The organism is Nocardia sp. NPDC058518 (genome assembly GCF_042719655.1).
Classification (GTDB): domain Bacteria; phylum Actinomycetota; class Actinomycetes; order Mycobacteriales; family Mycobacteriaceae; genus Nocardia.
Genome location: NZ_JBHXNJ010000003.1, coordinates 392,214 through 442,108 on the forward strand (window position 1 = coordinate 392,214; position 49,895 = coordinate 442,108).

A 49,895-nucleotide genomic window follows, 5' to 3' on the forward strand; every position below is an offset into this window, starting at 1 on the left:
CTTCCCGCTCGCGCGGGAAGCACCCCGCCTCGGTCAACTGCGATCGGTCGCGATCAGGGGACGAGCACGACAGTCTTCCCGATCAGGCGGCCGGCACCCGCGTCCGCATGCACGTCGGCCAGCTCTGCCACCGGGCGACGGTCGGCGACGTGGATGTGAAGCTTCCCGGCGTCCACCTTGGCGACCAGCTCGCTCAGCTGGGCTCCGTCGCTGCGGACCCACAGGCTCTCACTGCGGGCCCCGCGGGCGGTGTCCTCCGGAATCGGGCCTGCCGAGCTCACGGCGATCCCACCGTCGGCGACATAGTTCGTCAGCTGTGCGAGTTCCTCGGTGGAAACACGCACATGGTTCACCACCACGTGGAACGGACCGCCCACCGCGTCCGGACCGTCGGCGAGGCTGAGGGGGCCTTCGACCCGGACCGCGCCGTAGCCGCTGAGCCGATCGGCGTGCTCCGGCGCGTCCACCGCGGTCACCTGCGCTCCCGCGTCGACAGCGAGCTGCACCACCAGGCTGCCCACCGCACCCGCCGCACCGTTGACCAGGACCGTCTGACCCGGCTTCAGCTCGGCGAGCTCGAACGCCAACTGCCAGGCGGCGAGGCCGGTCAGCGGCAGCGCGGCGGCGTCGACCAACTCGATCGTCTGCGGTGCCGCGGCCAGGGACTCGGCGGGGACCAGCGCGAATTCGGCTGCGCCGCCCGCGGAGTCGAGGGGCAGCATCGCCACGACCCGGTCGCCGACCGCCCAGCTCGTCACGTCCGCGCCGAGTTCGACGACGGTGCCTGCCAGGTCGATGCCCGGCACATACGGCAGCGCGATCGGGATCATCTCCGCCAGATGGCCTGCGCGGATGTGATCGTCGACCGGGTTGAACGAGGTGGCCACGACCCGCACGAGCACCTGCCCGGGCGCGGGAACCGGACGGTCGATGTCTTCGTAGCGCAGGACTTCGCCGGCGCCGAACTCGTGGAAACGGATTGCCTTCATGGAACGGTCCTCCAGGTGTTTCGGTGTCGCCACGGGATGAGGCGATCGAGGGGGAAGGGAAAGTCGAACCGGCTCAGATCAGTTGGACCGAGCGGTTGGAGTCGCCCATGACCAGGCCGGTCGACGGCGCTCACGGCGCGAGGAGATCCACGTAGACCGCGGCCACTGGAAGCTCGGCCGTTCGGGTCGGGTCGGCGGCTCGTTGTCATCGGAATCAGCTCCTCAACCTTGCCTAGGCAACCTTTTCACTTGCCTAGGCAAGTGAAAACCTAGCGCATTATGACTTGCCCAGGCAAGTGCATGTTTCCCAGGCAAGTACGATGGACGGATGAATACCCCCTCACCCTGGCTCGATGAGGACCAGCAGGAGCTCTGGCAGGCGCTACTCACGGTCGTCATCGCCCTCCCAGCAGCCCTCGACCGCCAGCTACAACGCGACGCGGGCATCTCCAACTTCGAGTACGGGGTGCTTGCCCAGCTGTCCATGGCCGACGACGACACGATGCGCCTGAGCGACCTCGCGCGGGTCTGCGACAGCACCCAGCCTCGCCTGTCGAAAGCGATGGACCGTTTCGAAGCCCGCGACTGGGTCACCCGCCGACCCGACCCGAGCGACGGCCGATACACCTTCGCCACCCTCACCGACGGCGGCCGCCAGAAGCTCGCCGACAGCGCCCCGGAGCACGTCGCGCAGGTGAAGCGGCTCGTATTCGATCCACTGACCGCCGCTCAGCGCCGCAACCTCGGAACCGCGCTCACCCGAATCGCGACCACCCTGCGCGGGGACCTCGAACAGAGTTGATCGGCGGCCGCTTCGACTTCGAGAACCCGCGTCAACGGGAACGACGGGGGGGTGTGGTCTCGCCGATCGCACGCTGCCACTCCGGGCGCGCGGACGGTGGTAATACTCAGGTGCAACGTACAGATCAGTGGAGCTGGAGGCAGCAGTGACGTCACATCACTTCACCACGCGGATCGAGCTCGGAGGAAAGACCGCCACCGGTTTCCGGGTACCCGCGGACATCGTCGAAGCGCTCGGCCAGGGGAAGCGACCACGGGTCGTCGTGACCATCGGGCCCCACACGTACCGCAGCACGGTGGCCGTGTACGGCGGCGAGTTCATGCTGCCGCTGAACGCGTCGAACCGTGACGCCGCTGGTGTCAGCGCCGGAGACACCACCGAGGTCACCGTCGCACTCGACAAGGAAGAACGCACCATCGAGGTTCCCGACGATCTCGCACAGGCACTGGAGCACCACGGCTCGACAGCAGCGTTCGCCGCGCTCTCCTACAGCAAGCAACGCGAACGCGTGCAGTCCGTCACCGCGGCCAAGCGCCCCGAAACCCGCAAGAGCCGGATCGCCAGAATCATCACCGAGCTCACCGATACCTGACTGGAGACGTCTCGCCGCAACGCATCAGTTCCGGCACGCCGTCGTCGGCGAGGACCCGGTGCGATCCGATCCCGATGGATCCGCCGTGCTCGTAGCGCAGGCTCGTGGTCACGTGCACGGCGGCTGTAGGCGTTCCTTCGCGAATGCCGCGGTCACATAGTCGACAAGGTGAAGACGCAGGGTCGAGTGCCAGTCGGCGGGTATATCACCGATTGCCCCACCGAGGGCTGTTTCGACTTCGTTCAATACGAAAGGAAGCGGAATGCTCTCCCGTGAGCAAGTCTGTACCACGTATTCCAACTTATCCACGATGTCGCGAAGGTGAGCGGTCTCGCTCTCGTGCATCCCGCCATCGAGGCCCCCCGTGCGTCCGAGATTCCGGCGCACCTGATCACTGCCTTCGCCGTAGAGCGATCGCGGGTTATTGCTGATGTACTCGTCCATTGCCCCCCCTTGTCGTATTCGTTCCGTGCCGATGGTCAACGTACCGAACATTCGCAGGGAGCGGGGTACTACCGAGCAGTCACTTGGCGAACATGCAGTTACAAGTAAGGTATTTGTGATCCTTACCAGGGCGCATGCGTCTTGCGTGAGATCGATCGCCGTCCCGAAAGAGGTCGTTGGTGATTGCCTTCATCCGAACGGCACCCTGCCGGCCACGGGCTACGACGACCGGACGGTTCGGTTCTGGATAATCTCGACCCGAGACCGATCGGGCAATCTCTCGGGCATCATGCAGCGATCGTTTCTCTCGCATTCATCCCGCCGGCACCGTTCTGGCGGTCAGCGGCGTCCCTGTGGAATTTTACGCTACCCAGCCCCTTCGTTGTCATTGTCTTTCGCCGGATATCCCGGTCGTTCAACAGGATTCGTTCGCCGAGTCACGGACTGGTAGACGGTCAGTCGGCGGGCAGGGAGAAATACACGGTGCTGTCCACCATATCGGCGTGAATACCCATGTCCGCCAGAATGTTCACGGCTAGCAGGGCCTGCCCGGCCGCTGATGTCCCCATCGCTCGGGATTCGACATCCTGACAGGAGTTCCTGGTGTCGCAGCCGCGTTCCCACAGCATCGCGATGATGGCGCTCAGGCACTTCGTCGGTGGCGGCAACGCGTCCGCGAGTTGTCCAGCGACCGGTGTCCAGCGCCACTACCATGGCGGGTCCGAACCGCCGAGGGTCACGGGGTAGCCGATCTCGGCACAACGCGACCGCCTCCCGCCAGCGGCCGCCGCCTCTTGTCCGCGCCCCAGACTCCCAGGATGTCGGCCTGCACACTCAGCGACCACGCCAGCGGGACATCATGACGCCCCACTCCAACAGGAAAATCCTCTCCAACCGAGGTCAGAGAGGATTTTCTACTGTCTGGCCGACAGGCTCGAAGATCCGGCGGCCAGATTGCCCAACCGACGTTGCCTGACACCGCGCTAGATGATTCCCAACCCGGCCGCCGAGTTGTACAGCAACCAGTCGTACCAGAGTTGATACCGTGCCTGCGGCGCCTTCGTCTCCAGCATTCGATCCGTGCTGTCCTTGCGACCGGAGCCGACCCATACGCTGTCGTACGAGCCGACGTGGGCGGTCACGGTGAGTGGCCGGAATACGGTGTCCCGCCAACCCGAGGAAATGTAGTCGATCAGTTCACCGAATACCCAGGCGGAAATGGTTCCGACCACCAGTCCGAACGACCCTCCGATGGCCTTCCCCACCTTGATCAAAGCGTCCTGAACCTGCTTTTTGATCTCCCTCGTAACCCGATCAAGAAATGTTCGCATTGCCTTGCCATTGTCCCGTTCGACTAGCACGAGTGTCACGAGATAGGCCTTGGGGAAGGAATTACCGCGCTCGGTGATATTGAAGGTTGTGAAGTTCCGCGGGGGCTGGTAGTGCTTGACTTCCTTATTGTCGAAACTCCCGAGCTTGATCGGCTCGATGGTTTTCGTGTCACCGCTCTCATCGACTGATGTGCCACCGAGCCACATGTCGTCTTCGCCGATGTGACCGCCGAACGGGCTGTTGGTCTCGTTGGCGCAGCGCACCTGGGTCACTCGCAGCATCAGGCTGTCCGACCGCGTCGCCCGAGCGGGTGCATGCTGGGGGATCATCCCGCCCAATGTGCGGAGGAACACCGGGTTTTGCAGTTTCGCGAGGTCCGCGGCGGAGAACTTCAGGTTGGGGATCGCGAAGGCTGAGCCTTGCGAGGCGATCGGCGTCCGCGTCTGCAGATCGACCCCGACCAGTTCCCCGAGATGGGCCGTGCGGGTCGCGCTGGGCTTCAGTCGCTGGACAGCGGCGGCCCCGGCGGCGGCCCGCTTCTTTGCCGACATAGTGTCGAACCAGCCCGCAAGAATATTCTCGGCGGAGTCTTGTTGGGTTGGCAGCGGGAACCGCTTCGCGTCGGCAGCGTGTGCAGCGGCCTTGTCCGCCGCCAATTCGAGCTGGCGAACCACACGTTCGCCAATTTTGCGCAGTTTCGGATCGATGATATCGCCGAGCTGCGAATCGATGCTGTTGATGGACATTTCATTTTCCTTTCGTATTTCATCAGTTCGATGAGAACTCGACACTATGGATGAATTCTTCGGAGCACCTCGGTGCCGACACCGAAAAGGACACCGTGGTAGCACGGATGCGATCGGCACGTTCGCGACACATGCTGATGCGGAAGGCGATAATCGCCTGCAGTCAGTGGCCCGAAGAAAGTGCTCCAGATGTGCGGAATCAATGACAATTCGAGGTCGGTGGTGGAGCGCGAGCGCACGGCCGTCATCGATGCCGTCGGCTATCTGCGGGCGCGGACAGCCGCCGCGCACGATCCGCGCGTCGTGTGGTGGCCGAGCTCGATGGCCGAGGACCGGGAAACGCGCCTCACGATCGGACTGATCGAAGGCGGCTTCGATCAGTCGGTCGCCGACCTGGACGGAGCCTGCATCACCGTCCAGTGGTTCGGCGGGGCGCGGACCGCCCCACTGTGGTTCCGCGAGCACGGGGCCTTCTCCGCATCGCTGCTGGTCGGACAGGGCGCGGTGCGACTGCGCGGAATCGTCCCACGTGCGCGCCTGAACGTTGCCTGCACCGCATCAGCGGACGGCGTCATCCGGCCCGATGATGTCGCCGCCGCCATTCGATGGCTGACATCTTCGGGTGCAGCGGTGATCGTAATTCCACTGGGCCAGAACGACACTCATGCCGGACTGGCCGCCGCGCTGCGGGCAGCGACACACGCCGGGATCACTGTGATCGCGGCAGCGGGCAACTCGGCAGCAGAGCCGGTCCTCTTCCCAGCTCGTGACCCACGGTGCCTGGCCGTCGGAGCATGCACCGCGACCGGCGCACTGCTACCCGACTGCGCGAGCACACCGAAGGTGGACCTGTTCGTGCGCGGCGACCGGGTCCGCGCACCTGTCCGCGGACGGTTGCTGCGAACCCGCAGCGGGACCTCGGTCGCATGCGTACTCGCCGGCGGGCTCGCAACAACCCTGATAGCCGAATACGGCCGGACAGCTGCGATAGCGCACCTGGCACGGCAGCGGAAATCGAGTAGTTGATCGCTCTCCTCGCAGGTACCGCCGACACCGGCGCCTTCTCCACAACCACCTGCCCAGGCTGGTGCAACCGCTCCGTCTTTACCGTCTGGAGATGCTCGGACCGATGCGACACCGAACTGGTGCTCGGTCGGCCTGACCAGGCCCGGACCGGCTTCGTGACCCGAACTCTACGATTCGGGGCGCGCAGCGTCGGCACTACCCTTTCGGTGCGCACCGGGAAGGTCCAGAATTGAATAGCGCTTGCTGTGCGGCGCGAGTACCGCTACTACCGCGGTAGCTACGGGCGGTCACTACCCGGTGGTTCCTACGTAGGAGCCTTCATGCAACAAATTTTCCCATCGCCCACCGAGACCGGCCCCGATTTACCCGAGGGCGCATTCCCGCTGTCGGCGGCTCAACGCGGCATCTGGTTCGCCCAGCACATCGCGGGCGACATCCCCATCTCCATGGCGCAGTACATCGACCTCGGCGGTCCGGTAGACCCTGAGCTGCTGACGCAGGCGTCGCGCCAGGCCGGTCGCGAGTTCGGCACCGGGTATCTGCGGCTGATCGAGGTCGACGGGTTTCCCTTCCAGCTGGTCGACACCACGCTCGACGATGACCCGGTCGTCCTGGATTTCCGTGGCGATCCCGATCCGGTGGCCGCCGCCCAGACGTGGATGCGCGCGGAGTACGCGGCGCCGCTGAACCTGACCGTCGATCGCCTGGTCTGTGGCGCCATGCTGCGGATCGCCGACGACCGCTGGTTCTGTTACACGCGGATCCACCACATCGTGCTGGACGGCATGGGCGCGGTGGCCATGGTGCAACGCACCGGCGAGCTCTACAACGCGGCGGTCGATGGCGAGGAACCACCTGCGGCAAAGGCCGAGGATCTCCGCAAGATCGTCGACGCCGATGTGGCCTACCGCCGCTCGGATCGGTTCGTGGCCGACCGGGAGTATTGGCTCGAGCATCTCGGCGGGATGGCCGACCCCGTGAGCCTTGCCGGGCGCATCGCCGATGTCGACGCGCAGCCGAGCCGCGTCGCGGGCGCGCTGTCCAGCGACATGGCGGCGGCGCTGGACTCTGTCGCGAAGGCTGCCTCCTCGGGCGTCGCGCCGACCGTCGTCGCCGCGTTCGGCGCGTATCTCGCCGCCATGACCGGAGCCGGAGAGGTGGTGTTGAGCCTTCCCGTTTCGGCGCGCACCACGGCGAGCCTGCGACATTCCGGTGGCATGGTCGCCAATGTCGTCCCGCTGCGGCTCACCCTGTCGCCGACCACCACTGTCGGCGACGTGATCCGCGCCGCGCAGGCCGAGCTCACCGGCGCGTTGCGGCGGCAGCGTTACCGCCAGGAGGACATCTTTCGCGATCTCGGCTGGCCGTTGGACGAACCCGCGTCGTTCGGGCCGTCGGTGAACCTGATGATGGTGGACTCCCGGATTCAGCTCGGCGAGGTCACCGGACGGTTGCACGTGCTGACCTCCGGGCTGATCGACGATCTGTTCGTCAACCTGTATCCCGGGGTGGGCGGTGAGAGCACCCACATCGACTTCCAGGCAAACGGAAACCTCTACAGCGACGCCGAATTGGCGACGCAGCACCACCGGTTCCTGCTGTTCCTGCACCGGTTCCTGGCCGCAGGGCCGGACGCGGCGCTCTCGACGGTGCAGATGGTGTCCGACGACGAGCGTGCCGAACTCGTCCCCGTCCACGGGCCGGAAGGTGTGGCACCCCGTTCGCTGCCCGAAATCCTCGCTGCCGGTGCGGCACTCGCTCCGGATGCGGTGGCGATCCGCAGCGGCGAGACCACGCTGTCCTACCGCCAGGTCGACGAGTTCACGAATCGGCTGGCCCGGCTGCTGATCGCCGCAGGCGCCGGACCGGAACGCGCCGTGGCGATCTCGATTCCGCGTTCGGCGGAGTCGGTGTCGGCGATGATCGCGGTGGCCAAGACCGGCGCGGCCTTCGTGCCGATCGATCCGACCTATCCCACCGACCGGATCGAGCACATGGTCGGCGACAGCGGTGTCGTGTCCGGCGTGACCGTCGCGGCTGCCCGGCAGTCGCTGCCGGACCGGGTGAACTGGCTGATACTCGACGACGAGACAACTCGGCTCGGCGTGGCCCAGCAGGACGCGGCGGCAATCACCGACGCCGAGCGCCGCGCCCCCGTGCACCTGGACCAGGCCGCGTACATCATCTATACCTCCGGATCGACCGGAGTGCCCAAGGGTGTGCTGGTCGCGCACCGAGGGTTGGCCGATCTGGTCGCGAGTTCCGGCAGTAGGTTCGGTGTTGGTTCCAATTCCGTTGTGGCCCATGCTATCTCGCCGAGTTTCGATATCTCGATCGAGGAGATCCTGGTGACCCTCGCCGCAGGCGCCACCTTGGTCGTCGTGCCGCCGTCGGCCGCTGCGGGCGAGGAGCTGGCTGACGTGCTGCGCGCACACCGCGTCACCCATCTCGATGTCACGCCCGCGGTTGCGGCGTCACTGGATCCGGCGACGCTGCCCGACCTGCACACGGTGGTTGTCGGTGGTGAGGTCTGCCCGCCCGAGCTACCGGCGAAGTGGTCCGGGCGGACCCTGCTGAACGGGTACGGCCCGACCGAAACCACCGTGACCGTGAGCGTGAGCGAAGCTCTCACACCCGCCGCACCGATCACCATCGGCAGCCTCCGGTGCGGGGTCTCCGCCGTTGTGCTCGACCCATGGCTGCGACCTGTTCCCCCGAAGACGACCGGTGAGCTGTACATCGCAGGACCGGCAGTGGCGCGCGGCTACCACCAGCGCACCGGACTGACGGCCGGCCGATTCGTCGCGAACCCGTACGCGCCGGGCGCACGGATGTACCGGACCGGCGATCTGGTGCGCTGGAGCACGCGGGAGGGCAGGCTGGAGCTGGAATACCATGGCCGCAGCGACTTCCAGGTGAAGGTGCGTGGCTTCCGTATCGAGCTGGGCGAGATCGACGCGGTGCTGCAACGGCATCCGGACATAGACTTCACGATCACCCTCGGAACCGAAACCGGTTTCGGCACTACCGCGCTGGTGTCCTATGTGCTCCCCAGACCGGGAGCCGAGGTGGATCCGGAGGCACTGAAAGCGGCTGCCGGTGAATCACTTCCGCACTATATGGTGCCCGCGTACGTCGTGGTGCTGGACAGCATTCCGCTCACTCCGCTCGGCACGATAGATCGCAAGGCTTTGCCCGCACCGGAGACCAGCGTGCATGCGACCGTCGGCCGCGCGCCGTCGACTCCGCGCGAGGAGACACTCGCCGCGCTGTTCGCCGAGGTGCTCGGGCGGGAGGCGGTGGGTGTCGACGACAGCTTCTTCGCGCTCGGCGGGGACAGCATCGGATCGATCCAGCTGGTGTCCCGGGCGAAGGCAGCCGGGCTCGGGTTCGGTGCCCGGGATGTCTTCGAGCGCAAGACTGTTGCGGCGCTGGCCGCTGTCGCCACCGACGTACAGGCGCAGGTGTACGAACTGCCGGGTGGCGGCGCCGGCCCTGTCGAGCTCACACCGATCGTGCACGCGATGCTGGACCACGGGGATACGTGGCGCCGGGCCGGCCAGGCGGTATTGATCGGCCTGCCGACGGGTATCGAGCGGGCGCGACTCGGCGTGGCCCTGCAGGCGCTCGTCGACCACCACGACGTACTGCGTTCCTCCTTGCGTCGCACCGGTGAAGGCTGGGAATGGGTTGTCGCCGACCGCGGTTCGGTCGATGCCGAGGCGCTACTGGAGGTCGTGGCGGCGGGTCCGGACATCGAGGAGACCTGCGAACGGGCAGTGCAGCGCGCTGCCGACCTGCTCGACCCCGAGTCCGGCGTCGTCGCGCGGTGTGTGCTGATCGAGCGGGCGGACGCCGATCCCCTGTGCTGGCTGGTCGTGCACCGTCTCGTCATCGACGAGGTCTCCTGGCGAATTCTGCTGCCGGATCTGGCCACAGCGGCGCTGGGCGGCGACCTGGCCCCGGTCGGCACCTCGTTCCGGCGCTGGGCGCACGGTCTGGTCGAGCACGCGGGCGGGCGCGTCGACGAACTGCCGATCTGGCAGCGCGTGCTGGCGACACCCGATCCGGCACTCGGCTCCGGCACCCTGGATCCCGCGGTCGATGTGGTCGCCACCCTGGCGCATCGCCAAAGCGCCATCGCACCGGATATCGCGCATACCGTGCTCACCACCGCGGCCGACCGATTCCACTGCAGCGCCGACGATGTGCTGCTCACCGCACTCACGATGGCACTGGGTCGGTGGCGCGACCGGACCTCCGCACTGTTCACGCTGAAGAGCGACGGCCATGTAGAGGACATCGAGCCCGGCGACCGAGTCGCGCGCACGGTGGGCTGTTTCACCAGCGAGTACCCGGTGGCCGTCGACCTGACCGGTATCGACCTGACCGACGCGTTCGCGGGCGGCGCCGCGGCAGGCGCCGCGATCAAGGCCACCAAGGAGCAGCTGCGCGCGTTGCCCGGCAAGGGCATCGGCTTCGGCATGTTGCGCTATCTGAACGCCGACACGCTCGCGGGCGCACCCACCCCGCAGATCAGCTTCGACTACCTGGGCCGGGCAATGACCGACGGCGGGCCGGGAGCCTTTCTCCCGCAACGCTTCGCGGAAACTCGAGACGACCGGGCGCCGTTGGCCGTCGTTGTCGATGTCAGCGCCGTCCTGACCGACACCGGCCTGGAAGTGACCTGGACCTACGCCTCTCGATTGCTCGACGCCGCCGACGTGGACGAGCTCGCCGGACTGTGGACCGACGCAGTGCGGGCACTCGCCGACCATGCCGGGTCCGCGAGTCCTGGTGGTCACACACCGTCCGATTTCGACCTCGTGCCGGTGACCCAGCAGCAGATCGACGGGTGGGAACACAGCTATCCGAGTATCGCCGACGTGTGGCCGCTCTCGCCGCTGCAGGAGGGCATGCTGTTCCACTCGCTGTACGACCCGAACACCGCCGACAGCTACACGGTGCAGTCGATCCTCACCCTGGCGGGCGCGGTGGATGTGTCCCGCTTGCGTACCGCCGCGCAGGCATTGGTGGCGCGGCACGACATCCTGCGGGTCGCTTTCGTGGAAACCGGCGAGGGCCCGCGCCAGCTCGTTCTCGCCGATGCCGAACTCCGCTGGCAGGATCTGGATCTCACCGACATCGCGGATGACGATCTGCGGCAACAGGAGCTGGATCGAGTGATCGCCGTGGACGCGCGCACCCGATTCGATCTCACCCGGCCACCGCTGTTGCGCTTCCTGCTCATCCGGACCGCCGGCGACATCTGCCGCCTCGTGGTGACCAATCATCACCTCGTGCTGGACGGTTGGTCGGGGCCGCTGCTCGTCCGCGAGTTGCTGACGCTCTACCTCACCTCGGGCGAGGCCGCCGCACTGCCGCCCGCACACTCCTACCGGGAGTTCCTGACCTGGCTGCGCACACAGGACAGCGCGGCATCCGTCGCCGCATGGGCGCAATCGCTGGCGGGGGTGGATACGCCGACCCGCGCGGTCCCGGCCCTGGTCGGGGTCGAGTCCACCGAGACCGGGACGGCCACCATCGATCTGTCCCACGGCACGGTCACTCGGTTGGCGACGGCCGCAAGCGAATCCGGCGCAACGGTGAACACGCTGGTGCAGGCCGGCTGGGCGATGGTGGTGGCCATGCTGACCGGCCGGACCGATGTCGTGTTCGGCGCGACGGTTTCCGGCAGGCCACCGGAGCTGGCGGGCGTCGAAGAAATGGTCGGCCTCTTCATCAATACGCTGCCGGTACGCGTGCGACTCGATCCCGCGGAGCGCGTGGCCGAGCTGCTGGCCCGGCTGCAGGCCGAACAGGCCCGGTTGATGGACCACCAGCAGGTCGGGCTCGCGGCCATCCACCAGGCGACCGGCCTTACCGAATTGTTCGACACGCTGGTCGTTTTCGAATCCTTCCCGATCGACCGGGAAGCGCTGCTGTCGCAGACGCTCGACATCGCGGGGATGCGGGTGCTCGACGTCGAAGGCGCCGATGTGGCGCCTTACCCGTTGAGCCTCATGGTCATTCCGCTGCGCGGCAGCGAGGGACACGACACCCTGCGAATCACTGTGCAGTGCATGGCCGAACAACCCGGTCCCCTGGCGGCACGGCCACTGCTGAATCGCTTCGTCCGGCTGCTGACCCAGCTCGCCGAGAACCCACGCACCCCGGTCGCACAGCTGCAGTACTGCGACGACGCGGAACGCGCCGCGCTGTTGCCGGTCCGCGGACCGGAGTCGGTACCGGTGCGGACCCTGCCCGATATCCTCGCCGACGGCGCGCGCGTCGACAGCGACGCCATCGCGGTCAGCGCGGGCGCGCGCACCATGTCCTACGGCGAACTCGACGCACGCTCCAATCGCCTCGCCCGGATACTGCTGCGCCAGGGCATCGGCCGTGAGGTGTTCGTCGTGCTCGCCCTCACCCGATCGCTGGAATCGGTGATCGCGATGTGGGCGCTGGCCAAGACGGGCGCGGCCTTCGCACCGGTGGATCCCGGCTATCCGGTGGATCGGATCGAGCACATGATCACCGACTCGAAGGCGTCGATCGGTGTGACGGTAACCGCGATCCACGAAACCCTGCCGGACACCGTCGACTGGCTGCTGCTCGACGACCCACGCTCGGCGATGACGGTCTCCGACGCTCCCATCACCGACGAGGAGCGCGGCGGCCCCATCGATATCGATCAGACGGCCTACCTGATCTACACCTCGGGATCCACCGGCAAGCCGAAAGCTGTGCTGCTCAGCCACCGCGGCGTGGCGAATCTGGTCGCGGCCCAACAGGAGTCGTTCGAGCTGGGTTCGACGGCAAGCCCGCTACTGCTGTCCTCACCGAGCTTCGACGGATCTATTTCCGAGCTGCTGACCGCGCACGCGGCGGGCGGCAGGCTCGTGGTCTCGCCGCCGGATGTCTACGGTGGCGCCGAGCTGGACCGGCTGCTGCGCGCCGAACGGGTGACCCACGCGGTCGTCACGCCATCGGTGCTGGCCACGATGGACCCCAGCGGTATGGACCACCTGCGCCTGGTCTCGGTCGCCGGTGAGGCCGCGACACCGGAACTGATCGAGCGATGGTCGGTGGGCAGGCGAATGGCGAACCTGTACGGCCCCACCGAATTCAGTATCTCGGCGACCTGGTCCGCCGAACTCGTCGCGGGCGAGCCGATCACGATCGGCGGGCCGATCCGCGGTGCCGCCACCATGGTGCTCGACGCCTGCCTTCGCCCGGTTCCGGTGGGCATCGCCGGTGAGCTGTACCTGGCCGGTCCAGCGCTCGCCCGCGGGTACTTCAACCGGTTCGCGATGACCGCGGAACGCTTCGTCGCCAACCCGTGCGGAGAGCCGGGCGAGCGGATGTACCGGACCGGCGACATGGTGCGCTGGATCACCGGCAACGGCGCCCTCGAACTGGAGTATCTGGGCCGCAGCGACTTCCAGGTCAAGATCCGCGGCATTCGGATCGAGCTGGGCGAGATCGACGCGGCGCTGTCGCGCGACGAGCAGGTCGGGTACGCGGTGACGATCGGGCGCGCGGGCCCGGCGGGGGCGACCGCACTGGTGTCATATGTGCTGCCCGCGCAGGGGGTGGAGTTGGATACCGCGCGGCTGCGTGCGCAGCTAGCCACGGAACTGCCCGGGTATATGGTGCCCGGCTACGTCGTTGCGCTGGATTCGATTCCGCTCACCCCGGTCGGCAAGCTGGACCGCGAAGCCCTTCCGGTACCCGACTTCTCGGACACACAACATCCGTATCTGGCGCCGCGCACCCCGCTGGAAGAAGCCGTCGCCGGAGTGTTCGCCGATGTGCTCGGCACCGAACAGGTGAGCGTCGACCGGTCGTTCTTCGAGCTCGGCGGCGACTCGCTGAGCGCGACCCAGGTTGTCGCCCGGCTGAATTCGGCGCTCGGGTCCGCCGTCACCCTGCGTGATCTGTTCGACGCGCCCACCGTAGGGCAACTGGCGGCACGGGTCGTCCCGGCCACCGACGGCAAGCCCGAACCCATCGCTCTCGCCCCGCGGATCCGGCCTGCCCGGATCCCGCTGTCGCCGGCGCAACAGCGCATGTGGGTCCTCAACCGCATGGATCCGACGTCGCCCGCGTACAACATCGCGGTCGCCCTCCGGCTCACCGGCGAACTGGACGTGGATGCCATGCGGCGCTCGCTCGCCGATGTCATCGGCAGGCACGAGACTCTGCGCACCCTCTACCCCGCCGACGAGGACGGACCACACCAGGTGGTGATCACCGCCGAGGTCGCCGCGCCGGACATCACGGTACTCGACACCGAAGATGGTGCACCGCTGCGCGATCGGATCAACACAGTGGCGGACAAGGGATTCGATCTCGCCGAGGAACCACCGCTGCGCGTAAGCATCTTCCGCGTCACCGCACCTGGTCCCTCCATGAGCGGCGCTGAGGACACCGCGAGTTCCGCGCCGGTCCACGTGGTCGTCCTGGTGGTGCATCACATCAGCGCCGACGGCGCGTCGATGGCGCCCCTCGCCACCGACGTGGTCGCCGCCTACGCGGCGCGGACGGCGGGAGCCGACCACACTCGGGTGCCGCTTGCCGTCCAGTACGCCGACTTCACACTCTGGCATCGCGAGCTGCTCGGCAGCGAGTCCGATCCGGAATCGACTGCCGCGCAGCAGATCCGATACTGGACCGACACCCTCACCGGCGCGCCGGACCAGCTCGAGCTGCCCGCCGACCGCCCGCGACCCGCAGTGCAGTCGATGCGCAGCGCCGACTACCCCTTCACCATCGACGCCGAACTGCACGCCGCCCTGGTGGAATTCGCGGCCGCGCACAACGTCACCCTGTTCATGGTCGCCCACGCCACGCTGGCGGTCCTGCTGGCCCGGCTCGGCGGCACCGACGACGTGGTGATCGGCACCGCGATCGCCGGCCGCGGCGAACGGGCGCTGGACGAGCTCGTCGGCATGTTCGTCAACACGCTGGCACTGCGCACTCCGGTCGACCCGAGCGCTCGGTTCACCGAGTTCCTCACCGCGGTCCGGGCGGTCGATCTGGACGCGTTCGCCCATGCCGACGTGCCGTTCGAGCGGCTGGTCCAGGTGCTGAACCCGAGCCGGTCGACCGCGCACCATCCGCTGTTCCAGGTATTGCTGAACCTGCAGAACTTCGTCGAGCCCGCACTCGAACTACCCGGCCTGCGGTTCGAGGTGGAGGATTTCGACCGAACTTCCTCGCAGTTCGACCTGACGCTCGTCCTGCGCGTTCCCTTCGGGGAGACGGGACCGGTCGGCCTTGACTGCGTCCTGACCTACGCGACTGACCTGTTCGATCCGGCGACGGTGGCGGCGCTCGTCACCCGGTGGCGCCGCGTGCTCGCCACCGTCCTCGCGCAGCCCGGGGTGCGCATCGCCGATGTCGACGTCCTCGACGACACCGAGCGCAGCACCCTGGTGCCGGTGCGCGGACCCGAAAGTTCCGGGACAGCAACACTTCCGCAGCTGCTCGCCGCCTCCGTTTCGCAGTACCCGGAGCATCCCGCCCTGGTCGTCGCCGGACACACGACGACGTACCGGGAGATGGACGCGCACACCAACCGGCTGGCGCGGCTGTTGCTGGAAGCGGACGCAGGCCCGGAAACCGTGGTGGCGCTCGGCCTCCCCCGTTCGGCCGAACTACTCACCGGTATGTGGGCGGCCGCGAAGATCGGGGCGGCCTTCCTGCCGGTCGACCCGAAGTACCCGGTGGAGCGGATCGATCACATGCTGACAGATTCCGGCGCCCGAGTCGGTCTCACCGTCGCCGCCTGCCGGTCGATGCTGCCGGACAGCACGAACTGGCTCGTGCTCGACGACCTCGAGGTGGTCGAGCGCTGGTCCCGTGCGCGCAGCACCGCCGTGCGCGACAGCGAACTGCCCACACCGATCCGGCCGGACAATCCGGCGTGGCTGATCTACACCTCCGGCTCGACCGGAACACCCAAGGGCGTCTCGGTCCCCCATCGAGGCATCGCCGACATGGTCGCGGCGCAGCGCGCAGTGCTCGGCCTCGACGAACACTCCCGGGTCCTGCAGGTCGCCTCACCGAGTTTCGACGCGTCGGTATTCGAGGCCGTCATGGCGTTCGGCACCGGCGGCGCCGCGGTGGTGTCGCCACCGGATGTGTTCGGCGGCACCGCACTCGCCGAGCTGATCGAGGCCGAACGGGTGACCCACATGGTGATCACGCCGTCGGCGCTGGCCACCCTCGATCCCGCCGAGGTGCCGAGCGTGCGGGTACTCGCGGTCGCCGGTGAGGCTGTCGGCGCCGAACTCGTCGAGCGCTGGGCAGCGGACCGCACGATGGTCGACCTGTACGGACTGAGCGAATCCACCATCTGGACAACGGCTTCCGCTCCCCTTGCCGTCGGTACGCCGGTCTGCCTCGGTACGCCGATACGGGGCGCGGCCGTGCTTGTCCTCGACAATCGGCTGCGCCCGGTTCCGGTCGGTGTCGCGGGTGAGCTGTACCTCGCCGGACCTGCACTGGCCCGCGGTTACCACGCCCGGCCGAGCCTGACCGCCGCCCGCTTCCTCGCGAATCCCTTCGGCGCAGCGGGAGAACGGATGTTGCGCACCGGCGATCTGGTGCGCTGGACGCGTCGCGCGGCGAACGTGGAGCTGGAGTACATCGGCCGCACCGACTTCCAGGTCAAGGTGCGCGGACAACGTATCGAGCTCGGCGAGATCGACGCCGTGCTCGGGCGCGCCGACGGCGTCGACTTCGCGGTGACGCTCGGTGTCCCCGGGCCCACGGGGACATTGGCTCTGGCGGCCTACCTGGTGCGCACACCGGGAGCCGAGCTCGACCTCGGGCGGGTTCGTGCCCTCGCGGACGGCACCCTGCCCACGCACATGGTGCCGTCCGCTTTCGTTGTGCTGGAAGCGATTCCACTCGATCCCGTCGGTAAACTCGACCGGAAGGCGCTGCCCGCGCCGGAATTCACGGTCGAACGGACCGTGTATCGGGCGCCGTCGACACCCACCGAGGAAGCCTTCGCCAGGATCTTCGGTCAGCTGCTCGGTCTCGACACGGTGGGCGCCGACGACTCGTTCTTCGCCCTGGGCGGCGACAGTATCCTCGCCATCCAGCTGGTGTCGCGGGCCAAGCTGGAGGGCATCCGTTGCACGCCGCTGCAGGTCTTCGAGCACCGCACGGTGGCGGCGCTCGCCACCGCCGCCGACGCCGCGGGCGCGGTAGTGACGCTCGACGAGCTGCCCGGTGGCGGTGTGGGCGATATGCCCGTTCCACCGATCGTGCATTACATGCTGGAGCGCGGCGGCAACTACGACCGCTTCGCGCAGACCGCGGTGCTGGAGCTGCCGGTAGGAATCGACCGCGCCCAGATCGTCGGCACACTCGCGGCCGTCGTCGACCGGCACGACATGCTGCGCGCACGGCTGACGACCGCCGAGAACGGTGCGCCACGACTACTGGTCGGCGAACCGGGCTCGGTCGACGTGGACGCACTCCTGCATCGCGTCGAGGTCGACGCGGCAGATTCCGTCGAGCTGCGCGAATACGCGGTGACCGAGCTCGATTCCGCGATGAACCGGCTCGATCCGGCGAGCGGGACTGTGCTGCAGTTCGTCTGGCTCGACCCGGTGGGCGACGCGGGAACACGGACCAGGGCGGGCCGACTCGTCGTGGTGGCACATCACTTGGTGATCGATGGCGTCTCCTGGCGCATCCTGGTGCCGGATCTGATCGCCGCCTGGGCGCAGCTTTCGGTCGGCGACACCCCGGTCCTCGCCGAGACGGGCACCTCGATGCGGCGCTGGTCGTACGCACTGGCCGACGAATCATGCACGGACAGCAGGGTTTCCGAACTCGAATACTGGCGGCGGGTTGTCGAGGGCACTGACCCGCTGATCGGTCCCCGCGAGCTCGACGCCACGGTCGATCAGACGCACACACTGCGCATGGTCGAACGCGAAATAGCCGCCGACGTCACCAACGCGCTGCTCACCACGCTGCCCGGCCTCTTCCACGGTGGCGTCGACGACGCCCTGCTCGCCACCCTGGCGCTCGCGCTGATCCGCTGGCGCGGCGAGGCCACCGACACCGCGCTGATTCGGCTCGAAGGCCATGGCAGACAAGAGGAAGTAGTCCCCGGCGCCGACCTGTCCCGCACGATCGGCTGGTTCACCAGCATCTACCCGGTGCGGCTCGACCTCACCGGCATCGATGTCGACGACGCGTTTGCCGGCGGCCCTGCCATCGGCGCGGCGATCCGCACGGTGAAGCATCAGCTGCTCGCGGTGCCGGACAAGGGCATCGGGTTCGGCCTGCTGCGCTACCTGAATCCCACGACGGCGGCGCACCTTCCGGCCCGCCTGCCCGGCCACATCAGCTTCAACTACGTGGGCCGCTACGCGACCGGCGACATCCCCGCCGGGCTGGAAGGCATCGGCTGGCTGCCCACCGACGAACTCGGCGACCTGCACGGTGCCGAACATCCGGATGTGCCAGTGCAATCCGCGATCGATGTGAGCGCGGTGGTCGTCGGTGACCGGCTGCAGGCGAGCTTCGGCTTCCCCGCGACACTGCTCGAAGAGAACGCGGTGGCCGAGTTGGCCGACCTGTGGATCGACGCGCTCGGCGCGGCCGCGCATTTCGCCGACACCCCGGCCGCCCAGACCGCCGCTGCCGAGGAATCCGCGGCGGCAGCCGCCACCCCGGTCCCGGGCGGACTCGGTCTCGATGTGCTGCTGCCCATCCGGCTCGGCGGCACCGAGCCTGCTCTGTTCTGCATCCACCCGTCGTCCGGAGTCTCCTGGACCTACCTCGGATTCGCGGAGGCGCTGCGACCCGGCCGACCGATCTACGGCCTGCAGGCTCCGGATCTAGAGGGCCGTGAACCACCCGCCCGCTCGATCGAGGACTTCGCCGACCGGTACATCCGCGAGATCCGCGCCGTGCAGCCCGAGGGTCCGTATCACGTGCTCGGCTGGTCGTCCGGCGGCCTCATCGCGCACGCCATCGCGACCAAGCTCCGGGAGGCGGGCGACACGGTCGGTGTCGTCGCGCTCCTGGACGCCGATACCGCCGACATCGACGGTGACAGCATCGAGCAACTCACCGCGGGCGGCTTCGTCAATGCGTTCGGCTCGGTCATCGGCATCCACGACGTGCCCGCCGAGGCGACCGCTCGAGAAGCCGCCGACGCGATCCGCGAGCGACTCGGCGGCGTAACGCTGATCGACGCGGACACCCTCGAACGGCTGGCCGCGTCCTACAACGCATCGGCCCGAACCAGAACCGGATACCGGCGCCCCGTGTTCGACGGCGACATCCTGTATTTCAGCGCGACCGTCGACACCTCCGACATCTTCGGCCCGGACGGCTGGCGCCCCTATGTGACCGGCGAAATCAGCAACCACGACATCGAGGTCACCCACTACGAAATGACCGCACCCCACGTGCTGCCGATCATCGCGCGCGTGCTCGACGAACATCTGGAAGGCAAGTCTCGGGCGACCACGAGAACAACGGCGTAACTCCGAATTGGGCGGATTCAACTGGTTGTTCGCAACGTTTGCGGTTGCCTTTGGGAGCGGGGTCGATGAGGTGGTCGCCCACCGCTCAGTTGACAGAGTGTGACAGGTCCGGCGAGCGAGCCCTCCTCGAGTATCTGTCACGCCGATCCTCGACTCCTGCCCGATGATCGTTCTGCAGTCCGTTCACCGACTGTGGCCCGGATCCTCTCCGACCCTGTCCGCCACCGATTGCATGCCGCGAGTCTGCAGGACCGCGCACACGTCATCCGTGTCGACCATGACCGGAGGGCTGGCATTTCCAGCCAGTACCTGGTCCGCGCAGACCAGGGTGTTCCGGGGTCCCTCAGGCGTAAAGCTCCTCGATCTCGGCGGCGTACTTCGTGGAAATCGGCTTGCGCCGCAACTTCAGCGTCGGCGTGAGCTCGGCACCGCCGGGCTCCCAGAACGCCGGTAGCACGGTGAACTTCTTGATCTGTTCGACTCGTGCGAGGCGGGCATTGCCGCTGGTGACCCCTGCCTCGACGGCCGCCAAGACCGCGGGGTCGGCGGCCAGGTCGGCGGCGTCGACGAGCTCACGGCCGTGCGTCGCGGCGATCTCGACCGCTGTTTCCTGGTCGAGGACGATCAGCGCGACGTTGTAGGGCCGGGAATCGCCGATGACGACGACGGTGGCCGCGACGGGGCATTCGGACTTGATCGTGTTCTCGATATTGGTCGGCGACATGTTCTTGCCGGCCGCGTTGATGATCAGTTCCTTCTTGCGGTCCACGATAGTGACGTAGCCGTCGGCGTCGACGGTGCCGATGTCACCGGTGGACAACCACCCGTCGGCGCTGAGTACTTCGCGGGTGCGTTCGGGGTCGTTGCGGTAGCCGCGCATCATCATCGGGCCGCGCAGGAGTAGTTCACCGTCTTCGGCGAGTTTCAACTCCACGGTGGGCACCGGTTTGCCGACCGTTCCGATGCGGATCGCGTCCGGCGGGTTGATGGTGGTGCCTGCCGAGGTTTCCGTCATTCCCCAGACTTCGCAGACCCGAATACCGATGGCCAAGAAGAACTCCAGGGTGTCGGGCGAGATCGCCGCCGCGCCGGAGATGCCCCACCGCAATTCGTCGAAGCCGAGAGTGGCCCGTACTTTTGACAGTACGAGCAAGTCAGCCAGTCGCCAGAGGAGTTCCTTGTGCGGAGCGATCCGGCGGCCGGCCTGTTCGGCCCGGACACGCTCAATGGCCAGGGACAACGCCCGGCGCCCGAGTTCGCGCCGCAGGGGGCTCGGGGCTTGGTCGATGGCGGCTTCGATCCTGAATCGCATCTTGTCCCAGACGCGCGGCACCGCAAGCCAGATCGTCGGGCGCACATCAGGCAACGCTTCGGCGATCGTGCTCAAATCGGCGATGTCGGTGGTCTGAACGCCGTGAGTCATCTGCAGGTAGTGCGCCGACAGTCGGTCAGCGACATGGGCAGACGGCAAGTAGGAGGTGATCCGGTCACCGGGGCGGACTTCCACCACCTGGTCGAAGGCGACGCACTCGGCCAGCAGACTCGCGTGGGTGAGCTCGACTCCCTTCGGGCTTCCGGTGGTACCGGAGGTGTAGATCAGGGTGCATACGTCATCGGGAGCGACTGCGCGCCATCGGCTTTCGAAGTCGAACTCGGCGGGAACCAATCCAGGCAGCGCATCGAAAGCGACGGTGCCCTCGATCTCGTCGTCGAGACACACGATGTGGTCGAGCTCCGCACCGGTTTTTGCGATCGTCTCGAGATAGCGGGGTTCGGTGATGATCACCCTGGCGCTTGCGTTGTCGAGGACATAGGCCAGCTGTTCGGGTGCGAGAGTGTTGTAGATCGAGAACGGGATCGCCCCCACGTGCAGTGCGGCGGTGTCGATCAGGTGGAACTCGGGCCGATTGGTCAGCAGGATGCCGACGGTGTCGCCGGGGCGGACGCCGAGTCCGGCGAGCCCACCTGCCAGTTCGCGGACTCGCCGGGCGTAGTCGGCCCAGGTGATGCGTATCGCGTTGCCCGGTGTTCGCACCGCGACCCCTTCGGGATCGAGGCGGACGATGTTCTGGAATGCCTCGGCAAGTGTGGTCGGGGTGCCGCAAGGCAGACGGTGCAGGGTAGACATCAACGGTCCTCTCGAACGCGGGAAATCGAAGTACGGAGACGGAGCGCACCGGGTGCGGTGGCTGGTACAGCAGGGTTGTTCGGGGCGACCGGTACCAGGCGCTGGTAGGGCGAACCCAATGCCGGCCGTGGGTCTTTGCCACCCTTGTTAGGCCAGAACGCCATGGCGCGTTCGGCTTGGGCGGTGATCGTCAGCGAGGGGTTGACCCCGAGGTTCGCGGTCACGGCACTACCGTCAGCGATATGGAGCCCCGGGTGGCCGTACACCCGCTGCCACGGGTCGATGACGCCGGTTTCGGGTGAATCGCCGATCGTGGCACCACCGAGGTAATGAGCAGTGGCCGGGATATTGAGAATGTCGGTGGCGGCGTTGTGCGGTGCGCCATCGATCGCGGCACCGTATTCGCGAGCAACCTCGTGTGCAGTGGGGATCCAGTCAGGGTTGGGCTCCCCGGAGCCTTGCCGCGTGAGAAGTCTGCGGCCTTTCAGATAGGACGTCAGTGAGTTGTCCAGCGACTGCATGACCAGCAAGATCACCGACCGTTCCGACGCGCGGTGCGCGTTCTGCGAACGGAGAAAGGTGATCGGATGCAGCACCATGGCCAGCAGGAACCGCAACCACCGGAAGGCGCCGCCGTCGATCATCGGCACGGTCTGCACGAACAGCGCGTTCTGCCCCTTGCCGTAGGTGCATACCTCGATGTGGGTATGCGGCTCGGGATGGATGGATGAGGTGATCGCAACGCCTTGGGCGAAGTCGGTGCGGGTGTTGCTCGGCACCGGAATGATCGCCTCGGAGTTGCTACGGGTCAGCTCACCCAATCGCGGGGACAACTGGGGCAGGACACCGTCGCGCTTGAGCTGGTGCAGCAGCTTCTGTGTGCCCAGCGCCGCTGCGGCGAATACCACCTGCTCGGCGGTGAAGACACGACGATCCTTGCGCAGCTTGCCATTCGAGCGCACGGTATCGATGAGGTATCCACCGCGTCCGTCCGGTTCGACCGAGGTAACGGTGGTCAGCGGATGGACTTCGGCGCCGTTCCGTTCTGCCAGATACAGGTAGTTCACATCGGTGGTGTTCTTGGCGTTGTGAGTGCAGCCGGTGAAGCACTCCGAGCAGTGGATGCAGCCGGCGCGCCGTGGCCCCGCGCCGCCGAAGTACGGGTCGGCGACCTCGACTCCTTCTTTGCCCTCGTTGAAGAACACCCCGACCCGGGTGCGGTGGAACGTATCGGCCACGCCGCGGTCGCGGGCTATTTGCAGAAGTACTTCGTCTTTGGGGCCGATTCGCGGATTCGGGACGACTCCGAGCATGCGTTTGGCTTGGTCATAGAAGGGTGCAAGCTCGGCTTTCCAGTCCGTGATGTGTGCCCACGCGCGGTCGGTATAGAAGTCCGGCAGCGGTTCGTAGAGGGTGTTGCCGTAGATCAGTGACCCGCCGCCGACCCCGGCACCGCTGAATACCACACACTTGCCCAGCACGCTGATGCGCTGAGGTCCGGTCATTCCGAGTGTGGGCATCCAGATCGACTTGCGCACATTCCAATTGGTCCGCGGAAAGTTCCCGGGCTCCCAGCGTCGTCCTGCTTCCAGTACTCCGACCCGGTAGCCTTTCTCGGTCAGTCTCAGGGCGGTGACGCTGCCACCGAATCCGGAACCGATGACGACGACGTCGTAGTCGTACTTGTCGTGAGTGGTCATCTGGAAAGTACCTCGTAGTCGTGGGGATCGAACTTCGCCTGTGTCTTGTACTCGATGCCGAGTTGTGGCCAGTTGGTGGTGATCCGACCAGTGCTGGTGCGGTACCAGGACGAACAGCGGCTCCACACGCTGTCGCCGAGCTGACGCTGGATCCGTTCGTCGTATGCCCGTTCGACCTCGCGCTTGATGTCGAGGGGTGCTCCGGCCCGCGCCAGGTGGTCGACATAGCCGCCGAGATATTTCGCCTGAGCTTCCAGGAAGTAGATGATCGAGCCACCGCCGGAGTTGGTGTTGGGCCCGTACATGACGAAGAGATTGGGGAATCCAGGAATTGTCATGCCGTAGTAGGCGTGGGCACCATCGCGCCATTCATCGTGCAGGTTGTTGCCGTCGGCGGTGATGGTCATCGGGGCAAGGAATTCGGTGGCTTTGAACCCTGTACCCCAGATGATCACGTCGACCCCGTGTTCGCGGCCATCGGCAGTGACGACACCTGTGGGAGTGATCTCGCGGATCGGGTCGGTGATCACGTCGACGTTGGGTTCGGCCAGCGCAGGCAGATAGTTGTCCGAGAAGAGGATGCGCTTGCAGCCGATGTCGTAGTCCGGCCAGATCTTCCCGAACAGTCCGGGCTTGGCTTCGGTCTGCTTGCGCATGTGCCGCTTGGAGATCGCCTTGATGACTCGCGCCAGCGGTTTGGCGTAGACCCAGGCAACGGACAGACTCTCGACCAGTCCGTACCAGGTCGCGCGTTCAGCGAGCTCGGTCAGCGGCACTTTCTCGAATACCGCGTGATGGGTGCTGGAGAACTCTCGATCCGGGCGCGGAATGATATAGGGCGCGCTGCGCTGGAAGAGCGTCAGCTGTGCGGCCGTCGGCTGGATTTCCGGCACGAATTGCACGGCGCTGGCACCGGTGCCGATGACCGCCACTCGCTTATCGGTCAGGTCGATCCCGTGATCCCACTCCGCAGAGTGGAATGCAGGACCGGTGAACGTTTCCCGGCCGGGGATATCAGGGATCGAGGGGCGTGAGAGCTGCCCGACGGCGGAGACGACAACATCGAACTCGGCGTTCTCGCCACCCGCGACTGTGACGGTCCACTGTCGAGTAACTCGATTGAAATCCGCGCTCAGCACTTCGACACCGAAGCGGATGTGGGGGCGGATGTCGTATTTGTCTGCGACGTGGCGGATGTAGTCGAGGATCGCTGGCTGGCGCGAGAACCTTCTTGGCCAGTGCGGATTGGGTTCGAAGGAGTACGAGTAGAAGGGTGAGGGCACATCGCAGGCGGCGCCGGGGTAGGTGTTCTCGCGCCAGACGCCGCCGACATCGGCGCCCTTCTCGAACACGACGATGTCGTCGAAGCCTTGCTTCTTCAATTCGATAGCGGCGGCGAGGCCACCGAAGCCGGATCCGATCACGGCCACCGAAAGTTTGTGCACGATGGCTCCTGTCATCGGGCGTGCAGCAGTCGAATGAGGTGGGGCAGCAGTCGATCGATCCAAGGCGCTCGGCGAAAGCTCAGCAGGTGCACGCCGGGGACCGGGAAGCGCTGCGTGGCGACTGCTCGGGTGCGGGTGAATTCGAGCAGTCCCTCGGGGCCGTGAATACGGCCGAAGCCGCTCTCCCCTCGTCCGCCCAGGGGCAGGCGCGCCATGCCCGCGAAGCCGAGGACGGAGTTGACCGAGACCTGGCTGGTGTCGAGTCGCTCGACGACCTCTCGGGCGCGGCGGCGGGAGAACACCGCGCCGCCGAGGCCGAACCGGACATCGTTGGCGAGATCGACGGCCTCGGACAGGGAAGTGACGGTGGTCACGGTCAGGGTGGGGCCGAAGGTCTCCTCCTGAATCGCTGCCGATTCGTGGCCTGGATCCAGAATCACGATGGGTGCGATGAAGCGCTCGCCGATATCGCCTATATCGCCGATGACGGTCTCGCCTCCGCTGGCGACAGCGTCTTCGACGTGGCGCCGGACGACCGGAATCTGGCTCGGCATCGTCATCGGGCCGTAGGATGCGCCGATCCCGGTGCCAGGGCGTACGTCGGCCAGCACGCCACGTAGCTTGTCGAGAAACTGATCGCGAACGGCTCGCTCGACATACACCCGCTCGATACCGACACAGGTCTGACCGCTGTTGCCCATCGCACCGAAGGCGATCGCGTCCGCGGCAGCGGCGATGTCGGCGTCCGCGGCGACGATCGCCGCGTCCTTGCCGCCGAGCTCCATGACGACCGGCACCATGACCTCGGCGCAGGCGGACATGACCTTGCGTCCGGTTGCGGCCGAGCCGGTGAAGGCTATCTTGTCCACACCTGAGCGGCACAGCGCAGCACCGGTTTCGCCGTCTCCGGTGATCAGCGAGAGGATGCCGGTCGGTGCTTCCGGATTGGCGTCGGCGAATGCGTTGACGTACCACTGGGCGACAGCGGGGGTGTATTCGCTCGGCTTGAACACCACGGTGTTCCCCGCGGCCAGGGCGGTGGCGATTGATCCGTTCGGAGTGAAGATCGGATAGTTCCAGGGGCCGATCACTCCGACGACGCCGAAGGCGACGTGATCGACGCGAGCGGAGAAGTTGGCCAGCAGGAGCCCGGGGTTACGCCGTCGCGAACGCAGGACCTTGCCTGCGTGGCGGGCGTTCCAGTCGATGTGCTCGATGGCCAGGAGCAATTCGAGACCGGCGTCCGGGCGGGGCTTGCCGTTTTCCCGATGCAGGAGATCGACCAGTTCGGCGTTGTGTCCGGCTAGGTAGCGCTTCCAGTTCAGCAGGGCTCGACGTCGACCGTGGAACCCTTGTTGCTTCCACCAGATCGAGGCATACCTCGCATGTGCGACGATCTCCCGGACCTGATCCTCGGTGTGTACAGGAAAAGTTGCGACTACCTCGTCGGTGGCCGGGTTGAGGCTGATCTGCTGTCGGGTCATCGCTCCTCCTCGAGCTGACTGACGTGGGTGCGAAGCCTTCTGGTTCACCGGCCCTGCCAGACCGGGTCACGGTGGGCGGCGAAGGCGGCGACGCCTTCTGCCGCGTCGTGTGAGAACAGTGCCTGGCCGGCGAGATCGGTCTGGCGGCCGAATTCCTCGTCGCGGGTCCAGTCGGCTGCCTGGTCGATGATCTGTTTGCTGATGGCTACCGACAGCGGTGCGTTGCAGACGATCCGTTCGGCCATTTCGACCGCGCATTCCAGGACGTGGCCCGGTTCGGCGATTCGGTTGATAAGGCCGAGTTCGGCCAACCGGACCGCAGGCATCGGGTCGCCGGTCAGTGCCAGCTCCATCGCGATGTTGCGCGGCAGCCGTTGGGACAGCCGCAGCACCCCGCCGGCGGCAGCGACGAGCCCACGCTTGGCTTCGGGTATCCCGAACTGCGAATCCGAGGACGCAACAATCAAATCAGCGACCAGCGCGAGCTCGCAGCCACCGGCCAGGGCATGACCCTCGACGGCAGCGATGAGCGGTTTGGTGATGGGAAGCCCGGCGATGCCGAGCGGGCCTCGCCGATCGGTGAGCGGGAACTCGCCGGCGGCTGCGGCCTTGAGATCCATTCCGGCGCAGAAGGTTCCGCCGGCTCCGGTGATGACCGCGACGCGGGCGGTGTCGTCGGCTTCGAAGGCGTCGATGACCCGCTCGAGCAGGTGTGCGGTGGCATGGTCGATCGCGTTGCGTCGGTGCGGGCGGTTCAAGGTGATCACTCGCACCGGCCCGCGATTTTCCACGAGGACGGGGGGTTCGGGGCAGGGAGGCAACGGGTTGCGGTCACGGCTGATCACCAGTGTGTCGGTGCCGGCGATTTCGACCTGCCATCCGAGTGGATCCGACGTCGCGAACTCGGTCGCGAGATCGGTGTCGGTGTCACGGACGAGCACCCGCGCGCCTTCGGGGGTGATCACGCTGAGGATCGTGGCTTCTGGCTCTCCGCCGCGCCGGTACTGCACCGTGTATGCCTCAACCACACCGGGACCGCTGTACCCGACCAACGCTGCTCGCGTGGGTGCCGGCTCGACCACAGGGGTCAGCGATCGGTACAGGCGGCGTGGCGGCTGTACCGAGTAGATGCCGAGCGCGTGTTTGGTGAGGTACCAGCCCAGCGAGCTCGTCAGTCCGAATGTCTCCGGCTCGCGTCGCAACCGTTGGACCAACGTCGCGACCGCGTGCCCGCCGTAGTTGTTGCCCGGCCCGCCGCCGAAGGTGAGCCCCCCGGTCAGAGACAGTGGCCGTGTCGCGTCGATCGGCAGTCCGAGTTCGGCGGCGGCGATCTGGACGGCCGCTGGGAAGCACGAGTAGAGATCGATGTGGCGGATGTCGTCGATTCCCAGTCCGGTCTCGGTCAGCGCGGCCTGCCCGATCGCTGCGATCGCCGGCGACGCGGCCAGATCGCCTCGTTCGGATACGAACCACTCGTCGTTGGCCGAGGCGCCCGCGTGCAGGAATACCCAGCGGTCCTGCGGCACGCCTGCTGCCACAGCTGCGGCGGCGCTGGTCATGATCAGCCCGCTTGCCATGTCGACCTGCAGGTTGGCGCACAACAGCTTCGGATACGGAGTCGAAACCAGCCGATTCTTCTCGTCCGCGCGAGCCAGTTCCTCGGCTGTGAACGACTCCGGCAGCCAGGCGTAGGGATTGCCGTTCGCGACCGTGGACATTCCGGCCCACAGCTCGGTGATGGTCTTACGGTGTTCGGAGATCGTTTCGCCAGCTTTTGCCCGCACTGCTGATTCGATCAGCGCGTAGGTGTACACGGGCGCGCCCAGCCCTGCGTTCGCCTCGGCCTTGTTGTTTGCTTCTCGTTCGCTGCCAAGTACCTGGGAAGGCTCGACATCGCCTGCCTGCAGAGGCCAGTCGATATCGATGCCGTCGCGCTGCGCGACGGCCAGACTCGCCCCGGCCTCGGCGCCGCAGACCAGCACGACCGAGGCCGATCCGTCGGCGATGGCCTGGCCCGCCGCATTGACCAGTGTTTGACCGGCATCCCCGCCGAAACGCGCCGATTGCACGGTTTCGGTCGGCGTTGCACCGACTCTCTCGGCCACGAGCGCGGCTTGGTCGCGATATGTCCACGACGTACTCGCCACGGCGTACACGGCGTCGGCTCGGGCGAGAAGGTCGGGCACCGTCGCGTCGAGCTGCGCCTGAGTCAACGCCTCGACGGCAAGGGCTACCGGATCCTTGGTGGGATCGGCAATACGTTGCACCACCTGCCCGACTCCGACGATGACCGGCGTGCGCGGGTCGAGCAACATGCCCGTAGCCTCATGCCTGATCGGACCTCCACCTGCTGGCGTTCGGGACTGATCAGGTGTGTTGGCAAGCTCAGCGAGCGCAGCGACGGATTCGTCGAGTGCCTCTTGAACGCTGGTGGCGACCGCCCCGCCCATCGGTCCGCGCACCGGGTCACCACTGAGACCACAGTCCACGACCACCTGCGCACCGCCGTCCAGGGGATCCACGCCGAAGCACAGTGCTAGCTCCAAGCCCATCGGTCCGACACCCGACAGCGAGATCGCGTCCACATCCGAGTACGTGATGTGCCAGTTCACCTCGGCCGGAATGCCCATGATGGCGACCTGTTCGGTGAAATTCACCCCGGCTACAGCTCCAGTCGGCGGTGCACCCCGCCAGCCGGCATGCAACCGCATCCACTGCGGAAACAGGGTGAAGTCACCGAGAAGCTCCCTGAGCAGCCCGGCACTGGTGCCGATGCGCGCTGCGGAACGAATCGTGCGCTGATGCGCGGCCACGATGTCAGGCACCGGGCGCTCGATCCGGCCGTCCATGGGTCCCGACGATTGCTCTAGTTCGGAAGTCCGTTGCCCCGGTACTTCTCGGCGTGCCATCACTACCTCTTCCGATCAATGTCACATAAACAGTCAGTGCGTACTGTTTGTCATTGAAGCACCCGTGGCGACTGCCCGTCAACTGGCTATTTCGACTGTCATGTGTAGACGCAGATCACACATGTTGCATACTTCTAGTCACACCGTACTGTAAATGTGATCCCTCTGGACTAGTCGTCACCTACGGTTGACATGTGACGACGCAACGCCCCCGCCGTACCCAGACCGAGCGCCGCGCGACCACCCGCGGACTGATCCTGGACAGAACTGCCGAATGCCTGCTCGAACGCGGCCACCCCGCGACCACGATCAGCGAGATTCAGGCACGCACCGGTCTCGGTCGCGGAACGGTGCTGCACTACTTTCCGACTCGCGCGGAGTTGCTGATCGCGGCGACAACGCACGTGGTGGACAAGCGCCTGCTCCGGTTTCGTGACGAGGCCAAACTCGTCCCGGCAGGTCAAGACCGGATGGAGGCGCTGGTCGAACTCGCCTGGCGCGACCTCAACAGCCCGGCCTTCTTCACCGCTCTCGAACTGTGGGTCGCGGCACGAACGGACGCAGACCTGCGCGCCAGACTCCTTCAAGAGGAGCGGCGAGTCTTCGATGAGATGCGGCAGGTCTACGCCGAAGTTCTGGGCGAGCCGTATGCGTCCGACCCTCGCGCGAAGCTGTGGGTGGAGTTCACCATCGACATCCTGACCGGGCTTTCGATGACCACCATGCTGACCGGCCATCTCGGCGAACGGGAAGCATTCATACGCCAGTGGAAGCGAGCTCTGGCAGTGCTGGCCGGGACCCTGCCCGCAGATGAACTCGTCGGGGCGCGCCCACCATTGGGATCGACGAAGCTGACGCCTCCACAGTCTGCACGCGGTGCTTGACCACCGGCCGTTCGAAGGCCTGACTGGACAACGGCGCCGTCTCGTTGATCTTCGATGGTCACCTGCGGGGGTCCACCAGTGCATCAACGAATCCGTTGACATCGACATTCAGGCCCGGGTGGGCGGGGTCTGCAGCGGGTAGTTGCCCAGCTCATCAGAGAAGGCCGTCCGCACCTGTCGCGCATGCCCGTCCACTCCGAACCCGCGCGAACCCCCGGGCTGCGCTGGGCCGACGTCGCCCACCACCGCCTGGTCGTCAACACCGAATCAGGAACCACCACCCCCCGATTCCTGGCCCGACCCCGACATTCCCGCCTCCACCCTCTATCTCGGCTGGCGACGCACCCCCGAGCCCTCGCGATCGACCCGGTTCTTCATCGACACCGCGCTCACTGTTTCGCACGACTGACGGCTTCCATGCTGTCAGTTCCGGTTCGTTGCGGAGCCTGCGGCAGAAAGCTTCTCGCGATCAGCAGGTACTCGCACCCGGTCGTCCTGCGAGGCGGTCACCCATCCATTGCAGGGCGCCAGGCAGGGACAGCGGGCTGGTGGCGACGTGGGAGACGCCGAGGCCGATCGGATCACCGGGCAGAGGCAGTTCGCGATAAGTCACGGCCGCACCCTGCGCGCACCAATCGGCAGCAACCTGCCGCGCCGAGTAGGTCGGGACCAGTTCGTCGTGCGCGGTGGCCTGGACCAGGACCGGCGCATTGGGGCGGAGTCCCCCGGTCCGGTCAGCGCCGAGGTGCGCCGCCCAGCCAGGATCGGACAACAGCGCATCGGCAACGGTCTGTCCGGTAGTGGTCCAAGTTCGGGTATCCCGAAACCCTTGCGTAAGAACGGTTTCAGCCACGCACTGCCCGGAAGTATCGGCAAGCATCTGCTTTCCGGCATCGTTGAACAACCGCTGGATCGCCGCGCCGAGTGCGGGATACTCCTCGACGGCACCGTTGATGTAATAGCCCATCGCCCCGGTGAGAGCACCACCTTCGAAGCGACGCAATTCCGCCTCCACACTCACCACCGGCGCACCCGCATAGGTCCCCGCCAACGGAAGTTCAGGAGCGTAGTCAGCGGCCAGCTCAGCCGCCGCCGCAACCGAACCGCCACCCTGCGAATATCCCCAGAGCCCCACGGGCGCATCGGCTTCCAGCCCCGAGCCCGCGAGGTTGCGCGCGGCGCGCGCGGCGTCAAGAACAGCGTGACCGGAAGCCTCCCGGGAGAAATAGGTGTGCGCACCGGGCGTGCCGAAGCCCTGGTGATCGGTGACCACAACGGCGGCACCGAGCGCGAGCAGCGGGTAGATCGCCGCGTACTGCTCATACTGCACACCGAGGTCAAGTCCGCCGTTGTACTGCGCCAGGTAAGCCAGAGTATTCGACGGCGCACACTGATCACCTTGCCCCTGCGTCCCGGGAGCGACCACGATCACCGGCCGTACCCCCGGTCCCTGCCAGGGCAGGGTCGGACGCAGAAACGCACCGGTCACCGGAATCGCGGCACCGTTGCGATCGGTGCTCGCATACATGAGCCGAGTCGTGTCGGCCGGAATCGGCCCGCCACCTCCAGGCAGAGTGATCGGCAACGACATCGGCTCACTCTTGACAACCGCCCCCGGCGTGGCCGGGACACTCGGCGGGTTCGCATAGAAGGCCATATCTCCAACAGGACCCAGCGGCGGCTCGGCCCCCACCGGAGAGAACCACCCGATCCCACCGACAAGAACCGCGACCGCAACACTCCCAACCCTGCCCCGAACCCTCACCATTCCGCCTTCGCTGCGAACATCAACTATTGACTCGGAGCCAATATATGAAGGATGGGCCGACCCGGTACCGGAATCGGCAATATCACTGACCGCAATACCCGGCCGCCGGAGGCGATCTCGCCCAGGTCGATCACGATGCCGCAGCACACTGGTCGTTCAGCCGAAACCGATCGGAGAAAATCTCCCAGATCCCGGTGTGGAGAACACCCCGTGCGGTTCGTCGTCCTGGTAGAAGGGGTGATCAGCCCCTCGCATCGAGGAAGGATGACGCCATGCACTATCTGGTCACACTGATCGGACGCGAAGACACTCCCGCCGCACGACCCGGTACCCCGGAGTTCGACGCCGAGGTCACCCGGTACGCGGAATTCGAGGAGAAGGAGGGCGCGGCCGTCGCGGGTGGCGCGGCACTGTTCCCGTCCGCGGAGGCGATCCAGGTACGGCGCTCGGCCGGACAGACCCTGGTCACCGACGGCCCGTTCACCGAGCAGGCCGAGGTGGTGGGCGGGTTCTACGTGTTCGAAGCCGCCGATCTGGACGAGGCGATTCGCCTGGCGCGGCAGTTGCCCGCCGTGGAGAGTGACGCGGTAGAGGTGCGCCCGCTCGTCGAGTGGTTACCGCACGACACCCCGCGCGCGGACTGGTGGATGGCACTGCTGTGGGAGCAGCCCGCGGCGGTGGTCGAGCCGGAGACGCCGGAGTGGGAGGCGATGGCGGTCGAGCACGCGCGGTTCGGCGAGAAGTACGCCGAGGCCCTCCGCGGCGGCGGAGCGTTGCGACCACCGTCCACCGCCACCACGGTGCGGGTGCACGACGGGCAAGTTCTGCTGACCGATGGCCCCTATCCCGAGTTCGCCGAGGTGGTCGACGGGCTCTATCTGTTCACCGCCGAGGGACGTGACCGAGCCGCCGAGATCGCGGCGGCCATTCCGCTCGGTGTCGGCGGGCGCGCCGAGGTTCGTCAGATCGTCGACTTGGACGCCTGAGCGTGCACATCGGCCCGGCCGTGCCGATCGATGCGGTCTACCGTGCAGAATTCGGCCGGGCCGTCGCGACGGTGGCCGCGTTGACCGGGGATATCGGACTCGCCGAGGACGCGGTGCAGGAGGCGTTCGCCGACGCGGTGCGCACCTGGCCCGAGCGCGGGTGGCCTGCCAATCCGGGCGCGTGGATCACCACCGCCGCCCGGCATCGCGCGCTCGACCGGCTGAGGCGCGAATCGGCGAGGGCGGACAAGGAACACGGCGCGGCGCTGCTGCGCGCACCGGTCGAGGAGGTCGAGGTGTCACCCGTGACCGACGACCAGCTGCGGATGATCTTCACCTGCTGCCACCCGGCGCTCTCGCCACCATCACAGGTGGCGTTGACGCTGCGCCTGGTGTGCGGTCTGCACACCGCCGAGATCGCCCGCCTGTTCCTGCAACCGGAACACACTGTCGCGCAACGACTCTCCCGAGCGAAGGCCAAGATCCGCCACGCCGGTATCCCGCTGCGGGTACCGCCACCGCACCTGCTCCCCGACCGTGTACCGGTGGTGCTGGCATGCGTGTATCTGATGTTCACCGAAGGGTATTCGGCGACATCGGGTCCCACCGCCGTCCGTGACGAACTGTGCGACGAAGCAATCCGGCTCGGTCGACTGGTATGTGGGCTACTGCCCGATGAAACGGAGGCACGAGCGCTGCTCGCGCTGCTGCTGTTGCAGGACAGCAGGCGCGCCCAACGGCGTTCGGATGAAGAGGAATTGGTCCCCCTGGAAGACCAGGACCGCACACGATGGAACCACGCGGCCATCGCCGCCGGTTTGTCCTGCCTGGACTCGGCCGCCGACGGCGCCGGACCATACCTCGCGCAGGCGCGCATCGCCGCCGCACATGCGAGCGCCCCGAGCTGGTCCGAAACAGATTGGAACGCAGTACTTTCCGGCTACGACGAACTACTCGCGTACATCGAGTCTCCCGTCGTCCGTGTGAACCGCGCCGTGGCCGTCGGTTTCGCACACGGCTTCCCCGCCGGACTCGCGGCTCTCGACGAAGTCGCGGCCGACCCGCGCCTGGTCGGCACACACCTGGTCAGCGCCACCCGCGCCGACCTGCTGCGCCGCGCGGGCCGCCCGCGCGAGGCGGCCGAGCACTACCGGGCCGCATTGACGATGGTCACCAACGATCAGACCCGCCGTTTCCTGGCGCGCCGCCTCGCCGAGGTCGAGGCCGAACGCTGAGCACTCAGGGATCACGTCGGATCCGGCCGACAGACGTCGCGCCGATCAGCTAACGATCTCAGCGATGAGACCGCCGACGAGCGTGCCGGCCGCGCCGCCGATGAACAGCCCGGCGAGGGCATGCCCGGACATCAGCTTCTCCAGGGTGAGGGCACTGGTGCGGACCTTGGGTTTACCTACCGAGGTTCGCATCCCACCCGCCGCTCATGGTCGGGTTTCGCAGAATGCGGTCCGTCTGAGTCGAGCAAATACAGCTGCACCGCATACGATTTCAGATCTCGATATCAACGCATCATCTCTCGGACGAACCGCTCGCCGATCCACTCCCCAGGACGCACAACGGATTGTTGACCATGGCCGCCTGCGCCGATCCCGACGACGAACCCGTGATCCCGGAATCGACAGGGGGCGTATTCGGCACCGGTGCCGCCGGGTTGCCCGAGCCGCCCGCCAACATCGACTCGCCGTCGAGATTCGCCGGAGCCGGGACATCGAGCAGAGCCAGCACGGTCGGTGTGATGTCGGCGAGTGTGTACCCATTGTTTTGCGCGCCCGCCGCGAACCCCGGTCCGCGCGCCACCACGAAACTGGCCGTCTCATAGGCGCTCTGCCCGCCGTGCCCGCCATCCGGCTTGTGCCCATGGTCGGTGGTGACCAGAATCGTCCACCGCTCGTTCGAATGCGATGCCGCCCGCGCGTCCACCGCGGCGGTGATCTGCCCGACCAAGTCGTCCACCCGGCCGATGGCATCGCGATACGCCTGCGGCCAGACTCCGCGCAACGTGTGCCCGACGATGTCCACCTGGTCGAGGTGGGTGAACAGCAGATCGGACCCGTCCTCGGTGATGGCCGAGACGACCTGCGCGGTGGCATCGGAATCCGCGGTGGACTCACAAACCCCCGCACCGGTGGGGTCGATCTGTGTGACGGCCACCCGGTCGGCCTGCGGGCTGCCGGTGCGCGCGATCATGCCGATCTTGTCCCAGGTCCCGATGGAGGCCGTCGACAATGCCGGCCGCGCCCGCTCCACCTGGGTGAACACCGTCGGATACTGCGCGAAAGGTCCTGCGTTGCAGGTGGATCCATTGTCCTGGATCCCGTGCTTGCTGTCCCATACGCCGGTCAGCGCCGTCGCCCAGGAGACACACGACATGGTGGTGTGCGGGGCGATGGAGGTTCGTGCCAGCGTGCCCTCCGCGGCCAAGCGGTCGAGGTTGGGGGCATCGGCCGCCGACACCTCACTCCACAGTGTGCCATCGATACCGATGACCACGACCTTGTTCACGACCGGAGCGGCCAGCGAGGGCGCTGCCGCGATGAACGGGACAGCGGCCAGGACTGCGGCCGCGAGTATGCGGTGAGTGCGAGACATGCGCGGCACCGTACTTGCCGTGCGGCACCGGCACACAGCAAATTGGACAATTGACCGATACAGTCCCGGCGACTGGGAAATCCTCCTCGATCCTGGCCTGGTCCCGCAGACCGATGCCAGCCAGACCATCAGGACGACCGAGGGCAATAGAACCGGGACCAGTGGCGGTAGCGCACCTATGCCCGGCGTTCACTTCGAACATCCCCTGTTCGGCGTCGAACGAGACGTAGCAGCTTTCCAGGTCTGACAGCTGCTTGGAGACCAGCCCCTGACGTTTATTGACCCTGGTTTCCCTGCTCGAACAACTGCGCGAATTGCGCCACACCTGGAACGTCGACACAGATCCAGCGACTCGAACGGCCGCCGATCACATCATCGCCACCCTCGCAGCCGCCGAACTCTCCATCCGCGACTCCGAAAGTCCCACTGCCGTCGAATAACAGCCTCTACCCCTCGGCATTTAGTCGGCCTAGAACAGCGTCCTGGCGCACCTGTGCTGCGGCACCGCAACATCCTGGGCCACCGGTACACCCATGCCCCCTCCCCTTGTGGTCGAAGTGGTCGATGGGCGAGATGTAGAGCTGCCGGGTTTGCCCGCCGGTGTGTGAACGCGTTACGGCAACTTCGGCCGCCGCTGCTCCCCATCGCCCCTGCGCGCCTTGCCTCGTGGTGCCGGTCGCCGCACGATGACGTTCCCACCCCGATCAGTCCTCCCATCCCGGGAGACGGTCATCATCTGGACCCTCGAACGCATCGACTTCCCAGTACTCGGCGTCCGCCTCGCCGAGGTCGATGTCATTCACCGCCGCCAGCTCAAGATCCTCAGGGCTGTCCAACCACAGATCACAGATAGCGCAATGGAAGGCGTTGGGAAGCCCAAAAGTTTCAACGAAGTAGGCCACCGAATGCGGTCGGTCGCTGTCGTCGATCTGTACCGGCCCCCTGGAGATGTCGTAGAGGGCCCTGCCCTTGCTGCCACACGCCGGACAAGTATGTGGCCTGGTGGTCTGATCACGTTCGACTATCAGAGCGAATGGTTCCATCTGCTCAAGGAGGTGAATGGCGTCAGCACTGCCAGGCGACCGCCAGCGGGTCGCGAAGGTCTTCTTCGCCACCGACAGCGTCCGCTCGTACGCGGTCGCGATCTCCGCATGACGCGAGAGCAGGATTCCATCAGCCCGCTCGCGATATTTGTCGGTCCAGAAGGACTCCCAGTCGCTGGCTTGTCCGAGCTCTACTCTGATCTTCAACAGCATCTCAATTACACCGACTAGATCAGCCAGTGCGCTCTCGTTGGCCTCCTGGCAAGCAAAACCCATGTGCACCGCCGAATCTCGAACCGCCAGTAGCCGGTCCAGGAGGTCAGGTTTGGCCGACTTGAGACTCGACACAGTGAGCTTTGGTGCAAGGTCCTGCTTCAGTAGCCGGTACGCCTCCCGAGCGCCGACCGACTTCAACTCCGGCAAAGGCGATGTGGGATCCAGGGGCTTACCGGCCAGCGTCAACGTGGTCTTATGGTCGGCGTTTCGATCTCGAAGAAGGCCGAAGTCGACCGAGGCCAGCGTTGCCTTGAGCAAGAGCTCGGCCGACACCCCAATCGAGACAGCCTGGTCGAGCAGGTCAAGTGACTCCGTCGACCCGATATTGTCGATCGCACGATGGGCGTGAACACGAGCAGTATCCGTCAGAGCCTTCGGTAGCTCTTCGTACACGATGTCGCCGAGCGCCATAGGCCAGGTGGATCGCGTTACCATCGTGAGGTTCTCCAATGCGAGGCCAAATCGAAAGCGCCGCCCTGACTGTGCGATTGGTCGGCCGCTAGATTCCATCAGAACCTCGACCCGCGGCGATAGTGTTTTTCCTCAGTTCGTGCCGACGCCAGCACCCCGTGCCGAGCCTGACCGGCTTGAAGTACCCGGCTCGGCGCTTCGGCCGGATCGAGACGCTACGGAAACGACCGACCTGGAAGCGGCGACCGTCGCGCAGACGGTGGCACCAACCTCACGGGACAGCACAACTAGTGAATTCCGCCGAAGCTACCGAAGCTGGTGTGAGCGCTAACGTGCACGGTCCGCCCGCGCTGGTCGAGTTCGGTCTGCGGGATAGCGTGTGAACCGCCCCAAGTGTACGGCGTGACTGCGCGCCACCAGGTTTCGAAGTCGACGCCGCTGTCGCGCGCGATCCCTGCCCGGGACTCGTCATCCCAGCGCAGCTCGGACACTCCGGTGTTGCGGCGGACCTCGAGGAGCTTGTCCAGGAGCTCCGTAGTACCCAAGTTGGCGTCGGCCTTGCGAAAGATATGGACCACGCCAGCGTCCCGGTCGACCGTGTAGCCCCACCTGGCTCGTGCGGCCAGGTTGTGTATCTGCTCCCGCTGCTTGCGTGCCTGCTGCTCGGCCTCACGCACCCGCGCGTCGATCTCTTCTAGAACCGGCTGGTACACCTCGCGAATGTGCAGGTTCCGCAGCCGGTAGTTCGCATACGCCCGCCGTGACGCGAGCTCGCGCAGCCAGCGCCCAAATGCCCTCCAGCCGGCTTCCCGGCTCAGCCACCGCATGCCCTCGTGATTGACCTCCACCAAACCGGATTCGTGGAAGAGTTGCGCCTCGGCGTCACGGAGCGCGGCCTCCGCAACCCGCTGGGCATCGGTCCACCGGATGACCTCCTCGGGGTCACCGCGGACCTCGGTGCCGCCTTGCCACGGTCCGTCATCCAGGATCCACGAGCTGCCAAATGCCTGATAACCGGCGCTGGCGTCGCCGACGAAGTACAGGACGAGCATTGTGCCGTGACCCAACCTTCGAAACACCGACCTGCTACTGCGAAGGTAGTAGTGGTGTCGTGTCACCCATACCATCAGCACACTCCATGGATTCGACTGCGCCCCTAACGTATCTAACGGACACGATTATTCGTCCCACGTCGCGAGATCCGGTGACTAGTTGTGACTTTCGCGGCATCGAACCGCACGGACGCGAAGTCTCCGATACTCCGCTGACCGAGCCGACCCCTTCGTGGTGGTCCTCGCTCCACGTCGCGCTCGACGACGCGCAAGCGCTCGCGGGCCGAGGTACCTCATCCGCCGATTCGAGGCCGGAGTGGGGCGTCTGCCGTGGAAACGGATCCGCCGAAAGATCGTCGAACTGGACCCAGCTGTCGACAGCGAGCAGATAGCGCGCCTGGCGCTCACCGCGTTGTTGCCACCGGTCGGCGCGAAGTTCGTGCTCGAGGTGGTCTTCACGGTCTCGTTGATACGGGTGATGGGCCAGTTCGAAGGCACGGCGTCGTCCGGCCACCGCGAAGGACTCATCACTGCCAGCATGTCGGCCCCGATCCGGCTCTGGACCGATCCACTCATGCCGTGTAGTTACGGCGCCGCCTGCGGGTCGACTGAGGCTGCTCATTCCGTGGTCCGGCGTACCCAGTGCCTTCTCACGGGACTATTCGGGCCGCCAGCCGGGTGGGCAGAAGACGTAACCCAGCTTGCTGCGCAGACCTCGTGCGCTGCGGACGTCACTGATGATGTTGCCGTACTCGTGATACTCGAGTACGAGCAGATCGTGGGTGTTTACCGGGGTGGTGAGCCCGTAGGTGGGCCGGTACAGCTCGGTTTGGAAGGTGCCGAACATGCGGTCCCAAAGGATCAGTATCCCACCGTAATTCTTGTCGAGGTACTGCTGGTTGCTGGCGTGGTGGACGCGGTGGTGAGAGGGGGTGTTGAATACGAATTCCACTGCCCAGGGCAGCTTGTCGACGACCTCGGTGTGAGTGAAGAACTGGTAAATCAGGTTGATAGAGAACGCTGGATAGATCATCCACGGCTCGAAGCCCAACAGCGGCAGTGGGATCCAGAACAGACCCTCCGACCACGGGTTCCATTTCTGCCGGAGGGCGATGCTGAGGTTGAAGTGTTCGCTGGAATGATGGGCTTGGTGGCCGGCCCATCCGATACGCACCCGGTGCGCAAACCGGTGGTTGCAGTACCAGGCGAAATCGACTGCCACAATCAGCAGCAACCAACTCCACCACGCATCGGCCCGAATATGCCAGGGCGCCAGATAGGTCCACAGGAAAACGAATACCACCAGCGTGACGAGCTCGAGCAGGAACAACGACACCAGCGACACAGCCCCCATGCTGATGTTGGTACGCACATCGGTGACTTCGTATCCGGTCACCTCGCCGTAATCGTGGACCCGCAGAATCACCGCTTCGATGATGACGAACATCAAGAACACCGGAATGGCATACAGCAAGGGATTGTGCATCTGGTGCCAGAGCTGGGACATCAACGAGATCTCCTCAAAGATGCTGCACACGAACGTGTCTACGTGCGGTTAGGTGTAGTGCGGTCCGCTGGTCTCCGCAGGATCACGACCCGATCAGGTCGTCGCTGCTGGGACCACGGTGGCCGACGACGCGGCTTGCTTTCCGGGCATCGATACCGCCCCTGCCGCTACAAACAAAAACACAGATAGATTCGTCACGAGGCCGAGCAAAGATGTGTGTTCGAGGTTAACCAGGGATCCCGAAATCGATGTCGGAGTGGGAATCTCGGTCGGCGGATATCATCGAGCACTGATAGCGCCTACCAGGTTCTTTCGGATGTTGCGACAAGTCTGGTTGCAGTGCAACATGTTTCGTCGACACAGCACCATTGATCAGCGACGACATCGACGAGCTCGGCTACATGGAACTCGACCGCTGCGGCGCGGAACTGCTGTTCCAGGTGCTGACCGAACGCGAGGAGAAGAACTCCGTCGCGATCGCCTCCAACGAGTCGTTCTCCGGCTGGACCAAACCTTCACCGATCCAAGACTTTGCGCCGCGATCGTGGATCGGCTCACCTTCGGCGGTCACATCATCGAAACCGGCACCGACTCCTACCGGCTTGCCCGCACCGCTCAAGCCAGGGCTGTTGCCGCTGGGTGACGTCAATATTCGCCGATAGTTCCCAGGTCAACACCCAGAAATCACCCGACCGTTGTCATGTTATTGAAGGTTGGCCGCTGTCATCGGAAATGTGCCAGACGCCAGACCTTGCCGCGGCAGTTGGCGTCTTGGGAGCTCGATATCTGTTGGCGAGAAGCCGGATTCGGGTTCGGTGCTGCTCGGAAACGTTCGACACGAGCCGCACGATCGCCGACAGTGGAGCAAACGCTTCCTCGCTCCACCATGACAGCGTGTGAGGCGTACACCACCTCACACGCCCACCAATCTATCGAGAGCGGTTCGCTCGGACAGGATCATGGCTGTCGGCAAAGCTCAGGAACCGTGGTACCACCTGGTGCGGATTTGCCCACAACAGATCGTGTCCGATACCGGGATAGATCTGAACCTCAGCCTGCGGGATGTGGTTACGGGCGCGGGCCGCTCCGAGCTCTGGATCGCTGACGACGGTCTCCGCGCCAAAGAGAACCAGGGTCGGGACGGTGATGGCCGCCAGCTGATCATCGGTGAACGGTCGGTCCCATGGCGTCGCCATACGGAACTTCATGGTCGCCATGGCGCCCGCGAACTCCTCATCGGTGGGCTCGTAACCAGGCATCAACCACTTGTTGAGCTTCCGCATCTTCTCGGGAGTCGGTCGCATGCCCGCCATGATGAATTTGAACAGCAGACTCCAGCGCGGTTTGGCGAATGTTGCCGCGCTCGGTTCCAACAAGGTCAGACTCGCCAAACGCTCGGAGCGATACACCCCGATCGCACCCGCCAGCCAGGCGCCCAGGGAATTTCCGGCCAGATGGACACGATCCTCGCCGAGGCCGACGATCACCTCGCCCATCCACTTCGCGATATCTTCCGCGTCGCGCAACGGTGCTGTCTGCACACACCGCCCCGCCCACCCCATGACGTCGGGGGTGTACACGACGTGGTTCCGTGCCAGATCCTGGATGAACCGCGACCACACAAGGCCATTGCCGCCGATGCCCGGCAGCAGCACGATCGGCGCGCCTTCCCCGATCCCGGATTTGCGTACACGTGTCGTCCCGAACGACGTCTCGACATCGACAGTGGTCGATGGCACCGGCCACTTCGCCGCCATGGAGTCGTAGACGCTCAGGAAAGCCGCCTTCGCTTCCTCGCTGGTGAATCGCCCGATCTTCGGCATCGTTCCCTCCCTTTCATCATTTTACGGTATGACCATACCGTCTTAATCGGTATGAGCGTACCCCTTAAGGCGGTATGGGTATACCGTCTAGGCTGATGAGTCCACGATGACTAACAAGAGCGAGGTGACCGCACTAATGCCACGACTGGTCGACCATGAACTGCGGCGACGGGAGATCACCGATGCTGTGCGGCGCGTGATCGTCGCCGGTGGGCTTGACGCGGTGACCTTTCAGACCGTCGCCGCTGAAGCCGGATTCTCAGTGAGGGTCGTGCAGTACTACTTCGGCACCAAGAAGGACTTTCTGCTGGCCACCCATCGCTCGGTGATGGAAGACGCCGGCGCCCGGTTCACGAAACGATGGACCGCGCTCGGCGCGGAAGCCACGCCCCGGGAAACCGTCCGAGCGGTGTTGACTGAACTGCTTCCCCTCGATGACCAGCGCCGTGCGGAAACCATCGTGCTCGGAGCGTTCGCCTGGGCGGCGATCTGCGGCCAGGGCATCACCGCCGAAGAAACGTTCGCTGCACCCCGGGCTTTGATTGCGATCGTCGCTGACCAACTCCGACGGGACCAGTCCCACGACACGTCGGCTCCCGGCGATCCCGAGCGCGACGCGGAGGTCATCGCGATGGCAACCGGCGGCCTCGCCCATGGAATGCTCCAAGGCTTCGGCACCACACAGACCGCGATCGGACTCCTAGACCATCTTCTCGACCTCGTCTTGGGTGCCGAGGGTGACCGGGTGGACTCGACCCAGCACTGATCGCACACCCTTCGTGGGCGTAGAGCAGGTCGCGCCGCATTCGAGTCCACGGCCTCAGTCCTGTGTGACGTCAGAATTCGCCGATCGCATCGGCAAGATCCGCCACCTCGCGACGTCCGGATTCACCGATAGACGACGTCAGAATTCACCAGCACAACCACCCTGCTAATTGGAAGGCTCCCCCTGTCTGCGGGTGCGACGGGATGAACCCGACTTCGACCAGTTAGTCCCGGGCTCACGCTCGTACCTTTAGGGACAACATCACCGGGCCCGCCAGGCCACACAGTCCCTCGGGCTCACCCACATGTGGGTGGGGAAATCCGCTCCATCGCGCGAACCACTACGCCCTTGCCGGGCTTACCCCCGCGTATGTGGGGACGACGCGATGACGGACAGCGCCTGCGAGTCGACGGTCGGCTCACCCCACGCGTGTGGGGACGACGTGCGCAGAACTTGGACCGCCTCGGCCCACGCGGGCTCACCCCCACGCGTGTGGGGACGACACTTTCCGACCAGCACTTTCTCAGCGAGATACCTAGATTCTCATTCACTTTGATCAGCGCCGATACTCTGAAATCTGGGCCAACTCCGCAATTATCTTCCAACTCTCACTCGCGGCACTGCTGAAGCTTGTCAAGGAGATGAGATGCTCGACAGCCGTCGATTGAATTAGTGGTGACTTAGTAGGGAAAATGAGTCAGGCTGTGGAGCTAAGGGGAATCGAACCCCTGACCTTCTCGGTGCGGGGTTTCAGTTGTATCAGCTGCACGCTGCGGAGGGGCTGGGAGCTCCTGGTCCTCGTCACCGTCCAACTACCGCTTCATCGGCGGACGATGGGCCGACAGAGCTCGTCACTAGGTCTGCGATGGTGAGCGCCTCTGGCAGGGTCCAAGTCGCCGCTTCGTCAGCGAGCAACTGTTCCCACGACGGTGCTCCAGCTTCTGCACGGGCCGCGGCATCGGAGCGGACCTTCAGCGCGAGCATGCCGATCCGCATGAGAACAGGAATGTTGAGATGTCGAGCGGCGACGACGGTTTCACCAGCAATCGCCGCTGCGGTGGTCTTCGACACGCTGATCGCTCCGGCTGCGGCGTGCGCGGCGAGCAGCATCTCCGTGTGTTTAGCCGCTGCGGAAGTCGCCAGCCGTGCAGTGCCGGTGGAACGGTAGGCACCGAGGTGGGTGTGGGTTCGGATGACGACCTCGGTCGCGAGCATCCCTAGACCCGGGGTCAGTATTCCGGAGCGAAGATTCAACCCGTCGCCGGAGTTCGTCCCGGCGTAAGCGTCATTGGCGAACTTCCGCAAGGCGGGGTTCGGCATCTCGCTCAGAAGTGTCCAACCCGGCAGCGGCAAGTTCATCGGGGTGACAAAATCTGCCGCCCAGTGTTTCAACAGAAGCGCGACTGCGAGGTGGCGTTCGGGCGCTTGTGCGAATGGTAGACCGGAGCGAGTTGTCGCAACCTTTTCGACCATCCGCTGTCCGTCTTCCCACCACGTGCCTTCGAAGGTTCCCGTGCGGATCTGATTGAGGGCGGCGAAGAACCGGCCGATGTCGTGGCCGGCGGACCGAACGCGGTGTGCCGGACCGCCGAATTTCGGGCCGGTGTAATCGATGGGCAGTCGGGCGGTCTGCCTCTCCCACCGGCGCAGCAGGTCGGTCTTCTTCAACAAGGACAGGCCGCTGAGCACTGCAGCGTCCACCCGGCTGTCGTAGAGGTTTCCGAGTGCGCCGATGAGCCCGGAGACGCCCACGACGACCAGGTCGCCACGTTCCCACGGAACCCTTTGAGCCGCCCGCCATCCATCGAGCTGCTCTAGCGCGATCGGGTCGAGGATGTCGGCAATGTCGGCCTCGCCCCACCCCTCGACTTCGCGACGTTGCTGATGGTGGGCAGTGAGTTCGGTATAGGTGAGGCCGGTCGAGGTGCTCACGATGCGCTGTGTGGCCGTATGGTCGATCGGTTTGTCCGAAAGCGCTGATGCGGCAATCGATTCGATGTCTTCGAGGTCACGCGTGAGTGCATCCAAGTTGCCGATGTAGTCCTCATCGATCGGCGAGATCCGGTCGCTGGAGTTGCCGCCAGTGGCGCTCACGCTGCTTCCTCGAGGTCGTCAGCGAGGACAGATACCCCCTCGGCAAGGGTCTCCACGGTCTTCTTCTCACCCTCCAGATCCTCGAGTTCGGCAAGCAAGGCCTGAAGCTCATCATTTTCAGGTCCGGTGACACGCTCCTTGAGCCGGTCGGCGACGATCCGGAAGCGAGCGACGCGATCCTCGGCCGCCTGGCGTTGATCCCTCTCGGCGTTCAACTCTGCCTGCTTTGTCTCGAGTTGCGCACGAAGGATCTCGATTCGCTCAGCGAGAGTCACGACGGTCTTGCCCAGGCTTGTCACGCGCTCGCGGAGACTGACAATAACAGCCTTTGCTGCCTCTTCGTTGCCGTCGACATCGCGCAGCACGAGCTGGGTCACGACGTGGAGTCGGATGGCGTCGGCGGCGATGCGAGCGGCCGTGAACCCGGCGGCCTTACCGGCAAGCGTGGCTGCTCCGACACCTGCGGCGCCGCTGAAGCCGGTGATGAGCGCGGCACCACCGGCCATGCCGAGACCACCGGCAGCGATGGAACCGCCGCCGATCGCGGCCAAGCCCGCCGAAGTGGCCACGGCGCCCGAATAGCCGAGAACAAGCGCTCCGTACGCGCCGGCAATTGCTGGTGCGGCGAGGCCACCGGTCAGGACACCGAGTCCGAGGCCGGCACCCGCGAGGAGCGCGTACTTGGTCCAGTTACTCGCCTTGGACAGCTTCTTGATCGCGTCCTTGTATGCGGTTTCCACAGCAGGGAGGTCTTCGGGATGGAGTTGATCCATCGACCGATGGGCAGCGGTGAGAGCTTCGGCGCGGACAGCCTTGTCCCACTTGCCCTCCACCCACGGCTCGAACCCATACAGGTCGATCAGCAGAAGCAGGGCCCGTGAACGTCTCGCCACGACCGAGGAGATCTGTGGTCCAGCGGATTCGAGCGCCTCGAGATTCGGCGACTCACCATCCGCGGCGATCTGGTGAACGACTTCAGCAACAGCGGGCGACCAGGCGTCCTGGTTGCGCGCCACGATGGCCGCAACGGCGTTGTCGCGAAAGGAGTTACGGATTTCGCGCTTGGACGGAAGGTGCTTGCCCTTCGACGCGGCGATGTCGCGCTGCATCATCTGGTACTGCCACGCGGTGAGGATGCAGTCCTCATCGGGAGAGAGTTCGAGCTTCTTCTGTACCTGCACCGCATCCATGCGCGTGACACTAGCGAGACGGCCCGACAAGCACTAGCGGATCCGAACGAACACGGGACGAGACGCGGGCGAGGGTGCTCGCGGGGTCACGGAACGAACGGTGCCTACCTCACGCATTACTCCGCGAGGAGTCCGACGAGTCCGAGTTCGACAAGGTCGGAATGCTGTGCAGAACGGTACTATTCGTCGACCAGGGCACCGTTCAGAAGACCCGCCATGCTAGGAGAACAGTTGTGAGGCGCGTAGCTGTTGCTGGATGCATCGCAGCTTTGGCGGCTGGGTTGGGTGCATGCAGTGGCGCCGGTCAAGACGGCGTGTTTGTAACTCCTTCGGTGATGGTGTCCACTGGGGCATCAACGACGTCTGTGGTGAGATCCTCGCTCCCGCCCGCAGCCACTACCGCTGCCGCTGTGGTCGATGCGATGGAGGCTGCGGGCCTTCCTGCTACGGGGCGCGCGGACCGCACCAAGGTAGCTGGGTGCGCTGATCTGGGGTGTTCACAGATGATCGCGATTGATCCGGTTTCGGTGTACCAGTTCGGTGGCGAAGCGGCTGCGGAGAAGTACGCAACCGTCATGTCGAAATCGTCTCTGATTTACAGGAACGGCTCGATCGTGCTGCGCTTCAAGCGTGATGGGCCGAGCCCGATCGACGAGACCTTGATTCCGCAATATCAGGCCGCGCTCGACGGGCTTCTTCCGTAGTCTGCGCATCCCGTTACTGCCCAGGGCAATGACAACTCCGACTCGCTGCCGTTGGTCTCACAATGCGGCGTGGTCTCGCGCATGTCCTGCTCCGATCGAGATGTCCGGCATCGTCAGTCCGTGGGTACTGGCCGCATGAACGGGACGCATCTTCACGCCACGGTAGAGCACGCGTATCGCCGTCTGTTCCTCGTCGGCGGGGAGGAACACCACCCATCGCTCAAGAGGCCCTACGCTCCAGAGTTCGACTGCTGAAGTAGCGCGGCGGGCACGCTGACTGAGCTGTAGCCACATCCGCCCCCGGAAGGCGTTGTGCGTAACGGAATTCGCCGCAAGAACGGTGTGCACGGCGTGAAGCTCTCCAGAGGTGAAAACGCTGCGGTCACCGCATCGACGGTGGCGGTGACCCTGACGTGGGGATCACAGTCCGACGTCGATCCGCAAGCGCTCCTCCTGGCCGAGAACGGAAAGATCCGGACGAACGACGATTTCGTGTTCTACAACGCGGCAAAACACCCGTCAGATGCGGTCTCGCTGACCGAATCCGGCACTGGCCGTGCCGTTCTCACGGTCTCGCTTGCCACTGTTGAAACAGCGGTTTCCCGCATCGTCGTCTCGGCATCGGTTGACGAGGGGTCGTTCCGCGACGTCCGGGACCTCACGCTGACGGTCCAGGATGAGAGCGACGCACTGATCTCGTTCGAGGTCGATCAGCCCGATGCTGTTGCCGCGATCGTGCTCGGCGAGTTCTATCGACGAAACGGCACGTGGAAATTTCGGGCAGTCGGCCAGGGATGGGCGAACGGGCTACGTGGACTTGCCGAAGAATTCGGTGTGGAAGTCGACGACCCACCCGCGAACCCGTCACCAGCAGAATCGCCAGCTCCCGCACCCAACGGCGCGGAACCCCAGCCATCCCCGGCGCGGATGGAACCGGGGTGGTATCCGGAGGTGGCGGGCTCAGGTCTGCTGCGTTGGTGGAACGGCACCGGTTGGACCGACGACACCCGGCAACTGATTCCGTCGGATCCGGCGTTGTGCGAGCGCTGTGGCAGAGAACGGCGGATCTCCCGGTTCGGTAGCCCGCCTCCGTGCCGGTGGTGTGAGTCCGACGTCAACAGATTCATGGAAACGTGGCGATCCCAGGCTTGGCGGGTGCTGACAGAGTCCGGACCGCGCGGTAGCGGATGGGAGGAGCTGTGGGTCGCTCTGCGTTTCGAACGGATTCATGATGCCAGCGGTCGAGAAGCTCTGCGTCCCCTTGCCGTCGCCTATTTGGAACGCGTGGTCGCTTTCGCCTTCGCCGACGACGAAATCGAAGCCGATGAGCTCGGTGACTTCGAGCGTGCGGTTGTCGATCTTGCGGCGGCGGTTGATCTGAGGGTTGCCCAACGACGTGTCGACGAGCTCCGCCAGCGCATGCTCAGAGGCCGATCGCTGACACAGGTCCGTGCCGGGGAGCTCCCTCGCATACAGCGTTCGAACCTGCACCTGGAAGCGGACGAAACGCTGTACGTAGACGTCAACGCGTCACAGATCAAGTACTTGGCCAGCGGACCACGGCACAACAGCGGCAGGCTGATCGGTTCCAGCAAGAAGCTCCGCTTCATCGGCGCCGGAGCTGGTACCGAACTGCCGTGGTCGAAGATCGTCTCGATCACAAGCGAGTACGGGAACGTCATCGTCTCCGCGACCACCGCGCGCGGTGGTGGAACATACGGTGTCCCCGATCCTGAATATGTTGCAGCGGTGTTGGAGGGAGCGTTGCGGATCGCGAAGCGACTGGTTCTCGCTCCTGGACAACGTGATACCCGATCGATCCCGCCAGATGTGAAATCCGAGGTGTGGCAACGAGACGGCGGTCGGTGTTGTCAATGCGGCGATGCCCACTACCTCGAATTCGATCACGTCATCCCACTTAGTCGAGGTGGCGCAACAAGCGTCGGAAACCTCCAAATCTTGTGCCGTCGATGCAATCTTGAGAAGGGCGCGCGGATCTGACCGGTTCTAGCTTCACGGTGGCTGTCAGTGTCCGGGAACGGATGTCGATCGCGTGGACGCTACCGGTCTCGCGGTTGGCCACGTAGGCAATATGTCGGTGGTGTTGATGACGATTCCGTGCGGTCGGGTCAGTGCGTCACGGCGTCGGCGGAGCGGTCACCGAAGGGATGTCGCCAGGTGCGGCGTGCGCTCGCACTACGCGGTGTCTTCGCGAGCACGGTCCCCTTCTCCTTCGGTTCGGCCGAAGGACGGAAGGTCCGCCCGCTCGTGCCGGTGCGACGGGCGAGCCGAAGATCGGCCTTGGTCTGACGCAGGCGCTGCGACGAACGGTGCGCGCCGGCGGTGAGCAGGACCAGGCCGAGCATGCCGAGGGCTCCGAGCACGACTGCCCACAGGAACAACGTGCCCGACGTTGCGGTGATGTGGTAGCCGAGCAGGCTGAAGTCGTCGCTGAGCGTGTGGGCGGGTCCGCTGTTGCTCAGCACGCCCGCCGTGCCGATCACCACCGCGGCGATGAGCAGGACCAGGCCGAGGAAAACAATCATGACAGTCTCCGAATCCGGTTACACCGGTGTACGTGTGGTGCCGCCCGCCCGCTGGCCGCGTGCGAGTCGAGCCGATGAGCGGACCGACGATCGTGATGCCACGGTGCACAGCGACCCGGCGTCACCGCCCTTCACTCCGTGGAATACCCCGATCCGAGCGGGCGACGCAGCTGCCGGGGCGCGATTGTCGAGATGTCACCGCTGGCGATCGGAAGGCCGGTCCCCGAAAGCCTCACCGCGGGTCCGCGATTCGGGGTGGTACCGGCTGGGTGGGGTCGGCGAACCGCCGCAGCACGAGTACCGCGAAGAGCCCGTTCGGCTTGAGCCCCTCGTCGGCCGCCCCGCCAGATCTTCCGTGGTGGCCTTCCCGACCAGGGAGCACCGGGCCAGCAAGTCCGCCCTGAACCAGCTGAGCTCAGCTTCGCCGCGCGGCACGGCGACGACCCGCGCACGTTGCTGCTCATAGCACCGGGCTGGGTGAAGACCGATCTGGGCGGCACCAGCGCACGCCTGAACATCGACGAGTCCATGCCACGCCATGGGTGCGGGCTCGGAAAGCGCCCCACAGAAACCCACACTTTTGACCGGAATCAACGCGAATCCATGGGAATCGTTGAGAACGGTCTTTTCGTGAAAAAGCCTGGTGCTGAGTACTATTGGGCACTGATGGGTAGGTTCTGGACAATTGGAACCCGCGCCAAGTGGTCAGAAGTACCAGGGCGAGTTGGTCGCCTTGATCGCGACGGTGGCGATACTTGGCACGGCCGCAGCTGAGTATCGGGCAGTAGGTCTATCAAGCCGAAGATCCCGGTGTTCCAGCGCCGACCCGATGCAGTGAGACGGACCGACGGTCAACGCTACAGGCGGGGGGCAGCGCTTCAGGAGCTTCAGAGCATGAATCGCGGTTCCTCACATACGGCGTGCTGTGGGACCCGTGCAGAAGGCTGAGCAAACTTTCGGCGGCAGCACTCATATGCTCGCCGGCCCGGATCTACTGAACCTAACTGCGCGTTCCAGAATGCGCGGTGCGGGGGCCCCCGGGCCCGGCGTGGGGGGGGCGACAAAACCCGGGGCGCCCCACCCGCCCGGCCCCGGCGGGGGGGCCCGGGCACAAG

Annotated in this window: 31 protein-coding genes and 1 pseudogene; 13 read left to right on the top strand and 19 right to left on the bottom strand. The window is 65.6% G+C overall.

Going from position 1 to position 49,895, the window contains the following annotated elements; all coding sequences use genetic code 11:
• Positions 1-53: 53 nt before the first annotated feature.
• Positions 54-989: an NADP-dependent oxidoreductase gene (locus ACFWPX_RS08895; protein WP_378926930.1), complete on the bottom strand. Its 936-nt coding sequence runs from the start codon at positions 987-989 to the stop codon at positions 54-56.
• A gap of 328 nt (positions 990-1,317) precedes the next feature.
• Between ACFWPX_RS08895 and ACFWPX_RS08900 the strand changes: the two genes are divergently transcribed.
• A complete protein-coding gene (locus ACFWPX_RS08900; protein WP_378926931.1) occupies positions 1,318-1,791 on the top strand; it encodes a MarR family winged helix-turn-helix transcriptional regulator in 474 nt (157 codons plus the stop codon).
• Between the two features lie 145 nt (positions 1,792-1,936).
• A complete protein-coding gene (locus ACFWPX_RS08905) occupies positions 1,937-2,383 on the top strand; it encodes a DUF1905 domain-containing protein (RefSeq protein WP_378926932.1) in 447 nt (148 codons plus the stop codon).
• 108 nt (positions 2,384-2,491) lie between these two features.
• Here ACFWPX_RS08905 and ACFWPX_RS08910 read toward each other — a convergent pair whose 3' ends face one another.
• The 3 genes from ACFWPX_RS08910 to ACFWPX_RS08920 all read right to left on the bottom strand — a co-directional run bounded on the left by ACFWPX_RS08910 (position 2,492) and on the right by ACFWPX_RS08920 (position 4,905).
• Complete coding sequence (locus ACFWPX_RS08910) at positions 2,492-2,827, bottom strand: hypothetical protein (RefSeq protein WP_378926933.1); 336 nt, start codon at positions 2,825-2,827, stop codon at positions 2,492-2,494.
• A 455-nt stretch (positions 2,828-3,282) separates the two neighbouring features.
• Positions 3,283-3,456, bottom strand: coding sequence for a hypothetical protein (locus ACFWPX_RS08915; RefSeq protein ID WP_378926935.1), 174 nt, complete (start codon positions 3,454-3,456; stop codon positions 3,283-3,285).
• Positions 3,457-3,810: 354 nt separating this feature from the next.
• A complete protein-coding gene (locus ACFWPX_RS08920) occupies positions 3,811-4,905 on the bottom strand; it encodes a hypothetical protein (RefSeq protein WP_378926936.1) in 1,095 nt (364 codons plus the stop codon).
• A 189-nt stretch (positions 4,906-5,094) separates the two neighbouring features.
• Here ACFWPX_RS08920 and ACFWPX_RS08925 point away from each other — a divergent pair, with 189 nt between their 5' ends.
• Both ACFWPX_RS08925 and ACFWPX_RS08930 read left to right on the top strand, forming a co-directional pair.
• Complete coding sequence (locus tag ACFWPX_RS08925) at positions 5,095-5,931, top strand: S8 family serine peptidase (RefSeq protein WP_378926938.1); 837 nt, start codon at positions 5,095-5,097, stop codon at positions 5,929-5,931.
• A 320-nt stretch (positions 5,932-6,251) separates the two neighbouring features.
• Positions 6,252-19,457, top strand: coding sequence for an amino acid adenylation domain-containing protein (locus ACFWPX_RS08930; protein WP_378926939.1), 13,206 nt, complete (start codon positions 6,252-6,254; stop codon positions 19,455-19,457).
• Between the two features lie 343 nt (positions 19,458-19,800).
• Here the strand turns inward: ACFWPX_RS08930 and ACFWPX_RS08935 are convergent, their stop codons facing one another.
• From ACFWPX_RS08935 to ACFWPX_RS08955, 5 genes are read right to left on the bottom strand one after another with little or no spacing between them, the layout of a single operon-like run.
• Positions 19,801-21,585 (bottom strand): AMP-binding protein, encoded by a 1,785-nt coding sequence (locus tag ACFWPX_RS08935; protein ID WP_378926940.1) that lies wholly within the window; start codon positions 21,583-21,585, stop codon positions 19,801-19,803.
• Positions 21,585-23,285 (bottom strand): GMC oxidoreductase, encoded by a 1,701-nt coding sequence (locus tag ACFWPX_RS08940; RefSeq protein WP_378926942.1) that lies wholly within the window; start codon positions 23,283-23,285, stop codon positions 21,585-21,587. Before ACFWPX_RS08940 ends, ACFWPX_RS08935 begins: the two co-directional genes overlap by 1 nt.
• The gene (locus ACFWPX_RS08945) at positions 23,282-24,730 is read right to left on the bottom strand and encodes a flavin-containing monooxygenase (protein WP_378926943.1); all 1,449 of its coding nucleotides are present in this window, start codon (positions 24,728-24,730) and stop codon (positions 23,282-23,284) included. Before ACFWPX_RS08945 ends, ACFWPX_RS08940 begins: the two co-directional genes overlap by 4 nt.
• A gap of 11 nt (positions 24,731-24,741) precedes the next feature.
• Entirely contained in the window at positions 24,742-26,214 is a 1,473-nt protein-coding gene (locus tag ACFWPX_RS08950; RefSeq protein WP_378926944.1) for an aldehyde dehydrogenase family protein, read from the bottom strand.
• 44 nt (positions 26,215-26,258) lie between these two features.
• A complete protein-coding gene (locus tag ACFWPX_RS08955; protein ID WP_378926945.1) occupies positions 26,259-29,063 on the bottom strand; it encodes a crotonase/enoyl-CoA hydratase family protein in 2,805 nt (934 codons plus the stop codon).
• Between the two features lie 254 nt (positions 29,064-29,317).
• On the opposite strand from ACFWPX_RS08955, the gene ACFWPX_RS08960 reads away from it, so the two are divergent.
• Positions 29,318-30,007: a TetR/AcrR family transcriptional regulator gene (locus tag ACFWPX_RS08960; protein WP_378926946.1), complete on the top strand. Its 690-nt coding sequence runs from the start codon at positions 29,318-29,320 to the stop codon at positions 30,005-30,007.
• 469 nt (positions 30,008-30,476) lie between these two features.
• Here the strand turns inward: ACFWPX_RS08960 and ACFWPX_RS08965 are convergent, their stop codons facing one another.
• A complete protein-coding gene (locus tag ACFWPX_RS08965; RefSeq protein WP_378926947.1) occupies positions 30,477-31,598 on the bottom strand; it encodes a lipase family protein in 1,122 nt (373 codons plus the stop codon).
• Positions 31,599-32,047: 449 nt separating this feature from the next.
• Here ACFWPX_RS08965 and ACFWPX_RS08970 point away from each other — a divergent pair, with 449 nt between their 5' ends.
• Together ACFWPX_RS08970 and ACFWPX_RS08975 are read left to right on the top strand one after the other, a co-directional pair.
• Complete coding sequence (locus tag ACFWPX_RS08970; protein ID WP_378926948.1) at positions 32,048-32,761, top strand: YciI family protein; 714 nt, start codon at positions 32,048-32,050, stop codon at positions 32,759-32,761.
• 2 nt (positions 32,762-32,763) lie between these two features.
• Positions 32,764-33,996: an RNA polymerase sigma factor gene (locus ACFWPX_RS08975; RefSeq protein ID WP_378920978.1), complete on the top strand. Its 1,233-nt coding sequence runs from the start codon at positions 32,764-32,766 to the stop codon at positions 33,994-33,996.
• Positions 33,997-34,041: 45 nt separating this feature from the next.
• On the opposite strand, the gene ACFWPX_RS08980 is transcribed toward ACFWPX_RS08975, so the two are convergent.
• A complete protein-coding gene (locus ACFWPX_RS08980) occupies positions 34,042-34,188 on the bottom strand; it encodes a hypothetical protein (protein ID WP_378926949.1) in 147 nt (48 codons plus the stop codon).
• Between the two features lie 100 nt (positions 34,189-34,288).
• Entirely contained in the window at positions 34,289-35,368 is a 1,080-nt protein-coding gene (locus ACFWPX_RS08985; protein WP_378926950.1) for an alkaline phosphatase family protein, read from the bottom strand.
• 278 nt (positions 35,369-35,646) lie between these two features.
• Between ACFWPX_RS08985 and ACFWPX_RS08990 the strand changes: the two genes are divergently transcribed.
• The gene (locus tag ACFWPX_RS08990) at positions 35,647-35,808 is read left to right on the top strand and encodes a hypothetical protein (RefSeq protein ID WP_378926952.1); all 162 of its coding nucleotides are present in this window, start codon (positions 35,647-35,649) and stop codon (positions 35,806-35,808) included.
• Positions 35,809-36,072: 264 nt separating this feature from the next.
• Here ACFWPX_RS08990 and ACFWPX_RS08995 read toward each other — a convergent pair whose 3' ends face one another.
• The 3 genes from ACFWPX_RS08995 to ACFWPX_RS09005 form a co-directional block, all read right to left on the bottom strand.
• The gene (locus tag ACFWPX_RS08995) at positions 36,073-37,098 is read right to left on the bottom strand and encodes a hypothetical protein (protein WP_378920984.1); all 1,026 of its coding nucleotides are present in this window, start codon (positions 37,096-37,098) and stop codon (positions 36,073-36,075) included.
• Between the two features lie 287 nt (positions 37,099-37,385).
• Positions 37,386-38,150, bottom strand: a complete 765-nt coding sequence (locus ACFWPX_RS09000; RefSeq protein WP_378920986.1) for a hypothetical protein — start codon at positions 38,148-38,150, stop codon at positions 37,386-37,388.
• Positions 38,151-38,808: 658 nt separating this feature from the next.
• Positions 38,809-39,657 carry a sterol desaturase family protein gene (locus tag ACFWPX_RS09005; protein ID WP_378920988.1) on the bottom strand — a complete coding sequence of 283 codons (849 nt, stop codon included), beginning with the start codon at positions 39,655-39,657 and terminating at the stop codon, positions 38,809-38,811.
• A 383-nt stretch (positions 39,658-40,040) separates the two neighbouring features.
• Between ACFWPX_RS09005 and ACFWPX_RS09010 the strand changes: the two are divergent.
• A pseudogene (locus ACFWPX_RS09010) lies at positions 40,041-40,300 on the top strand (ATP-binding protein); the annotation flags it as partial.
• 286 nt (positions 40,301-40,586) lie between these two features.
• Here ACFWPX_RS09010 and ACFWPX_RS09015 read toward each other — a convergent pair.
• Complete coding sequence (locus ACFWPX_RS09015) at positions 40,587-41,480, bottom strand: alpha/beta fold hydrolase (protein ID WP_378926954.1); 894 nt, start codon at positions 41,478-41,480, stop codon at positions 40,587-40,589.
• A 136-nt stretch (positions 41,481-41,616) separates the two neighbouring features.
• Here ACFWPX_RS09015 and ACFWPX_RS09020 point away from each other — a divergent pair, with 136 nt between their 5' ends.
• Positions 41,617-42,246 carry a TetR/AcrR family transcriptional regulator gene (locus ACFWPX_RS09020; protein WP_378926956.1) on the top strand — a complete coding sequence of 210 codons (630 nt, stop codon included), beginning with the start codon at positions 41,617-41,619 and terminating at the stop codon, positions 42,244-42,246.
• Between the two features lie 801 nt (positions 42,247-43,047).
• Here the strand turns inward: ACFWPX_RS09020 and ACFWPX_RS09025 are convergent.
• Positions 43,048-44,340 carry a hypothetical protein gene (locus ACFWPX_RS09025; RefSeq protein WP_378926957.1) on the bottom strand — a complete coding sequence of 431 codons (1,293 nt, stop codon included), beginning with the start codon at positions 44,338-44,340 and terminating at the stop codon, positions 43,048-43,050.
• Positions 44,337-45,530, bottom strand: a complete 1,194-nt coding sequence (locus ACFWPX_RS09030; RefSeq protein ID WP_378926958.1) for a hypothetical protein — start codon at positions 45,528-45,530, stop codon at positions 44,337-44,339. The genes ACFWPX_RS09025 and ACFWPX_RS09030 overlap by 4 nt, the downstream gene beginning before the upstream one ends.
• 503 nt (positions 45,531-46,033) lie before the next feature.
• Here ACFWPX_RS09030 and ACFWPX_RS09035 point away from each other — a divergent pair.
• Together ACFWPX_RS09035 and ACFWPX_RS09040 are read left to right on the top strand one after the other, a co-directional pair.
• Positions 46,034-46,234 (top strand): hypothetical protein, encoded by a 201-nt coding sequence (locus ACFWPX_RS09035; protein WP_378917029.1) that lies wholly within the window; start codon positions 46,034-46,036, stop codon positions 46,232-46,234.
• A 312-nt stretch (positions 46,235-46,546) separates the two neighbouring features.
• The gene (locus ACFWPX_RS09040) at positions 46,547-48,235 is read left to right on the top strand and encodes a TerD family protein (RefSeq protein ID WP_378926959.1); all 1,689 of its coding nucleotides are present in this window, start codon (positions 46,547-46,549) and stop codon (positions 48,233-48,235) included.
• 128 nt (positions 48,236-48,363) lie between these two features.
• Here the strand turns inward: ACFWPX_RS09040 and ACFWPX_RS09045 are convergent, their stop codons facing one another.
• The gene (locus tag ACFWPX_RS09045; protein WP_378759450.1) at positions 48,364-48,780 is read right to left on the bottom strand and encodes a hypothetical protein; all 417 of its coding nucleotides are present in this window, start codon (positions 48,778-48,780) and stop codon (positions 48,364-48,366) included.
• 477 nt (positions 48,781-49,257) lie between these two features.
• On the opposite strand from ACFWPX_RS09045, the gene ACFWPX_RS09050 reads away from it, so the two are divergent.
• On the top strand, positions 49,258-49,554 hold the full coding sequence (locus ACFWPX_RS09050; RefSeq protein WP_378926961.1) for a hypothetical protein: 297 nt from the start codon (positions 49,258-49,260) through the stop codon (positions 49,552-49,554).
• Positions 49,555-49,895: the final 341 nt, after the last annotated feature.

What these genes read in the sequence shown, in the direction of transcription:
- ACFWPX_RS09020 (WP_378926956.1), top strand. Translation starts at nt 41,617, where the DNA reads ATGCCACGACTGGTCGACCATGAACTGCGGCGACGGGAGATCACCGAT.
- ACFWPX_RS09030 (WP_378926958.1), bottom strand. Translation starts at nt 45,530, where the DNA reads ATGGATGCGGTGCAGGTACAGAAGAAGCTCGAACTCTCTCCCGATGAG.
- ACFWPX_RS08955 (WP_378926945.1), bottom strand. Translation starts at nt 29,063, where the DNA reads ATGGACGGCCGGATCGAGCGCCCGGTGCCTGACATCGTGGCCGCGCAT.
- ACFWPX_RS08930 (WP_378926939.1), top strand. Translation starts at nt 6,252, where the DNA reads ATGCAACAAATTTTCCCATCGCCCACCGAGACCGGCCCCGATTTACCC.
- ACFWPX_RS08910 (WP_378926933.1), bottom strand. Translation starts at nt 2,827, where the DNA reads ATGGACGAGTACATCAGCAATAACCCGCGATCGCTCTACGGCGAAGGC.
- ACFWPX_RS09015 (WP_378926954.1), bottom strand. Translation starts at nt 41,480, where the DNA reads ATGCCGAAGATCGGGCGATTCACCAGCGAGGAAGCGAAGGCGGCTTTC.
- ACFWPX_RS08940 (WP_378926942.1), bottom strand. Translation starts at nt 23,285, where the DNA reads ATGACCACTCACGACAAGTACGACTACGACGTCGTCGTCATCGGTTCC.
- ACFWPX_RS09045 (WP_378759450.1), bottom strand. Translation starts at nt 48,780, where the DNA reads ATGATTGTTTTCCTCGGCCTGGTCCTGCTCATCGCCGCGGTGGTGATC.
- ACFWPX_RS08970 (WP_378926948.1), top strand. Translation starts at nt 32,048, where the DNA reads ATGCACTATCTGGTCACACTGATCGGACGCGAAGACACTCCCGCCGCA.
- ACFWPX_RS09035 (WP_378917029.1), top strand. Translation starts at nt 46,034, where the DNA reads ATGATCGCGATTGATCCGGTTTCGGTGTACCAGTTCGGTGGCGAAGCG.
- ACFWPX_RS08915 (WP_378926935.1), bottom strand. Translation starts at nt 3,456, where the DNA reads ATGCTGTGGGAACGCGGCTGCGACACCAGGAACTCCTGTCAGGATGTC.
- ACFWPX_RS09005 (WP_378920988.1), bottom strand. Translation starts at nt 39,657, where the DNA reads ATGTCCCAGCTCTGGCACCAGATGCACAATCCCTTGCTGTATGCCATT.
- ACFWPX_RS08995 (WP_378920984.1), bottom strand. Translation starts at nt 37,098, where the DNA reads ATGGCGCTCGGCGACATCGTGTACGAAGAGCTACCGAAGGCTCTGACG.
- ACFWPX_RS08965 (WP_378926947.1), bottom strand. Translation starts at nt 31,598, where the DNA reads ATGTCGTTGCCGATCACTCTGCCTGGAGGTGGCGGGCCGATTCCGGCC.
- ACFWPX_RS09000 (WP_378920986.1), bottom strand. Translation starts at nt 38,150, where the DNA reads ATGCTCGTCCTGTACTTCGTCGGCGACGCCAGCGCCGGTTATCAGGCA.
- ACFWPX_RS08895 (WP_378926930.1), bottom strand. Translation starts at nt 989, where the DNA reads ATGAAGGCAATCCGTTTCCACGAGTTCGGCGCCGGCGAAGTCCTGCGC.
- ACFWPX_RS08925 (WP_378926938.1), top strand. Translation starts at nt 5,095, where the DNA reads ATGTGCGGAATCAATGACAATTCGAGGTCGGTGGTGGAGCGCGAGCGC.
- ACFWPX_RS08920 (WP_378926936.1), bottom strand. Translation starts at nt 4,905, where the DNA reads ATGTCCATCAACAGCATCGATTCGCAGCTCGGCGATATCATCGATCCG.
- ACFWPX_RS08900 (WP_378926931.1), top strand. Translation starts at nt 1,318, where the DNA reads ATGAATACCCCCTCACCCTGGCTCGATGAGGACCAGCAGGAGCTCTGG.
- ACFWPX_RS08950 (WP_378926944.1), bottom strand. Translation starts at nt 26,214, where the DNA reads ATGACCCGACAGCAGATCAGCCTCAACCCGGCCACCGACGAGGTAGTC.
- ACFWPX_RS08935 (WP_378926940.1), bottom strand. Translation starts at nt 21,585, where the DNA reads ATGTCTACCCTGCACCGTCTGCCTTGCGGCACCCCGACCACACTTGCC.
- ACFWPX_RS08985 (WP_378926950.1), bottom strand. Translation starts at nt 35,368, where the DNA reads ATGTCTCGCACTCACCGCATACTCGCGGCCGCAGTCCTGGCCGCTGTC.
- ACFWPX_RS08980 (WP_378926949.1), bottom strand. Translation starts at nt 34,188, where the DNA reads ATGCGAACCTCGGTAGGTAAACCCAAGGTCCGCACCAGTGCCCTCACC.